This window comes from Kitasatospora sp. NPDC048540 (genome assembly GCF_040651175.1).
In the GTDB taxonomy this organism is placed as follows: domain Bacteria; phylum Actinomycetota; class Actinomycetes; order Streptomycetales; family Streptomycetaceae; genus Kitasatospora.
In genome coordinates this window covers 1-57671 of the sequence record NZ_JBEZIR010000039.1, presented here as the reverse complement: position 1 = coordinate 57671, position 57671 = coordinate 1, and the positions used below count along the sequence as shown (strand labels likewise).

Annotated in this window: 50 protein-coding genes (1 of these 50 running past the window's edge); 29 read left to right on the top strand and 21 right to left on the bottom strand. The window is 71.7% G+C overall.

The window, feature by feature from the left end; translation table 11 throughout:
* The 10 genes from AB0D08_RS17775 to AB0D08_RS17730 all read right to left on the bottom strand — a co-directional run.
* Positions 1 to 1011, bottom strand: the 5' end (the start) of a protein-coding gene (locus AB0D08_RS17775) for an amino acid adenylation domain-containing protein (protein ID WP_359889717.1). 3600 nt of this gene lie to the left of the window's left edge; the window shows 1011 of its 4611 coding nt (coding positions 1-1011); it begins with the start codon at positions 1009 to 1011; the stop codon falls past the left edge of the window.
* Between the two features lie 3 nt (positions 1012 to 1014).
* Positions 1015 to 6642 (bottom strand): amino acid adenylation domain-containing protein, encoded by a 5628-nt coding sequence (locus AB0D08_RS17770; RefSeq protein WP_359889714.1) that lies wholly within the window; start codon positions 6640 to 6642, stop codon positions 1015 to 1017.
* Between the two features lie 40 nt (positions 6643 to 6682).
* Positions 6683 to 6895, bottom strand: coding sequence for an MbtH family protein (locus tag AB0D08_RS17765; RefSeq protein ID WP_033820353.1), 213 nt, complete (start codon positions 6893 to 6895; stop codon positions 6683 to 6685).
* Positions 6896 to 6951: 56 nt separating this feature from the next.
* Positions 6952 to 7911: a TauD/TfdA family dioxygenase gene (locus AB0D08_RS17760; RefSeq protein WP_359889711.1), complete on the bottom strand. Its 960-nt coding sequence runs from the start codon at positions 7909 to 7911 to the stop codon at positions 6952 to 6954.
* Positions 7912 to 7947: 36 nt separating this feature from the next.
* Positions 7948 to 9750: a non-ribosomal peptide synthetase gene (locus tag AB0D08_RS17755; protein WP_051812361.1), complete on the bottom strand. Its 1803-nt coding sequence runs from the start codon at positions 9748 to 9750 to the stop codon at positions 7948 to 7950.
* A 15-nt stretch (positions 9751 to 9765) separates the two neighbouring features.
* Positions 9766 to 10551, bottom strand: coding sequence for a hypothetical protein (locus AB0D08_RS17750; protein ID WP_051812348.1), 786 nt, complete (start codon positions 10549 to 10551; stop codon positions 9766 to 9768).
* A gap of 32 nt (positions 10552 to 10583) precedes the next feature.
* Positions 10584 to 10868 (bottom strand): phosphopantetheine-binding protein, encoded by a 285-nt coding sequence (locus AB0D08_RS17745; protein WP_033820351.1) that lies wholly within the window; start codon positions 10866 to 10868, stop codon positions 10584 to 10586.
* A 74-nt stretch (positions 10869 to 10942) separates the two neighbouring features.
* Complete coding sequence (locus tag AB0D08_RS17740) at positions 10943 to 13297, bottom strand: lantibiotic dehydratase (protein ID WP_359889708.1); 2355 nt, start codon at positions 13295 to 13297, stop codon at positions 10943 to 10945.
* Positions 13294 to 14553 carry a condensation domain-containing protein gene (locus tag AB0D08_RS17735; protein WP_033820349.1) on the bottom strand — a complete coding sequence of 420 codons (1260 nt, stop codon included), beginning with the start codon at positions 14551 to 14553 and terminating at the stop codon, positions 13294 to 13296. The genes AB0D08_RS17740 and AB0D08_RS17735 overlap by 4 nt, the downstream gene beginning before the upstream one ends.
* Positions 14553 to 14729, bottom strand: a complete 177-nt coding sequence (locus AB0D08_RS17730) for a hypothetical protein (protein WP_158515497.1) — start codon at positions 14727 to 14729, stop codon at positions 14553 to 14555. Before AB0D08_RS17730 ends, AB0D08_RS17735 begins: the two co-directional genes overlap by 1 nt.
* Before the next feature lie 414 nt (positions 14730 to 15143).
* On the opposite strand from AB0D08_RS17730, the gene AB0D08_RS17725 reads away from it, so the two are divergent.
* On the top strand, positions 15144 to 16217 hold the full coding sequence (locus AB0D08_RS17725) for a hypothetical protein (protein WP_033820348.1): 1074 nt from the start codon (positions 15144 to 15146) through the stop codon (positions 16215 to 16217).
* 50 nt (positions 16218 to 16267) lie between these two features.
* Positions 16268 to 17398 carry a hypothetical protein gene (locus tag AB0D08_RS17720; RefSeq protein WP_033820347.1) on the top strand — a complete coding sequence of 377 codons (1131 nt, stop codon included), beginning with the start codon at positions 16268 to 16270 and terminating at the stop codon, positions 17396 to 17398.
* Between the two features lie 28 nt (positions 17399 to 17426).
* Here AB0D08_RS17720 and AB0D08_RS17715 read toward each other — a convergent pair whose 3' ends face one another.
* On the bottom strand, positions 17427 to 20264 hold the full coding sequence (locus AB0D08_RS17715) for a LuxR family transcriptional regulator (protein WP_149038126.1): 2838 nt from the start codon (positions 20262 to 20264) through the stop codon (positions 17427 to 17429).
* A 135-nt stretch (positions 20265 to 20399) separates the two neighbouring features.
* The gene (locus tag AB0D08_RS17710; RefSeq protein ID WP_359889703.1) at positions 20400 to 22421 is read right to left on the bottom strand and encodes a hypothetical protein; all 2022 of its coding nucleotides are present in this window, start codon (positions 22419 to 22421) and stop codon (positions 20400 to 20402) included.
* Here AB0D08_RS17710 and AB0D08_RS17705 point away from each other — a divergent pair.
* Both AB0D08_RS17705 and AB0D08_RS17700 read left to right on the top strand, forming a co-directional pair.
* Positions 22341 to 23441, top strand: a complete 1101-nt coding sequence (locus tag AB0D08_RS17705; RefSeq protein WP_359889701.1) for a low temperature requirement protein A — start codon at positions 22341 to 22343, stop codon at positions 23439 to 23441. The two genes, AB0D08_RS17710 and AB0D08_RS17705, sit on opposite strands and share 81 nt — an antisense overlap.
* A 275-nt stretch (positions 23442 to 23716) precedes the next feature.
* Entirely contained in the window at positions 23717 to 24559 is an 843-nt protein-coding gene (locus AB0D08_RS17700; protein ID WP_359889698.1) for a hypothetical protein, read from the top strand.
* A 91-nt stretch (positions 24560 to 24650) separates the two neighbouring features.
* Here the strand turns inward: AB0D08_RS17700 and AB0D08_RS17695 are convergent, their stop codons facing one another.
* From AB0D08_RS17695 to AB0D08_RS17685, 3 genes are all read right to left on the bottom strand, one after another.
* Positions 24651 to 24908: a hypothetical protein gene (locus AB0D08_RS17695; RefSeq protein ID WP_033820342.1), complete on the bottom strand. Its 258-nt coding sequence runs from the start codon at positions 24906 to 24908 to the stop codon at positions 24651 to 24653.
* Positions 24901 to 25104: a hypothetical protein gene (locus tag AB0D08_RS17690; RefSeq protein WP_033820341.1), complete on the bottom strand. Its 204-nt coding sequence runs from the start codon at positions 25102 to 25104 to the stop codon at positions 24901 to 24903. The genes AB0D08_RS17695 and AB0D08_RS17690 overlap by 8 nt, the downstream gene beginning before the upstream one ends.
* Before the next feature lie 551 nt (positions 25105 to 25655).
* On the bottom strand, positions 25656 to 26645 hold the full coding sequence (locus AB0D08_RS17685; protein WP_033820340.1) for a YafY family protein: 990 nt from the start codon (positions 26643 to 26645) through the stop codon (positions 25656 to 25658).
* A gap of 128 nt (positions 26646 to 26773) precedes the next feature.
* Here AB0D08_RS17685 and AB0D08_RS17680 point away from each other — a divergent pair, with 128 nt between their 5' ends.
* Positions 26774 to 27307 carry a hypothetical protein gene (locus AB0D08_RS17680; RefSeq protein ID WP_359889693.1) on the top strand — a complete coding sequence of 178 codons (534 nt, stop codon included), beginning with the start codon at positions 26774 to 26776 and terminating at the stop codon, positions 27305 to 27307.
* Positions 27308 to 27405: 98 nt separating this feature from the next.
* Here AB0D08_RS17680 and AB0D08_RS17675 read toward each other — a convergent pair whose 3' ends face one another.
* Positions 27406 to 29004, bottom strand: coding sequence for a metallophosphoesterase family protein (locus AB0D08_RS17675; protein WP_033820339.1), 1599 nt, complete (start codon positions 29002 to 29004; stop codon positions 27406 to 27408).
* Between the two features lie 135 nt (positions 29005 to 29139).
* Positions 29140 to 29523, bottom strand: coding sequence for a VOC family protein (locus AB0D08_RS17670; RefSeq protein ID WP_033820338.1), 384 nt, complete (start codon positions 29521 to 29523; stop codon positions 29140 to 29142).
* A 547-nt stretch (positions 29524 to 30070) separates the two neighbouring features.
* On the opposite strand from AB0D08_RS17670, the gene AB0D08_RS17665 reads away from it, so the two are divergent.
* The 6 genes from AB0D08_RS17665 to AB0D08_RS17640 all read left to right on the top strand — a co-directional run bounded on the left by AB0D08_RS17665 (position 30071) and on the right by AB0D08_RS17640 (position 38282).
* Positions 30071 to 30481 (top strand): hypothetical protein, encoded by a 411-nt coding sequence (locus tag AB0D08_RS17665; RefSeq protein WP_033820337.1) that lies wholly within the window; start codon positions 30071 to 30073, stop codon positions 30479 to 30481.
* Between the two features lie 45 nt (positions 30482 to 30526).
* Entirely contained in the window at positions 30527 to 30988 is a 462-nt protein-coding gene (locus AB0D08_RS17660; protein ID WP_033820336.1) for a YbhB/YbcL family Raf kinase inhibitor-like protein, read from the top strand.
* An 89-nt stretch (positions 30989 to 31077) separates the two neighbouring features.
* Positions 31078 to 33144 (top strand): FUSC family protein, encoded by a 2067-nt coding sequence (locus AB0D08_RS17655; protein WP_359889688.1) that lies wholly within the window; start codon positions 31078 to 31080, stop codon positions 33142 to 33144.
* A gap of 1012 nt (positions 33145 to 34156) precedes the next feature.
* Positions 34157 to 36187, top strand: coding sequence for a phosphatidylinositol-specific phospholipase C domain-containing protein (locus AB0D08_RS17650; RefSeq protein WP_359889686.1), 2031 nt, complete (start codon positions 34157 to 34159; stop codon positions 36185 to 36187).
* Positions 36188 to 36530: 343 nt separating this feature from the next.
* The gene (locus AB0D08_RS17645) at positions 36531 to 37469 is read left to right on the top strand and encodes an NADP-dependent oxidoreductase (protein WP_033820334.1); all 939 of its coding nucleotides are present in this window, start codon (positions 36531 to 36533) and stop codon (positions 37467 to 37469) included.
* Between the two features lie 78 nt (positions 37470 to 37547).
* Entirely contained in the window at positions 37548 to 38282 is a 735-nt protein-coding gene (locus tag AB0D08_RS17640; protein WP_033820333.1) for an enoyl-CoA hydratase/isomerase family protein, read from the top strand.
* Positions 38283 to 38676: 394 nt separating this feature from the next.
* Here AB0D08_RS17640 and AB0D08_RS17635 read toward each other — a convergent pair whose 3' ends face one another.
* Positions 38677 to 39129, bottom strand: a complete 453-nt coding sequence (locus AB0D08_RS17635) for a hypothetical protein (protein ID WP_359889684.1) — start codon at positions 39127 to 39129, stop codon at positions 38677 to 38679.
* A gap of 163 nt (positions 39130 to 39292) precedes the next feature.
* Here AB0D08_RS17635 and AB0D08_RS17630 point away from each other — a divergent pair, with 163 nt between their 5' ends.
* The 10 genes from AB0D08_RS17630 to AB0D08_RS17585 all read left to right on the top strand — a co-directional run bounded on the left by AB0D08_RS17630 (position 39293) and on the right by AB0D08_RS17585 (position 48639).
* Entirely contained in the window at positions 39293 to 39877 is a 585-nt protein-coding gene (locus AB0D08_RS17630) for a DUF6059 family protein (protein WP_359889736.1), read from the top strand.
* Positions 39878 to 40123: 246 nt separating this feature from the next.
* Positions 40124 to 41575 carry a bifunctional diguanylate cyclase/phosphodiesterase gene (locus tag AB0D08_RS17625; RefSeq protein WP_359889681.1) on the top strand — a complete coding sequence of 484 codons (1452 nt, stop codon included), beginning with the start codon at positions 40124 to 40126 and terminating at the stop codon, positions 41573 to 41575.
* A gap of 206 nt (positions 41576 to 41781) precedes the next feature.
* On the top strand, positions 41782 to 43374 hold the full coding sequence (locus tag AB0D08_RS17620; RefSeq protein ID WP_359889733.1) for a phage tail sheath subtilisin-like domain-containing protein: 1593 nt from the start codon (positions 41782 to 41784) through the stop codon (positions 43372 to 43374).
* A 37-nt stretch (positions 43375 to 43411) separates the two neighbouring features.
* Positions 43412 to 43930, top strand: a complete 519-nt coding sequence (locus tag AB0D08_RS17615) for a phage tail protein (RefSeq protein ID WP_158515496.1) — start codon at positions 43412 to 43414, stop codon at positions 43928 to 43930.
* Between the two features lie 95 nt (positions 43931 to 44025).
* A complete protein-coding gene (locus tag AB0D08_RS17610; RefSeq protein ID WP_033820328.1) occupies positions 44026 to 44463 on the top strand; it encodes a phage tail protein in 438 nt (145 codons plus the stop codon).
* A gap of 17 nt (positions 44464 to 44480) precedes the next feature.
* Positions 44481 to 44900 (top strand): hypothetical protein, encoded by a 420-nt coding sequence (locus tag AB0D08_RS17605; protein WP_082526494.1) that lies wholly within the window; start codon positions 44481 to 44483, stop codon positions 44898 to 44900.
* Entirely contained in the window at positions 44894 to 45082 is a 189-nt protein-coding gene (locus AB0D08_RS17600; protein ID WP_359889730.1) for a DUF6760 family protein, read from the top strand. The genes AB0D08_RS17605 and AB0D08_RS17600 overlap by 7 nt, the downstream gene beginning before the upstream one ends.
* Positions 45083 to 45107: 25 nt before the next feature.
* Positions 45108 to 47345 carry a DUF4157 domain-containing protein gene (locus tag AB0D08_RS17595; RefSeq protein ID WP_149038121.1) on the top strand — a complete coding sequence of 746 codons (2238 nt, stop codon included), beginning with the start codon at positions 45108 to 45110 and terminating at the stop codon, positions 47343 to 47345.
* Between the two features lie 159 nt (positions 47346 to 47504).
* The gene (locus AB0D08_RS17590) at positions 47505 to 48032 is read left to right on the top strand and encodes a phage tail protein (protein ID WP_033820324.1); all 528 of its coding nucleotides are present in this window, start codon (positions 47505 to 47507) and stop codon (positions 48030 to 48032) included.
* Between the two features lie 34 nt (positions 48033 to 48066).
* Entirely contained in the window at positions 48067 to 48639 is a 573-nt protein-coding gene (locus tag AB0D08_RS17585; RefSeq protein ID WP_033820323.1) for a phage tail protein, read from the top strand.
* 76 nt (positions 48640 to 48715) lie between these two features.
* On the opposite strand, the gene AB0D08_RS17580 is transcribed toward AB0D08_RS17585, so the two are convergent.
* Positions 48716 to 48889 (bottom strand): hypothetical protein, encoded by a 174-nt coding sequence (locus AB0D08_RS17580; protein WP_158515494.1) that lies wholly within the window; start codon positions 48887 to 48889, stop codon positions 48716 to 48718.
* On the opposite strand from AB0D08_RS17580, the gene AB0D08_RS17575 reads away from it, so the two are divergent.
* The 7 genes from AB0D08_RS17575 (at position 48822) to AB0D08_RS17545 (ending at position 56190) form a co-directional block, all read left to right on the top strand.
* Positions 48822 to 49382 (top strand): hypothetical protein, encoded by a 561-nt coding sequence (locus AB0D08_RS17575; RefSeq protein ID WP_233289019.1) that lies wholly within the window; start codon positions 48822 to 48824, stop codon positions 49380 to 49382. The genes AB0D08_RS17580 and AB0D08_RS17575 overlap by 68 nt on opposite strands.
* The gene (locus AB0D08_RS17570; RefSeq protein ID WP_359889677.1) at positions 49379 to 51217 is read left to right on the top strand and encodes a phage baseplate assembly protein V; all 1839 of its coding nucleotides are present in this window, start codon (positions 49379 to 49381) and stop codon (positions 51215 to 51217) included. Before AB0D08_RS17575 ends, AB0D08_RS17570 begins: the two co-directional genes overlap by 4 nt.
* A 7-nt stretch (positions 51218 to 51224) precedes the next feature.
* Positions 51225 to 51632, top strand: a complete 408-nt coding sequence (locus AB0D08_RS17565) for a GPW/gp25 family protein (RefSeq protein WP_359889675.1) — start codon at positions 51225 to 51227, stop codon at positions 51630 to 51632.
* Positions 51632 to 53632, top strand: coding sequence for a putative baseplate assembly protein (locus AB0D08_RS17560; RefSeq protein WP_033820319.1), 2001 nt, complete (start codon positions 51632 to 51634; stop codon positions 53630 to 53632). Before AB0D08_RS17565 ends, AB0D08_RS17560 begins: the two co-directional genes overlap by 1 nt.
* Positions 53632 to 54171 (top strand): phage tail protein I, encoded by a 540-nt coding sequence (locus AB0D08_RS17555; RefSeq protein WP_359889673.1) that lies wholly within the window; start codon positions 53632 to 53634, stop codon positions 54169 to 54171. The genes AB0D08_RS17560 and AB0D08_RS17555 overlap by 1 nt, the downstream gene beginning before the upstream one ends.
* A 1043-nt stretch (positions 54172 to 55214) precedes the next feature.
* A complete protein-coding gene (locus tag AB0D08_RS17550; RefSeq protein ID WP_033820626.1) occupies positions 55215 to 55745 on the top strand; it encodes a hypothetical protein in 531 nt (176 codons plus the stop codon).
* 10 nt (positions 55746 to 55755) lie between these two features.
* The gene (locus tag AB0D08_RS17545; RefSeq protein ID WP_033820627.1) at positions 55756 to 56190 is read left to right on the top strand and encodes a hypothetical protein; all 435 of its coding nucleotides are present in this window, start codon (positions 55756 to 55758) and stop codon (positions 56188 to 56190) included.
* A 414-nt stretch (positions 56191 to 56604) separates the two neighbouring features.
* Here the strand turns inward: AB0D08_RS17545 and AB0D08_RS17540 are convergent, their stop codons facing one another.
* Together AB0D08_RS17540 and AB0D08_RS17535 are read right to left on the bottom strand one after the other, a co-directional pair.
* Positions 56605 to 57003 (bottom strand): SDR family oxidoreductase, encoded by a 399-nt coding sequence (locus tag AB0D08_RS17540; protein WP_359889670.1) that lies wholly within the window; start codon positions 57001 to 57003, stop codon positions 56605 to 56607.
* Positions 56912 to 57169 carry an SDR family NAD(P)-dependent oxidoreductase gene (locus AB0D08_RS17535; protein WP_359889667.1) on the bottom strand — a complete coding sequence of 86 codons (258 nt, stop codon included), beginning with the start codon at positions 57167 to 57169 and terminating at the stop codon, positions 56912 to 56914. Before AB0D08_RS17535 ends, AB0D08_RS17540 begins: the two co-directional genes overlap by 92 nt.
* Positions 57170 to 57270: 101 nt before the next feature.
* Here AB0D08_RS17535 and AB0D08_RS17530 point away from each other — a divergent pair, with 101 nt between their 5' ends.
* Positions 57271 to 57558 (top strand): hypothetical protein, encoded by a 288-nt coding sequence (locus AB0D08_RS17530; protein ID WP_233289033.1) that lies wholly within the window; start codon positions 57271 to 57273, stop codon positions 57556 to 57558.
* Positions 57559 to 57671 lie beyond the last annotated feature (113 nt).

Genomic DNA, 57671 nt, shown 5'->3' with positions numbered 1-57671 from the left:
GCCGAGCCGGACCGGGATCGGTACCAGGTTGGCGAACAGGCCGACCAGTCCCTCGGTCTCGGTGCGCCGGCGGCCGGAGACCGCGGCGCCGATCACCAGGTCCGGTTGGCCGGAGTGCCGGCTCAGGACCACGGCGAACAGCGCGAGCATCGCGGTGAACGGGGTGGCACCCGCGGCGGCGGCGAACTCGCGGAACCGCAGGCTCTGTTCGGCGGACATCGTCCACCGCGCGCGATGGCCCTTCGGCGAGCGCGCCGAGGTCCGCGGCCGGTCGGTCGGCAGCTCCAGCACGTGCGGGATGCCGGCGAGCGCCTCGCGCCAGTACCCGAGGTCGCGCTCGCCGGGTTCGGCGTCGAGGCGGGCCGCCTGCCACTCGGCGTAGTCGCCGTACTGGACGGGGAGCTCGGGGAGTGCGGCCGGGAATCCGGTCATCCGGGCCGTGTAGCAGGCGTCGAGTTCCCGGTGCAGCACGCCGAGGGACCACTCGTCACCGATCAGGTGGTGCACGGCCAGCAGGAGCAGGTGCTCGTCCGCCGCGGTGCGGGCCAGCCGGACCCGCCACAGCGGCCCGCCGCAGACGTCGAACGGCCGGGCGCCTTCGCGGGTCAGTGCCCGCACCGCCTGCTCGCAGGCGTCCGCGCCCTCGGCGCTCAGGTCGACGGTCTCGAAATCGACGGCCGCCGCGGCCTGCGGGGCGACCGACTGGCGGGGCGGGTCCTCGCCGGTGAAGGTGGTCCGCAGGGTCTCGTGCCGCCGCGCGAGGTCCGTGAAGGCCTGCCGCAGGGCCTCGCGGTCCAGCGGGCCGCGCAGCCAGGTCAGTTCGGTCATGGTGTAGAGGCCGTCGTCGGCGGCCAGGTGCCCGGCCGTCCAGACGCCCCGCTGGATCGGCGAGAGCGCGGCGTCCGCACCCGGCCGGCGCGGGATCGCGCGCCGGGCCAGTCTGGCGGCGAGGTCGATCGTCCTGCCGCCGACCCGCAGCTGCGGGGTGGCGAGGTTGTCGGTAGCGGTCATGGGTCAGCCCCTGTCCCAGGTCATCAGCGGGCCCTGGACGCGCATCACCAGGTCGACCCGTAGTTCGGCGAGCAGATCTTCGAGCAGTGGTGTGGCGCCGTCGCCGTTGGCGAGGATCACCAGGCCGTGGCCGGACACCGGGTCCACGGCGTAGACGCTGCGGAATCCCGGGCCGTCGCCGGGGTGTCCGATCCACCGCCGGCCGGCGACGGTCTTCACGGATGTGCCGAGGCCGTAGCCGGACCGCAGCCCGTCGAGCATCTGCTCGGCGTCCGAGCGGGCGAGCAGGGTCCCCCGGTCCCGGGTCAGCGCGCGGTGGAGTTCGACGCCGACCCTGGCCAGGTCCGCGGCGGACATCCACACCAGGTCCTCCGCCTCCGTGCGGGCCGTCCGCCGGCCGCGGCCGTAGCCGCGCCCGGTCGCGGTGTGCCCCACGGCGACGGACTCCCCCGCGGCGGTCGGGAACTCCGGCAGGAACACCGTGTCGTCCAGGCCCAGCGGATCGAGGACGAGGGACTGCAGGGCCTTCGGGAAGGTGAGCCCGGTGACGTCGGCGATGACCCGCTCGACGAGGGTGTAGTTGGCGAGGCCGTACTCGTACCGGGAGCCCGGCGGCCGGCAGACGGCGACGACCGGCCCCCGGGCGCTCTCGTCCGGGTCCAGGCCCGCACTGTGGCACAGCAGATCGCGGACCGTCACCGGCCGCGCCGCATCCAGCGTCTGCACCCGCTGCCCGAGCAGCAGCTCGTTCACCGGGGTGCCGAGCGTGAGCGCACCGTCGCGGGCGAGCCGCAGCACGGCGATGGCGGCCAGGTGCTTGGCCACCGATCCGACCTGGAAGACCGTGTGCTCGGTCACCGGGACCGATCCGCCGGCCGCGGTCACGCCGTGGCCCCACGCCGTGATCCGGCCGTCCGTGATGGTGGCGACGCTCAGCCCGGGCACCCGGTAGCGCACCATCGGTCCGATCAGCAGCGGCGTCTTCGGGTGGATGCGGCGCAGCCACTCCTCGGGCTCGGCCTGGTCGGCGTCCCACAGCGAGATCTGGGTGATGAAGCGCCGCAGGCCGTGCAGGTGGTTCTCGGCGACGCAGAGCACAGTGTCGCGGTCGAAGGCGTCGGTGGCGTACAGCCAGGTCACCTGGAGCCTGCCGTCGATGATTCCGGCCATCACCTCCAGGGGGTAGGAGGCGGCGAAGTCCTCCGGCGCCTCGGAGCCGAGCGTGCGGGGCAGGTCCGTGAACGGGAGGCCGCCGTCGCCGGGTGCGTCGCCCGCCTCGCCGATGTAGTTGAAGCCGATCTCGGCGCCGGAGGCGACCGCCGCGGCGAGCTCGGGTCCGGCCAGGTGGCGGGCCACGCCGTACCCCATGCCGCGGTTGGGCATCGCCTGGCTCTGGTCGCGTACCTGCGCCACGTAGGAGCCGAGGCTGTCACCGGCCGTGAGGTGGAAGGACATCGGGTGGACGGCCGTGAACCAGCCGACGGTCCGGGCGACGTCCTGGTCGCGGGCGAACGCCTCGCGGCCGTGGATCTCGACGTCGACGGCCACCGCACCGTCGCCCACCCAGCCGTGCAGCGCCGGGACGGCCGCGGCGAGCAGCAGTTCGGCGGCGGTGATCCGGCCCGTGGTGCGCCGGGTCGCCGCGCGGAACGCGTCGGTCCCGGCGGGGTCCAGCTCGACCGTCACCCGGCCGGTCCCGGCCGGGGCCGCTCCGGGTGCCGTGTCGCGGGGCAGCGGTGTGCTCCGGCCGCGGGCCTGGGTCCAGTACTCCGCGTCCTTCTGGAACGCCGGGCCGGCCGCATACCGGTGCAGGTGCTCGGCCCACTCCTTGAACGAGGTGGTCTTGTCCGGCAGTTCGGCGCTCTCGCCGCGGACGGCGCCGGTGTACGCGGCCGCGAGGTCGGCGACGAGGAAGCTCCAGGAGACGATGTCGACCGCCATGTGGTGGACGACGATGAGCAGTTCGTCCGGCGCGGTGCCGCCGTGGTCGAACAGGACCGCGCGCAGGATCGGCCCGTTCACCAGGTCGAGGCCCGCCTGGGCCCGTGTCCCGGCGGCCTCGGCCAGCTCCGCGCGGTCCGCCTGCGGCCATGCCGAGGCGTCGACGATCTCGAGGAGGTCGGCGTCGTCGGCCGGGGCGAGGTACTGGTGCCACCGGCCGTCGCGCTCGGCCAGCCGCAGCCGCAGCGCGTCGTGGTGCCCGACCAGTGCGGACAGGGCGCTGCGCAGCGCCGCCGGGTCGGCCTTGTCGTTCCAGCGCAGCAGCTTGGACTGGTTGAAGTGGTTCTGGGGGCCGTGGGTCTGCAGGAACCAGTGCTGGATCGGGGTCAGCGGCACCTCACCGGTCACCTCACCCTGCTGCGCCCGCACCACCACCCCCGCAGCCCCCGCAGCCTGCGCCAGCTCCGCGATCGTCTGATGATCGAACACATCACCCGACGTCAACGTCACCCCCGCCCCACGCACCCGCGACGCCACCCGGATCGCCATGATCGAATCCCCGCCGAGCTCGAAGAAATTGTCATCCACCCCCACCTGAGCCAGACCCAGCACCTGGCACCACGCCTCCGCCAGCACCCGCTCCACCTCGGAACGCGGAGCCCGACGCCCAACACCGGCCTCCCCCGCCACCTCCGCCACCTCCGGCACCGGCAACGCATCCCGGTCCACCTTCCCGTTCACCGTCAACGGGATCCGCTCCACCACCACGAACGCCTGCGGCACCATGTACTCCGGCAACGCCCGACCCACATGCGCACGCAACACCGACACCGACGGCACACCACCCCCACGCACCACCAGATACGCCACCAACCGCTTATGACCACCATCCGCACGCGCCACCACCACCGCCTCGGCCACATCCGGATGCACCGTCAACCGCGCCTCCACCTCACCCGGCTCGATCCGAAAACCACGAACCTTCACCTGCCGATCGATCCGCCCCACAAAATCCAGACCACCATCCGCACGCCACCGCACCGCATCCCCCGTGCAGTACATCCGCGCACCCGCCACCCCACAGAACGGATCCGGAACAAACCGAACACCCGTCAAACCCGCAGCATTCAAATAACCACGAGAAACACCCGCACCCCCCGTACACAACTGACCCACCACACCCACCGGCACCGGATCAAAATTCTCATCCACCACATACACCGACGACCCCCCAACCGGACCACCGATCGACACCCGTGAACCCTGCTCGGGGCCGAGGACGGCGGTGGTGGTGACGCAGGTGTTCTCGGTCGGGCCGTAGGCGTTGATCAGCTTCAGGTCCGGGTAGGTGCGGGCGACGGCCGCGCACGGGCCGGGCAGGGCAACGTCGCCGCCGATGAGCAGCTGCCGCAGGCCGCCGAACGCCCCCATGTCCTGCTCGGCGATCTGGTGGAACAGTCCCGTGGTGGGGCTGAAGCTCGTGATCGCGTGCTCCCGGATCAGCGCCGCGATCTCGGGGACGTCCAGGCGGCCGGGGGCGGGCGCGACGACGGTGCCGCCGTTGAGCAGTGGGACCCAGATCTCCTCCAGCGAGACGTCGAAGGCGAGCGGGACGGTGTGCAGGGCGGTGTAGCCGGGGCCCGCCGACAGGTAGGTCTGCCGGTGCGCCAGCCGGACGATGTTGCGGTGGGTGATGCCGACGCACTTCGGGGCGCCGGTCGACCCCGAGGTGAAGGTCACGAACGCCAGCGAGTCCGGGTGCGCGGCCGACGCGGGCGCCCCGGCGGGCTGCGCCGCGAGCAGCGCCTCGACCTCGGGATCGTCCAGCACCACGACCGTACGGCCCTGTGCCGCCTCACCGAGGGCGGCCAGCGACTCGACGGTGGCCACGATCACCTCGGTCCCGCTGTCGCCGACGAGCAGCCGGTTGCGCTCGGGCGGTGCGGCCGGGTCGAGCGACAGGTACGCGCCGCCGGCCTTCAGGACCGCGAGCAGCACGGTGATGAGGGCGGCCGAGCGCGGGACCGCGACGCCGACGACGGTGTCGGTCCGCACGCCGTTCGCGCGCAGCACCCGGGCCAGCCGGTCGGAGTCGTGGTCGAGTCGGGAGTAGGTCAGGGTGCGGTCCGTGCCGACGACGGCCGTCGAGCCGGCTGCCGAGGGCAGGACGGCGGCGAAGAGCTCGGGCACCGTGGTCCGCGCGGTGGTGCCGAGGTTTGCGAGTCCGCGGTCGAGCAGTTCGCGGCGGTCGGCGGCGGTGAGCACGTCCAGTTCGCCGAGGCGCGCGCCGGGCCGCTCGGCCAGCTGCTGGAGGGTCAGTTCGTAGAGCGCCAGGACGCGTTCCGCGTCGGCCTCGCTCATCCGTGAGGGCTCGTAGGTGAGGTGGAGCAGCAGTTGCGTGCCGGCCACGACGCTGAGGTCCATCGGGAAGCCGGTCTGTTCGTAGCTGCGGACGGCCCGCAGGTCGAGCCCGGCGGCCTGCGAGTGGGTGTCCTGCGGTTCGGCGGCCTGCGGGTCGGTGTCCTGGTGGAGGTCGACGAACTGGAACAGGTTCTCGAAGAGCGGTGTGCCGCTCGGCACCGCGGTGTGCCGCCGGATCCGGGCGATGCCGATGTGCTCGGCCTTGCGCATCCCGTTCAGCGTGGAGTGCAGCGCGGTGAGCCAGTCCGTGACGACGGCGTCGGCGTCGACGGTGACCCGGGCGGGCACCGTGTTGATCAGCAGGCCGACGATTCGTTCCAGGCCGGCCTGGTCCGCGGAGCGGCCGGAGAGGATGGTGCCCCAGCACACGTCCCGCCGGCCGCTGTAGCGGGCCAGCGCGATCGCCCACGCGCCCTGCACCACCGTGTGGACGGTGCAGTGGTTGCGCCGGGCGAGGTCGGCCACCTGCCCGGTGAGGGCCGGGGTCAGGGTGCGGACGGCGGAGGCGCTGCTCGCGCTCGCCTCGCGCGCGGCGGGGGCGATGAACGGCAGCGTGGTCGGTGCGTCGAAGCCGCCGAGCAGAGCCGCCCAGAACTCCTCGTCGGCGCTCTCGTCGCGCCCGCGCAGCCATTGGACGTGGTGGCCGTAGGGCACCGGCTCGGGCAGTTCGGGGAGCGTACCGGCGGCCAGTGCGGCGTAGGCGGCGCCGAGTTCGCCGCGGACGATGGAGCCGCTCCAGGCATCCATCAGGATGTGGTGCTGGTGCCAGGCGAGCAGGTGGCGTTCGCCGTCGAGCCGGATCAGGTCGAACGCCAGCGGCGGCGCCGCGGCCAGGTCCATGCCGCGGTGGCGCCGGTCGAGCAGCAGCCGGCCCGTCGCGTCGTGGACCGTCTGCTCGTCGCGGCCGCGCCAGTCCAGGGTCCGCAGTGGCAGCGGGAAGCCCCGGTGGACGACCTGGACGGGGTGCGGGACCCCGTCCGTGACGAAGGTCGTGCGCAGGATCGGGTGCCGGTCGATGACGTGCCGCCAGGCGGCGATGAACGCCTCGGTGTCGAGTGGGCCCCGGATCTCGAACACCGTCTGGGTCAGGTAGTTGCCGCTGCCCGGGCGGTGCGTGGATTCGAACAGGATCCCCGCCTGCAGGGGCGACAGGGTGTAGATGTCCACGACCGTGTCCGGCGGGTACCGGTCGAGGACGCCGTCCAGAGAGTCCGCGTCCAGGTCGGCCGCGGGGAACTGCTCGGGGGTGGGCCGGAGCCGCTGAGTCATCGCCTTTTCACCAATCAGCCTCGTCGGAAAGTGGGACCGCTCAGGCGTCCGCCGCGGCGGCCATCCGGTCGCGCAGGCTGCGCGGCCGCAGGTCCGTCCACACCCGGTCGATGTGCTCGACGCACTCCTGCTTGGTGCCCGTCGTCCCCTCGTCGGACCAGCCGGCCGGATTCGGCCGGTCCGCGGCCCAGACGGAGTACTGCTCCTCGTGGTTGACGACTACCTTGAACTGCGCCTCGTGACCGACGGCCATGACGTTCTCCTTCGCGCGGGTATGAGTGGGGGGTGGGGGTGGGGTGTCGCGGCCGGTCAGCTCATCGCGACGAGGATCCGGCGCTCGCCGGAGTACGGCTCGCGGCCGTGTGCCATCAGCATGTTGTCGATCAGCAGGACGTCGCCCTGCCGGTACGGCAGGGCCAGCGCGACCCGGTCGTAGGCGGCGGCGATCGTCCGCAGGTCCTCGTCGGGGATCGGGGCGCCGTCCGCGAGGTAGGCGTTGCGGGGCAGGTCGGCCTCCGCGTACAGCTCGGTCAGGGCCTCGTGGACCTCCGGTTCCAGGCTGGAGACGTGGAACAGGTTGGCCTGGTTGAACCAGACCTCCTCACCGGTGTGCGCGGCCGCGGCGGTGGCCGGGCGGCGGTGGCGGGTGCGCAGCCCGTCCTCGACCCACTCGAACTCGATGCCGTTGCGGGTGCAGTACTGCTCGACGGTGGCGCGGTCGGTGGTCTGGAAGGCCTCCTCCCAGCTCAGGCCGAGCCCGTCGCGGTAGGTACGGGTGTAGACGACGCCGTCGGCGAAGCGGGCACGCAGGCCGGCGGGCAGCTGGGCGAGGACCGAGCGGCTGTCCGCGATGGGGGTGGCGCCGCCGGTGGCGGGCGGCGTCTGGCAGAAGAAGAACAGCAGCTGCGGCCAGCGGCTCGCGTAGGAGTTCTCGTTGTGCATCGGGATCGCCTGGTCGGCGGGGTACTCGGTGGAGGTGTAGATGTTCCCGCTGACGGCGCTGCGCGGGGTGGAGCGCTCGGTGTACTCGAGCAGCTCGCCGCCGATCGCGCTGACCACCTGGTGGAACTCGCCGACGTCGCCGCAGGCGCCGCGCAGCAGGATGAACCCTTTGCTGCGGAGTTCGGCGAGCAGCGGCTCGCGGTGGGCGCCGACCCAGGCCAGGGGGTTCTCGACGGTGGCGAGGTCGTAGACGCGGGCGGTGGTGTGGCCGTTGTCGTGGACGGCGGCCTGCACGCCGCCGAGCGTGCTGCCTTCGGTGATGGGCATGGACGGTCCTGTTCGTCGAACGGGTGGGCGGGTCGGTCAGCCGGCGGCGAGGATGTCCCGGACGGTGCGCAGGCGCAGCACGGCCGTCAGGGGGATCTGCAGTCCGGCCTTGCGGGCGCGGGTGACCACGCGGGCGGCGGCGATGCTGGTGCCGCCCAGGGCGAGGAAGTCGTCGTCGATGCCGACCTCCTGCGCGCCGACGGTCTCGGCGATGACCCGGCACAGCAGTTCCTGTTCCGGGGTGACGGGTGCCGTCCGGGTGGCGGCGGGTCGGCCCGTGCCGGGTGCGGGCAGTGCCTCGCGGTCGAGTTTCCCGTTGGCGGTCAGCGGGAGGTCGTCCATCGCGACGAAGACGGCCGGGACCATGTACGGGGGCAGGGTCCGGGCCAGGGAGCGGCGCAGCTCGGCGGCGTCGACGGCGGTCCGGTCGGCGGTCACCACGTAGGCGGTGAGCACGGTGGTGCCGGCGGTATCCGTGCCCGCCGCCACGGCGGCCCGGTCCACCAGCGGGGAGGCGGCGAGTGCGGCCTCGATCTCGCCGGGCTCGACCCGGTGGCCGTTGACCTTGACCTGGTCGTCGGTGCGGCCGAGGTATTCGAGTTCGCCGTCCGGGCGGGTGCGTACCAGGTCGCCGGTGCGGTACATCCTCGTGCCCGGCCCGTCGAACGGGTCGTCGAGGAAGCGTTCCGCGGTGAGCTCGGGGCGGTTCAGGTATCCGCGGGCCACCTGGGCGCCGCCGATGAAGAGTTCGCCGCGCGCGCCGTCGGGGACGGGCCGCCGGGCGCCGTCCAGCACGTACAGCCGGGTGCCTTCGACGGCGCGTCCGATCGGTACGGCTCCCGGTTCCAGGCGGTGGCCGGGGCCGACGGTGTACACGCAGCAGCCGACGGTGGCCTCGGTGGGCCCGTACTCGTTGACGACGCCGACCCCGGGGTGGGCGGTCCGCCACTCCTGCAGCGCGGTGCCGAGCAGGGCCTCGCCGCCGATCACCAGTTGCTCGCTCGGCGAGCACTGCGCGGGCAGGCGGCGCAGCAGCGCGAGGTGCGACGGTGTCACCTTGAGGAAGGTCGGCTTGCGGAATCCCGGCGGCAGGGCGCGGCCGTCGGCCAGGGCGAGCAGGTCGACGATCTCCACCGATCCGCCGCTCAGCAGCGGGGGGAAGATGCTGGTCACGGCCAGGTCGAAGGAGACCGAGGAGTGCAGCAGGGTCCGGCCGGCCGTGGCCGGGTAGTGGGTGCGGACGTGGTCGAGGTAGACGTTCAGGGCCGCGTGGTCGATCACGACGCCCTTGGGGGTGCCCGTGGAGCCGGAGGTGTAGATCACGTACGCGGTGTCGTCGCCCGCGGGCGGCGGGACCGGGGCCGGGGAGTGGGCGCAGTACGGTGATCCGGCCGGGTCGTGGTCGTCCAGCAGTCGTTCGGTCTGCGGGGAGCCGAGGTGCAGGACGCGGGCGTCGGTGGCGGTCCCGGCGAGCACGGTGCGTACGGCCTCGCCCGACGCCACCACGATCGGTGTGGCGGAGTCGGCGAGGACCTGCGCGATCCGCTTGGCCGGGTCGTCGGCGGCGATCGGCACGTAGCCGGCGCCGGTCTTCAGGACGGCGAGCAGGGCGACGACGAGGTCGGCCGACCGGTCGGGCAGTACGGCGACGAGGGTGCCGGGCCGCGCGCCTTCGTCGGCGAGCACCGCGGCGAGCCGCGCCGCCCGGTCGTCGAGTTCCCGGTAGGTCGACGTGTGGCCGTCGTGGGCGACGGCGACCGCGTCGGGGGTGGCGCGGACCTGCGCGGCGAACAGTTCGGGTACCGTGCGCGGCGCCTTCGCCGGAAGTCGGGAGGACATGGTGACTACCACCTTTCAGCTGCTGACCAGGAGCGTTGCCGTGACGGCGGCGGCGACGGCCGGGCTGCGCAGCAGATCTGCGCGGCTGACGTCGAAGGAGGTCTCGCGGCCGGTGAAGCCGCCTTCGTGGTCGCGGGAGTTGAGGGACAGGGCATCCGTCCGGCGCGGTCGGCGTTCCAGTCGGAGTGCCGCCGTCAGGTAGCGGGTGTAGCCGCGGAACAGTGCCGTGAGTTCGTCGCCGACCTCGCCTTCGATGCCCCACCGCTCGAAGGCGATCCGGGAGGCGTCGGTGTAGACGGTGTGGAAGCCGTCGGCGAGGGCGGCGAACTCGCCGCCGCACTGTTCGACGATCTCTTCGGCGCGGCGGCGGAAGCGCTGTTGTTCGTCGTCCTCCAGGACGGTCATCGCGCCGAGGGCGCCGAACAGGTCGCGGGTGAGGGTGGTGGCGTTGGGTGCGCCCGGGTTGAACAGGACGACCTCGGGGCGCTCGCCCTGGCGGAGTTCGACGGCGTCGGCGAGGGCGGCCGCGTACACGCCGCCCGCGCAGTAGCCGAGGACCGCCGAGACCCGCTCGCCGGGTCGGGGCAGGGTCTCCAGCCACCACGCCAGGTACTGGTCGGCGTGCCGGGTGTCCGCCGTGGGCGGTATCGCGTGCCACACGTCGAGCCCGTCGGGCAGTAGCCGGGCCAGGTCCCGGAAGGTGGCCTCCTGGCGGGTGCTCCCGTCGAAGTCGACGGCCAGCACCAGGGCGCCCCGGTGGTCCCCGCCGAGCCGGTCCCACCCTTGCGTCGCTGCGGTCATGTGCGTACCTGCTTCCAGTCTCCGGGCGGGTCTCAGCCCTGGACGGTCCGGGCGGCGACGGCCTCGGCGACGCCGTCGACCGTCCGGCCGCGGAAGACGTCGCGGATCGTCACCTTGACGTCGAATTCCTGGCGGAGCCGGGCGACCAGGCGCGCGCCGAGCATCGAGTTGCCGCCGAGTTCGAAGAAGTCGCTCTCGCCGTCGACGGGCTCGTCGCCGCCGAGGATCTCCTGGAAGACCTGTGCGACGCGCGGCGCGATGGTCTCGGCGGTGGGCACGGCGGACGTCGGGGACGTCTGGTCGGGTGTGGTGGTCATGTGCGGTGTCCTTGCGGTCGGGGTGGTGGTGGCGGGTGCGGTGGGTGCGGTCCCGCGAGGGCCGCGCCGGGGGTCTATGCGCCGGGGCGGTCGACGGCGACGAGCCGCAGCTCGGACGCGTAGGCGGCGCCCGCGCGGTCGTGCAGCCAGTGGCCGTCGCGGTCGGGCAGCATCTCGGAGAACGAGATGCGGGAGGTGGGGTCGTCCTCGGCGGCGCTGCGGACGGCGGCGGCGAGCAGTTCCACCAGCGCGATGCTGGCGAAGTCGACGTACATCGGCTTCGCCTCGACGGCGACCCGGTAGAACGCCCGCTGCGGCAGTCCCGCGGCGTCGCGCCAGCGCAGTGCGGCCCGGTGCCGCTCGATGCGGTCGGAACGCCGGGTCCAGGCGAGGCCGGTGATGCCGATGCTCCAGGACTCGCGGGAGATCACCAGCCGGTCGATCGTGACGCGGGGGCGGTGTGCGGCGGACGGCAGCGGTTTGAAGCCGTTCATGGCGGCGCCGGAGAGGTACTCCCCCAGCACCTCCAGGATGTCCAGGTCGGGTGCGTCGGGGGAGGTGACGATCAGGCGTTCGCCGTCGCGGTGGACGCTCATCGACGCGCCGGGGACGACCCGGCCCGTGGTGCCGGTGTTGCGGGCGTGCATGGTCCAGGTCAGGTCCTGCGGGCCGGTCAGCACCGGGGGGTAGGTCCGGGAGTTGACCGCCGGGGACTCGCGGGAGGGCAGTGGGAGCACGCGCGGGGTACGGCGGTCGGCCGCGTCCATCGCGGCGGCCCGGGCGGGGTCCGGGAACTGGGACATCCCGGCCCGGCTGTCCTGGGTGTTGATCGCCAGGTGCAGCTCGCCGAGGACGAACTCGTACTCCCCTGCGGCGATCGCCTGCGGGTCACGGCTGGTGATCATGATGTCGGGGCACTGGTGGACGGCCGAGGACCACGGCGGCTCGCAGGCCGGGAACAGCTCGTGCACCCGGTCGGCGAGGTCGGCGGCCGACAGGTGGTGGCGGCGGACGCCGTCCGGGACGGCCAGGATCTCGGCCCAGCGGCGCTGGAGTTCCGGGACCACCGCCGCGACCGGCGGTGCGAGGTCCTGGAAGGAGTAGATCAGGTCCGGTGTCATGGCGTTGAGGAGGGCGTTCAGCGTCACCTCGCCGTCGGCGGAGCGCGAGCGCAGCCGCTCGTACACCTGGGTGAGGCGCCCGGCGTAGGCCTCGCCGACCCGGCCGACGAACCAGCGCGCGCTGTCGAGCATCAGGCCCAGGGGCGCGGCGAGTTCCCCGAGCAGGTCCGCTCCGAGTGCGACCTCGGTGTCGCGGACCGTGTCCTCGTAGACCACGCGCCGGCCGCCGTAGGCCTGGCCCGCGCGGCGTTCCGGGTCCTGCCCGGTCACCCGCTCGAAGACCTCGTCGAGCCGGTCCATGGCGAGGAGCACCGCGTCCGCATCGCCCGCCGCATCGCCGACGGCGTCGCGGGCGGCGAGCACCTCGTCCAGCAGGGCGAGCGCCCGCTCGCGGGCCTGCGCGTCCGCCACCTGCGCGAGCTCGTCCCGGAGGTCCTGCTCGCGGAACTCGCCGAAGGACAGCGGCAGCTCGCACACGAGCAGGTCCTCGGCGCCGAGCCGGTCGACGACGTCCGGCACGCGCTCGCCGGTCCGCCCGGTGTAGCCGGGGAGCGCACGCTCGATCTCGTGGATCGTGGTGGCGCCGTCGCACCGGTCGTGGACCTCGGCCTCCGCGGTGGTGAGCATGCGGACCTGGCCGTGCGGCCGCCGGACGCCGCCGTCGGCCGACGGGGTGTCGGCCTGCGAGCGGCGTGGCTTCAGGGACGCCCGTACCTGCGGGTCGGCGGCGATCGCGCGGGCCACCGCGTCGAGGGCCCAGGTCTCGAAGTACACCTGGCGCCGGCTCAGCAGCTTGTCGCCGGGCCGGACCGTGATCCCGGTGGTGTCCTCGCTCCAGCGGCCCCAGCAGTGCGGCCCGAAGAAGCCGATGGTCTCGTTCTTCAGTGCGTAGCGCTGGAGGTAGGTGGCGACCTTGAGTTCGCGGCGGCGCTGCTTCGCGGGCCGGGCCTTGGAGCGGGTGGCGACCTTGTCCACGCAGTCGCGCAGCATGGCGGGGTTCTGCCAGGCGATCGCCTCGCGGAGCATCGGGTCGGCCGCCGCCGAACGCAGTGCCTCCTCCAGTGCCGTGACGGCGCGTTCGTAGTGCAGGGTGAGCTGCTGCGATGCCGGGTCTTCGCCGTCCTCGGCGGCCGCGGCGGCCAGCAGGGCGTCGTCGGCGAGCGGTTCGACGGTGGCCGACGGGAAGCCGGCGGAGCGCAGTTCCACGTCCCGCCACACCTGCCATCCGGTGTCGCCGAGGGGGATCAGGTGCTCGGGGGGGTTATGGCCCGCGTCGTTCATCCGGCTTGTTCCGTCCGTCCCGTTCATGGGGTCTCCTCGATCCGGACGGTTCGTCCGGCGCACTGTGCGAGCGATTCGGCGAGGCGGTGGGTGTAGTGCTCGCCGGATTGCTGCGACAGGTGTCCGCTCCACTGCACCTCGCAGCCCAGGGCGCCGCCGTCCTCGAAGAAGCGCACCGACAGCGGGGTCTTGGCCGCGTAGTTGGGGACGTCGAGCTCGGCGGTGCAGGTCACGCCCGCGCGGGTGTGCTCGACGGACTGCTGCTGGCGGCGGTGGGAGATCATCACCTGGTTGAGTGCCTCCACCGCTCCCCCGCCGCGGCGCACGTGCGCGGCCAGGTCGGCGAAGGGGTAGTGGCGCCGCCGCAGGTCGTCGGACCAGCGCGGGTGCTCCCGCCGGACCAGGTCGACGGCCGTCTCGCCGCCCTCCCGGTGCGCGGGCATCGGCACCTCGTTCACGAAGCACCCCACCACCGGGGCGTGCGCGGCGGGCCGCTGGGACGCGGCCGCGCCGAGGACGGTCACGCCGCCGTCCGGGACGGGCAGGGCATGGTGCACCGCCGCCGAGACCAGCTTGAACACGCTGACGCCGGCGGAGGCGGCGCTGCGGCCGATGCCCTGCGCGGCGGCCGGGTCGGCGGTGATGATGCGGCGCAGCACCGTGTCGGCGGAGCCCTCGCGCGGGAACGGGGTGAGCATCGCCGACGGCTGGATCCGGTCGTACCAGTAGTCGCGGTCCTCGGTGAGCGCGGCCTCCTCGGCGGCGCGGATCCGGCGGACCAGTCGGACGTACTCGTCCTCGTCGGGCGGTTGCGGTGCTGCGGCGCCGGAGATGAGCGTGCTCAGCCGTTCGGCGAGGAGGTGGTGGCTGATCCAGTCGTAGACGAGGTGGTGGACGATCAGCACCACCGTCGTGTGCTCCGGGCCCGCCGGGAGGCTGAGGAAGCGCACCAGCGGGCCGCCGTCCACCTCGAACGGCAGCATGGTCCGGGCCGCGATGAAGGCTTCGGTGTCGGCCACGGGCTCGGCGAGTACGTCGACCTCGGGGGTCTCGTCCGAGAAGCAGTAGACGATCTCGCCGGTCCAGCCGTCGATCCCCGTCCGTACCCGCAGGGCGGGTGTCGTGGCCACCAGCAGGCGGCAGGCGGCGGCCAGGTCGGCCGCCGTCACCGGGCCGCGGACCTCGACGCGGATCGCCAGGTTGTAGGCGCCCGCCGCCTCGGCCTTCTCGTCCGCGAAGAACAGTGCGGCCTGGGCCAGGGTGGCCCGTTCGGTCCCCTGCATCAGAGCCACGGCCGGCCGCCTTCGGCCGCGATCCGGCCGATCAGACCGAACAGGCCGCGCAGGCCGGGTCGGTCCGCCGCTGCGGCAGCACCGCCCGTCGACGCCGTGGGCGTATCGGTGGCCGGGCGGGGGTGGCCGGGACGCTGCGCGGGGAAGCGGAACGGGCCGAATCGCATACGGGCTCCTGGGCTGCGGGAGGGTGGGGTCTTCCGTGCCTGCGTGCGTGGGTGTGGGACGCGAACGGGGGCGTTCCGTGGCAGGCGTGAGGAGGAGGGACCGGTTCCGTCTCCGAAGTGGCGGCCGTTCCTCCTGGTCACAGCCTGCGGGCCCGCACGACTGGCTTCAACTTCCGTGCCCCCTCAGCAAGTTGCCCGACAGCAAAGCGGGCGGGTGCATACACCGCCAAAGGGGCATTGGTGGCAGTCGGGGCATTCCGTTCGCCCGCTGGGGCACCACGCGTCCCCGGGCCACGACTTCGATGCCGGGCCCGCGCCGGATCCTGCGTGAATCTCTGCCATGTCAGGCAGGTTCGAGTCGTGGCGCGGTCTCTATCGTGGCGTCAGTTCGCGGATCGGGCGGAGGGCTCTGGCATGGCGGTGGAGACCGAGAACGTCGAGTGCTTGATGGGATGGCTCGCGGAGGGCGGCCCTGCACGGACGCACACCGGGGGCGACCTGCTGGTGGAGAGGCTCGCGGTGCTGGCCTTCCAGGACGACCGGGGGTGGCCGGACGACCCGGGGCGGGCCGTCAGCCACCGGGACGCTCTTCGTGTGTGGTTCGCGGGCGACAGCGCCGGGGAGTCCCGGTTCGTCGAAGCCACCCGTCCGGACGCGGACCCCGGCGCGTTCATCGACTGGTTCCTCCCCGTGGTGCTCGCCCGGGAGGAACAGGCCACGCGGAGCCAGGAGGGCGACGCCGGGGACGAACCGTGCTGGCGCAACCCGAACCACGACGGCACGCCCGGCACCGAGTTCTACCGGATCGACCCGGGCACCGGCGGGTACCTGTACGCGGCGGGCGAGGACGACGAGGAGTGGCTGGCCTACGAGCAGCGCCGCTACTCCGAACCGGCCAGGGACGAGGCGTACGGCCTCGCGTACCGGTACGACCGTAGGGACGGGACGTACGAGTGGTACGACGAGCAGTCTGCCGGCTGGCGGGACCAGGCCTGGGCCGATGCCCGGGCGGCCGGTACGGACGGGGCCGCCTCCGGCGCTTCGGATCGTTCGGAGGCGGCCTGGGACGGCAATGTCAGGATGTTCTACCGGCTAGGGCCGGACGGCGCCTACGAGTACGCCGACGCCAGGTCCCCCGGGAACGGGTCCAGCGGCTGCGGCGAGGTGTGGCTGAGCGCCGAGCAGGCCCGTACCCGGGTGATGCCGGTCTTCCTGATTCCCGGCTGGCAGGACCTGGAGGACGAAACGTGGGCACGGGGCTGGTACACCCTGCCGGACACGGCAGGCGGATACCGGTACCTGTACTCGCCCGAGCGGACACCGGGAGCCGGCGACGAGGGCTGGAGCGCGGTGCCCCCGGCACCTCCCGCGGACCCGACCCCGGAGCAGGAGGAGGAGTACGCGCTTCTGGGATTCACCCTCGACGAGGCGGTCGAAGCGATCAGGGCCCTCTCCGAAGCACTCGACGCGCCGGGCGCGCCGGAATGACCACCGTGGCCGCTTGAGCGGCGCCACCGACCGAGGACGGCTGGAACGAGATGGGCAACAGGCAGTCGCAGAGCATCATGGACAAGGCGGCCAAGGCCAGGGAGGAACTCAGGAGGAGCAACCGGGACGAAGCTTCGATCAGGCGCGCAGAGATCGTGCATGCGGAGATCATCTCGGCCATCAAGGAGGCCGGTTTCTCGCAGGGCCGGCTGACGGAGTTGACTCAGGCCAGCAATGACTTCCTCAATGACATAACGGGCGTCAAGAAGCAGATGGAGGACGGCAGGGAGAAGCAGCGCTTGCTGCTAGAGGAACACAAGGCGGAGGTACTCAAGAAAGCCTCCGACATACGCGGTCGATTCAATCAGGTGAACGCGTCCCTGCGCGAGACCGAAAGGGAGTCGAACAGTCTCGAGACGCAGTGGAGGAATTCCCTCGGGATCGACCAGAAGAACGAGCACGGCGTCCCCCTGCAGGCCGTGGAGGAGGCATTCCTCGACCGGGCCGACATGCGGGCACTCCGGGACCGTCGTACGGCGCTGCTCAAGCTTCGGGATGCGCTGGAGGGAGCACGGGGGCTGCCGGAGTCGGAGCAGCTGGGCAAGTTGGGCGCACAGTCCTTCCTGGATGCGTTCCAGCGTGCGGCCGGGGGTGAGGATCCGTTCCCGGCCTCCCCCTCCTCCTCCTCGTCCTCGGTTCCCGCGCCGTTGAAGCAGGCTCTGCAGCGACTCAAGTCGAGCCTCTCCGAGGTTCCCGAGCATGATGTCGATGAAGCCTTCAGGCACCTCCTGGGGGTCGGGCTCCCCGTGACCTCGATTCTCCGGGCCCCGCTGCCGGATGCCGCCGCTGCCGGGGCTCTGAAGAATTTCTCCGGGCGCGAGGGCGGGGTCTGGAATGTCACCGATGCTCTGAAGGAGGCGGACAAGGCCTTCCCCGGCGGCGATCCGCTCACTGGAGAGATCAAGGAAATGATCAGGGCGATGAGTGGGGGAGCCGGACACGGTGCACGGCTCCGCAGCAAGGCGCCGGAGATGGTGCTGGCCGGGAACAGTGCCGGTTTCGACCTGTCCCAGCGGGCCGTGTTCGAGTTCGTCGCCTCCGCGGGGATCGCCTGGGTGAGCTCGCGGTCCGAATCGGACAGCGGCGGTCCGAATCCGACGAAGATCAGAGGAAACGTCTGAGGTCGGCCGTCCCGTCCGGGTCGACGGCTCAGACGTGTTCCGGAACGACCTCGGCCAGCCGGCGTTGAAGCTGGCGGCGTGAGGAGAGGTCGAGCTTGGCGAAGACGTGGCCGAGGTGGTACTCGACGGTCTTGACGCTGACGAACAGCTGCTGGGCGATCTCGCGGTTGGTCAGGCCCTGGGCGGCGCAGCGTGCGATGTCCATCTCCCGGTCGGTGAGCCGGGTGGCCGCTCCGGCGGGCTCCGGGGCAGTGGTGGTGCCGAGTGCTCGGTGGTCGGGTTCGAGGCGGGCGAGGAAGGGGGCCGCCCCGAGTCCCTGAAGGCGGTCGCGGGCGCTGTCGATCAGGCGGAGGGCTCGTTGCCGGTCGCCCTGGCGCAGGTGCAGTGTTCCTGCCGCGTGTTCGAGCCGGGCCAGGTGCAGGGGCGGGTAGTCGGGTCCGAACGGTCGGGCGAGGACTTCGTCGTAGGCGGCCGCGGCGGCTTCCGGGTTTCCCTCGACGAAGGCGATCCGTCCTGCGGTGAAGGCGGTGATCGGTCGCAGGAATTCGATCTGTCGGCTCTGCTCCCGCAGTCGCTCCAGTGCTTCGCGGGCCTGGTCGATTCGTCCGGTGCCGGTGAGTGCTTCGGCCCACATCGGCCAGAACTGGTGGGTCGGCCAGACTCCGCCGTCGGACTGCACGAGGGCGAGGGCCGGCAGTAGCGCCTCGTACATGGCCGCGGGGTCCGCCTGGGCCTGGGCGATGGCGGCGAGGCCGAGGCTGTGGCTGTCCGCGAAGACGGGGAGGGTGGGCCGGCCGGCGATCGCCCGGCAGTGTTCGCGGGCACTCTCCCAGCGGCCCTGGCCGGCCGCGACGATCGCGGCCCAGCCGTGGCCGGCGGCCTCCTGTGTCCCGAAAGCGGCCAGTTCCGCCTCGGTGTAAGCCAGTTCGGCCTGCACCGCGGCCGCCCGCCAGTCCCCGAGCAGGTACTGGCAGACGGCGAGGTTGCTGTGTGCGTGCGAGAGGGAGAGCGGTGCGGTGGCGTCCGACCTGGCCGGCGCGAGCATGGCGCTGAAGTCCCGGGCCGCCTCCCGCAGCTGTCCGAGGGCGAGGTGGCAGAAGCCGCGGTTCACCAGCAGGACCGTGTCGGTCAGAGCGGTCTCGGCGGGGTCTTCGGGCAGGGCGGCCAGCCAGGGCTCCCGGAGAGCGGCCCGCGGGCCCTCGGTGAACATGAGGGCGATGCCCAGCAGCCATCTCACCAGCACGGAGGTGCCCTGGGTGGCCAGGTCCGCCTGTCTCATCAGTTCGGCGGCGCGTGCCTGTTCCCCGGCGTGGAAGGCGGCCACGCTCTGACGGATGGTGGCGATGGTCTCGGTCTCCCGGTCGCCCTCTTCCCGGGCCTGGGTGACGGCGAGGATTCCGAGTTGCAACGCGGTGCCGTAGTCGCCGGTCTGCTGGGCGTAGCAGCACTGCAGCATGGTGCGACGGGCGGTGGGGGCGCAGTGTTCGACCGCCTCGCGCAGTTGGGAGGCGCCTTTGAGGCCGTTGCGGTTGAAGACGTTGTTCATGTGGGTGGCGGCGGACAGCAGGCGGTCCTCGTGGAGTTCGCGGGTGTCGGACAGGTCGGCGGCCCACCGCAGGAGGGTCGCGGCGCGGGCGAGCTGGCCGTCGCCGGCCTGGCGCCGGGATTCCTGTTCGAGTTCGAGGGCCAGGGCGGGGTCGGTGGTGTCGCAGGCTGCGACCCGGTGGCTCCAGGCGGCGTCCGCGCCGACCAGGGGGGCGGCCGCGGTGTGCAGCGTACGGCGGCGCTGCGGTGTCATGGCCTGGTAGATGGCGTCGCGTTGCAGCTGGTGGTTCAGGTGGACCGGGGTGGAGGGTTCACCCGGGGACCATCCGGCCAAGCCGCACTCCAGCAGTGGCTCCAGGGCCTCGGCCACGTCGTCGATCTCGGCGAAGCGTCCGGCCAGGACGAGCGGGACTCTGGCGTCGAGTACGGCGAGGACCTCGGCGAGCGCCCGGCTCCGTGGGGGCAGGGTGTCCAGGGTCCGGCAGATGGCACTGCTGAGCGAGGTGGGCACCGGGAGGGGGCGGTCGGGGTCGGCCAGGTCGGCCGGGGTGACTGATTCCAGCAGGGACAGCAGGTGCAGGGGGTGCCCGTCGGTGTGGCGCCACAGCCGATGGGCCAGGTCCGGTCGGGCTTCGGCTCCCGGTCCGGCGAGTGTTCTGACGTCGTTCTCGGGCAGGCCGGACAGACGCAGCACGTGGGTGTTGGCGATGCCCGACTCCAGATGCCGCCATTCCTGGACGTCCTGTTCGGACAGGACGTCCGTCGGTCCTGCGGCGGTGAGCGGGGAGGTGCGGGCGGTGACGACCACCAGGACTCTGTCAGCCCACAGGCGGCGCAGCAGGAACCGCAGGGCGCGCAGCGACTCCTCGTCCGCCCACTGTGCGTCGTCGACGGCGAGGAGAACGGGGCCGTCGCTCTGGGCCTGGTCGATGAGCTCGATCAGTTCGGCTCCGACGGCGGACGGTGCGGTGGTGGGGCCGAGAGGTCTGCTCAGGACTTCGAAGCGTTCGAGCGTGTCGCGGTCGGCGCGGAGCAGCCACTGGCCGACGGCGCCGAAGGCCCAGTCCTGCTCGGAGGGGTCGCACAGGGCCCACCAGGTCGAGAAGCCGTCGAGGTGGTCGAGTGCTTGGCGGACCAGGGCGGTCTTGCCGATCCCCGCCTCGCCCTCGACAAGTACCAGGCCGGGGGTGCCCTGTTCGGCCTGGGCGGCGTACCGGGCCAGCACGGCGAGTTCTGCTGCGCGGCCCACGAACGAGCCCCCCGCCGCTGGCCCTGCCCGGGTCTGGGTGGTCCCCTCGGTGTCGCTGGAGATGACAGCCACAGACACGATTATTTCACAGCAGATGCACCAGATGTGTCGATTGTCCCTTTATCTCCTCTATGCCTGCGCGGTCGCGGCCGCTGGTCCACCTGCACCGGGGCTCGGTTCTCCCCCGCGGCGCCGTCGATCGGTCGTCTAGGTGTCGGCCGCACTGCGGAGCGTGAGGCCGCGTGCCGCCACCCGTGCGGCGAGCTCCCGTGACGGCCCGAGCCGATCGTCCATGGCAGCGCTGATGTAGGTGCGGCGTCCGACGGTCGTCCTGGCCGATCTGATCGTTCCCGTCCGGACCCGCGCCCCCTGCCCTTTGAGTGCGGCGGCGAGTTCCATGGCCCGGCGCTGCTGTTCGGACGGATCAATGACCAGGGTCGCCTCGAATTCGATGAGTCGGAGCTTCCGCCCGGTGTTCTGGCGAAGTCCGTCGATCCGGTGCTCGTTGGCCGTCCTCATCAGCACGGGGGAGCCCCCGACCATGAACCGCCACTCCACCCGGACCTCACTCGACATGTCGACCCTCATCTGCAAAGCCAGCTCCAGGAGCGGGTCCTCCGGGATGATCCGCTCTGTGCGCTCGGTGCTGCCGGGGTTCTCCTCCCACTTCTCGGCGAGCCTGCGGCGGGCCTGCGCCGCGTCGAATCCGTGGTCGCGCAGCAGCCTGCGCAAGTTGATCCACGGCAGGGGGATTCCGTAGAGCGTCTCTCCGTAGCCGAGCTGTGGCAGCACCGTCGGATTGGACAGGCCGATCTGCTCGGCTGCCAGCGCACGCCGGTGGGCACGCCACGGACGGGTGCTTCCGTCGTCCAGCACCACCCGGGCGCCGTCGTCAGCGGGCGGGCCCGGCTCCGGACGCCAAGCCTCGCCGCCGGGGGCGGAGCTGGCCCAGGACCCGTCGGGCAGGGGACGCCAGAGTCTGTCCCGGGAGCTGCGGCTCGGCCCCTTCTTCTCCCCCGGGACCTGCTGCCGTCGCGGCTTCGCCCCCGGCGGAAGGAACTCGGCCAGCTGCTCCAGGACCTCTTGAGGGAGATCCTCGGCGATCCGTACACCGCCCCACCCGGATACCAGGGATACCGTCCAGAGCGCACCGAGATCCTCGGCCAGCCTGACCGCCAGCCTTCCCTCCGGTCGGCCCGGCGCGGCCGTGAGCAGCACCGATCCGCCCAGAACGTAGGCCGAGGAGCCCGGGAGCAGCGTGCCGTCGTTCATCACGCGCACCGATTCCCGGGACAGCACGGCGCGGACCGTGGTGGCCCCGTCGACGCTACCGATCTTGATTCCGTTGACCGTGCCGGGCCGGTCCACGGCGTTCAGCGCAGCGGCCGGCCCGGCCATACCTCCGATACCCAACAGCTCCAGGGCCTCCTCGCGGGTGTACCAACGGCCCCCCAGCTCCTGCCGTCCCCGCGCGGTCTCCAGGTCCAGGTGGAACGCGTACAGCGGCGGTTCGGGCTCTGTGTCCCGCGAAGCGGTGTGGTGGGCCAGCACGTCTTCCACGAAGTCCTCGTGATAGGCCTCGAGTACACCTTCCAGTGCCGCACGCAGCAGGTCCGCCTCGCTGAGCCCGTCACCGGCGGCTTCGCGCGCGGCCGCCAGCGCCTGGCCGACCAGGGTGTTCTTCTCCGGATCCAGGCCCCAGGTGGCACGGTGGTCCCGGAGTACCGCCTGGACGTCGGCGGTCTCCGCCGTGGCGCAGCAGTACGCCAGGAGCGCGGCCTCCGCGATCGACGGGTTCTGCCCCGCGTCCGTCTTCGGGAGCGGATCGTAGGTCGGCCCGTACAGGCAGAAGTCCGCGAACGCGGTCACGGCCTCCTGGTCCGACAGGCACGTGGCGAAGTCGAGGCATGCGTTCGTCCTGCTCGAGAGCAGGGCCAGGTCACGGTCCAGCGCTTGCCGGTCCGCTGTCTCCGGGTCGAGCCAGCCAGCCATACCCGGGCTCCTTCCTCGGGATCGCGTGGACCACTGTGTACGGCTCCCGGAGCACGTTCCCTGCGCGAACGCGCCGACCTGAGCGCAGATGTCGAAGACCGCGTTCGGGCCTGCCGGCCGGGTACGACGAGCAGGTGGCGAAGGTTTACTGACGGCATGATCGAGGACCGGCGTGTCGGGTGGCTTGAGCTGTTCTACGACCTGATGTTCGTCGCTCTGGTCGCCCAGTTGGCCCACCCGTTGGTGGGTGACCCGAGTTTCCGGGCCGCGTTGACGATGCTCGCGCTGTTCGCCCCGGTGTGGTGGGTGTGGGTGTCCTCGACCGTCTACACCAATCTGTTCGGCGAGGGCGGTGCGGAGCGCCGGGTCGCGGTCATGGGTCAGATGGCGGTCGTCCTGGTCATGGCCGCCGGGGCCGGTGATGCCGCGCACGGGCGCACCGCGCTGTTCGCCGGGTCCTACGTGGCCGTCCTGGCCGGGCTGCTGCTGGTCCGATGGCTGCTCGGCCGGCGGCATCCGCGCGGAGGCTCCAGCGCCGCGGTACTGATCTCGATGACGTGCTGGGCCGCGTCGATACCCCTGCACCCACCGCTGGTCTATCCGCTGTGGGCGGCCGGGACCGGCGTCGAGATCGCCACCGCCCTCTACCGGCGCACCAGTTCCGTGGACGTCTCCCACCTGGTGGACCGGTTCGGCGGCTTCATCATCATCGTGCTCGGCGAGGGAGTGGCGCAGTTGGTGAGCGGGCTGGTCGCCGCGCACTCCACGCCGCACTCGGTGGCGACCGCGGTCGCGGCCTTCGCGGTGCTCTGCGCGGTCTGCTGGATCTACTTCGACTTCGGCTCGGCCCTCGCCGCCTCCACCCTGCGGAACCGGCCTCACGACGCGTTCGTGCTGGCCCGGCGCATCTTCATGTACGGGCACTTCCTCCCCGCCGCGGCCCTCATGACCCTGGTCGCGGGGTTGGGGACGCTGCTCGGCCGTCCGAGCCCCGGAGTGCTCTGGCTGATGTCGGCCGCTCTCATGATCTTCCTGTGCAACAACGCCTTCCTCGCCGTCACCACGGTCGGACAACAGCCTGCCCGGGTCGCCCGGTGGCTCGTGCCGTCCCTCGCCCTCCTGACGCTGGTGGGCCGACTGGGCCAGAACCTGGACCCGGCGCTTCAGGCCGCCGCCCTGTTCGCCGCCTTCACCACGCCGGCGGCGGTCAACCGTCTGGTGATCCTGCGGCCCGTTTCTCCCCGACGCGGCGCATGATGCCGCCCCGCCCCACGCCGAAGGCATGTCCCTGACCCAGCGGAACCTGACGGGCGGCGGCCCCCCGGTGGACGAGGTCGGCGAACCGTGCCCGATCTCCTGCCCTTCGGGCATCCTCGCCCGACGCCGCCACGCACGAACGTAGGACGTGGCCGACCGGGAAACTCCGGCCTGCATGCGGATGCCTGTTCACAGTCCCCCATTCGGCACTCGGCACGGAGGCGATGAGGATGTTCGATGGTCACTCGAAGGTGCGCAACGGCGCGATGTGCGCGGTGATCGCGCTGACCACTGCCGGAACCTCGCTCGCGGCGACCGCCTCGAACGCCGATGCCGCACAGGTCCCCTCGAACTCGCAGAGCTGCAAACCGGTGTCGCTCTGGGCGAACACCGGGGATCACGGCGCCCGCCTGCTGGAGTTCAACCCCGCCACGGGCGCCAAGCTGCGCGACGTTCCGCTGACACGCGTCTACGGCGACATCGCCTTCAGCTCCGACGGGAAGACCCTCTACGGGGCAGACTGGGCGTCGCCCAGCGTCCTGGCGACGATCGACCCCCGGACGGGGCAGGAGATTTCCACCATCCCGATCACCGGGCCGGCCGGAGCCGTCGGAATCATCTCCCTGACCGCTCTCCCCAACGGCTTGCTGCTGGCCGGAAGCGGCACCACCACGGTGTGGACCATCGACCCTCGGACCGGGGCGAGTGCGGCCTACGCCGACTTCCCGGCGGGGTTCTCCGCCTCCGGCGACCTGATGGTCCTAGGCGACGGCGACGTCATCTCGCTGAGGCGGTCGGCGACGGACCCGACCGCTCTGTTCCGGCTCCACCCGGACCGCACCACCACGGAGCTGGGTTCGCTCCCCGCGTCGTACGGACTCGCACAGTCCGCGGGAAGGACGTACTCCTTCACCGCCGACGGCCGCATCCTGCGTCTGAACCCGGTGCCCAGGAACTCGTCCACGCAGCCGCTGGGGTTCACGGAGGTCAAGAACACGGGGGACCAGTTCTTCGGTGCCACGTCGACCCAGAGCGCCGGTAGCTGCGATGACGGCAGGAGGCCGCTCGGAAGCGCGCTGTTCGACCTGATCCACAAGATCTTCTCGTGGATCTTCTAGACCGCTCGGTCTTCTGCACCCGCCGACCGGGACGGGATCCGCACGCCGTGCCGGACCCGCACCGGTGAGTCGGGCGGCCGCCGGGCCGGGTTCAGCCGACCTCGACGTAGGCGACGAGGACGATCGTGCCGAGCACGGTGGAGATGTAGGCGATCCGCGCACCGTCCTTGGCGTACTCCAGGACCGGGCTGTCGGGGCGCATCTGGACGCCGGCGGTCTTCGGGGACGATGCGATGGTGTTGAGGTGCGGGTCGAGCCTGGCCAGGGCCGCGTCGTCCATTTCGGCGATCTGGCGCTCGGCGACCTCGTGGAAGGTGATGACCGCGCGGCGCGGGATGCGATCAGGCAACGCGCTGCTCGCCGCCGGCCGCCGGGGCGGTCTCGATCCCGCGTTCGGACCTGATGTCCTCCCACGTACGGCAGGCGTTCAGGTCGACACCGTGCTCCGCCAGGTCGAGCAGGACGTACGCGAGGGTGGGATCCTCCAGCGCGGTGTCCCGGGCCGTTGCGCGCAGTTGCCCGGCCTCGGCAGGGTCGAACACCATTCGCATCGGTCCTCCAGAGCGTCAAGTGACGGTGCCTCAAGGGTAGCGCAGCGCCCGGGAACCGGGGACCGGTCCGGCTTCGCGAACCGTTCGGCCGCCGGAGCTTCGTTGTCCGGTCGGTTCTCCCGCGACGGGGGCGGTGACCGGCACGTCGCCCCCGTGGGGAGCGGCCCGGTAGCCGGATTTCTCCAGCAGCACGGCCGGCGCCGAGGTCACACCGTCCCAGCCGGCGGCGAACGCCGTGGCCGTCGGATGTGCCGGCCCGGCGTCCGGCCGGGTTCCGGCGGAGGAAGACCTCGGCGGCAGGGGCGGACCGAACACGGGTGATCCGGATGATCCGGCCCGCCGGCCGACGATCACGCCCTGGCGGCACAGCCGCACATGGAGGCCGGCCGCACCGGGGGCGGCGATGGCCAGGCCTTCCCGCCAGCAGGGCGCACACGCCCTCGAACAGTGCACGGTGGTCACACGGGGACCCTACCGGCCGGCAGGGCGGTGCACGGCGGCAGAGACCGGGCACGCTCGGGGAGCCTCACTCGGACGGCCCGGGGCTACCCCGGCCGGTGCGGGGTCCGGTAGGTGTCGGCCATGGCGGCGGCCGTCCGCGCGATCAGTGCCCTCAGCTCGGGGGGCTGCAGCACCTCCGCCTCCGCGCCGAGGCGCAGCAGCGTGCGGGCGGCGTGGTCGTGGGACTCGATCGGGATGACGACGTGGATCCGGCCGTCGGGGTCGGGCGGTCCGGCGCTCTCCAGGGCGGCGCGCGCGACGGAGGGTTCCACGAGCTCCGGCAGCTCCTTCAGGATGCCCGGCGAGAGCCGTACCAGCGCCTCGCCCTGCCGACGGCGGGCGTCGAAGTCGTCCAGCGAGGACTTCCAGTGGGTGGCCAGGTCGAAGCCGTCGGGCCGGTCGAAGTGGTCCGCGAGCACCTCGGCCCGGAGGATCTGGGAGACGCGGTAGGTGCGGACGGATTCCGGCTGTCCCGCCACCAGGTACCAGCGGCCGGCTTTGAGCACCACCCCGTAGGGCTCGACCGTGCGGACCACCTCCTGGGGCGCCTTCCAGCGGTGGTAGCGGATCCGGATGCGGCGCTGTTGCCAGAGTGCGTCGACCACGGCGGCCAGGTGTGGTGTGACGTCCGCCTCGGTGTACCAGGCGGAGGTGTCGAGGTGGAACCGCTGCTGCAGGACGCCGGTCTGCTCGCGAAGTTCGGCGGGCAGCGCGGCTGTCAGCTTGAGCTGGGCGGCGGCGAGGACGGATTCCAGGCCGAGGTCCGCGGCCGCGCCGGGCAGACCGGTCAGGAAGAGCGCCTGTGCCTCGTCGTGGGTCAGTCCGGTCAGCCGGGTCCGGTAGCCGCCGATGAGCCGGTAGCCGCCGTCGTGGCCGGGGTCCGCGTAGAGCGGGACCCCGGCGGCGCTGAGCGATTCCATGTCCCGGTACACGGTGCGGACGGACACGTCCAGCTCCTCGGCCAGCTGCCGGGCGGTCATCCGGCCACGGGTCTGGAGCAGCAACAGGACGGACAGCAGACGACTCGCACGCATGCGGAGAAGTCTGCCGTACTCCACTGACACAAGGTGTCAGTGGAGCCGGGCTACGTTCCTCCGGTCGGGCAGCGGGCCCGGCCCGTACAAGCGCAAGAGCAAGAGCAAGAGCTAAGGAAGTCGGCACTTTGAACAGCGATTCGGTCATCGAGAAGCCCGGCAGCGGGGATTTCGACTTCCTGGTGGGCACCTGGGAGGTGGCGAACCGGCGGCTCGTCACGCGACTGGCGGGCTGCACCGAGTGGGAGGAGTTCCCGGGCCGGGCGGTGTGCACGGGCACGCTGTTCGACGGGGCGGCCAATCTGGACGAGATCACCTTCCCCACCCTGGGCACCACCGGCCTGACCCTCAGGCTGTTCGACCCTGCGCGCATGGAGTGGTCGTTGTACTGGGCGAGCAGCCGCACGGGCCTGCTCCAGCCGCCCGTGCGCGGCCGGTTCGGCGGCGACGGGCGGGGCGTGTTCCACGGTGACGACACCCACGACGGCGTCCCGATCCGGTGCCGCTTCGTCTGGTCGGACATCACGGCGGACTCGGCCTACTGGGAGCAGGCGTTCTCGGCCGACGGCGGTGAGAGCTGGGAGACGAACTGGACCATGTACTTCCATCGGTCCGGCGCGCCGGCGCAGGGCCCCGGTGCCGTGCTGCCGCCGGTCGGCTGACCGTCGGGGCGGATTGCGGTGCGGCGGCGGAGCCGGGGGGCTCCCGCCGCCGCGGGCCCGGAAAGGGCGGGCCCTGCGGCTGTGGGGGTGCCGGGGGGTCAGGTGCGGCGGATGGTGACGCGGTCGATCTCCGCGCCGAACTGGTTGACGCCGCGTACCACGAGTTCCGGGGTGCGCCCGTGCCCGCCGGGGTCGACGTCCACGGCGAGCAGGGCGTAGCCGGTGTAGCGCACGCGGGACCATTCGACGGTCTCGGCGGTCTTGCCGCCGGCCGGGTTGTGGGTGGTGGAGGTGACTGAGTCCACATCGTGGACGGCACCCTGGTAGCTGTCGGGGACGTCGAAGTTGTAGTGCGAGTCGCCCGCGCAGCCGGCGACGATGTAGGTGGTGCCGTGGGTCGTGGTGGTGACGGTGGATCCGATGGGGGCCTTGGCGGTGGCGCGGCCGGCCTTGAGGGGGTCGGTGCGTTCGTAGAGGTGGTTGTGACCGTTGATGACGAGGTCGACGGCGTACTGGTCGAACAGGGGTCCCCAGGTGCCGCGCACGCCGTCGTCGGACGAGTGGGCGGGGGCGGTGCAGTACCCGCAGTGGTGGAAGTAGGCGACGACGAAGTCGATGTTCTCGTCGGCCCGGAAGGCGGCCAGCCGGCGGGTGAGCCACCTGGTCTGGGCGCCTGCGGTGTAGCCGAGGCTGGCGGCCTGCTCGTAGGCGACGTCGTTGGCGTCCAGGGCGAGGAAGGCGACGTTGCCGTGGGTGAAGGAGTAGTAGGTCGTCTGCTCGGCGTCCGGCAGGGCGAAGCGCTCGCGGTAGCCGCCGTAGCCGTCGCCGGAGTACCAGGGTTCGAGCTCGTGGTTGCCGACCACCGCCTGCCAGGGCAGGGATGCGGAGACGAAGTCGTTCAGCTGGAAGTAGGTGTCCCAGGCGCGGGGGTCGAAGCCCCAGTCGGTGACGTGTCCCACGCCGTTGCCGTTGGCGTAGGACAGGTCTCCGGCGATCAGGTGGAAGGCGGGGGCCTGGCGGCGGATCGCGGCCGTCATCGCGAGGCTGTCGACGTTGACGTCCTGGTCCCCGAAGGCGGTGAAGGTGTACTTCTCGCGCCCGGCGGGGGCGGTCCTGAAGGACGCGGGGCCGCCGAGCTCCGGGTGGGCGGCCGGGTCGTAGCCGTCGTGGCCGACCGTGTAGAAGTACGTGCGGCCGGGGGTGAGGTGATCGATCCGGGCGGTGAGGTAGTACTGCTCGAGATCGGTCGGGTGCACGGGCGGCAGGCCGTTGCGCGGCCCGGTGAACGACTCGTACGGCGTCCTGAGGACGGACAGCCGGGCCGGGATGCGCTGGCCCAGGTCGGTGGGGGAACAGCCGATCCGGACGAACGGGCGGTCCACCAGGGCGGGGACCTGCCAGGTCACGGACATCGACGTTCTGGGGTCGGGTCCGTAGGCGAGGTGGCGCCCGAACGGTATGACGGACGCCCCCGCCCTGCGCTCCGCCTTCCCCAGCAGCCCGCCGGTGTTCGGCGCGGGCGCGGGGGCCGCCGACGCCGACCCGGTCCCCACCGAGGCACCTGCCACCAGTGCACCCGCGCCCGCGAGGCCGCCGCGGATCAGAGCCCGCCGGGACGTGACACTGCGGAACCACTCGTGCTGCTCGGCCATGCTCAGGCGCTCGACGGCCTCGTGCGGCATACGCTGAATGTCCATGTCGTGGACATTACAAGTCATGGCTTGCCGGCGGGTGACGCGAGCCTGGCACCGTGCGGCCGGCAGATGAACGGCCGCCCCGCACCGCCGGATTCCCCGCGAATGCCTCGAACAGGCCGACGGGTCCGAACGGCCTCAGGGACGGAGGTTGCTCAGTTCGATGAGGTTGCCGTCGGGGTCGCGCACGTAGACGCTGTCGATGGGTCCGGTGGCCCCGGTGCGCTCGACAGGGCCCTCCTCGACCGGCACACCGTGCGCGGCGAGCTCGGCGACCACCTGGTCGAGGGGTTGATCGACGATCAGACACAGGTCGGCGCTGCCGGGGGCGGGCCGGGCGGCCTTGGGTTCGAACTCGGCACCGGCCTGATGAAGGTTGATCTTGCTGTGGCCGAACGTCAGAGCTCGGCGCCCGCCACGGAAGGCCGTCTCTTCCATGCCGAGGACCTTCGTATAGAAGTCCACCGTGGCGTCGATGTCCCGCACCGTCAGGACGAGGTGGTCAAGCCGGTCGATCCGCATGGCAGCGGTCTCCTTCGGTCAGGTCGCGGTCACCGGCGCACGGGCGGGCCGCGCATCCGGACGAGCAGATGGGCTCCGGGGCGCCGCCGGCCGCCGGCCGGTTCGGCCGGGGCGGCTTCCCGCGACGGAGCGTATCGAACACCGGACTCCAGGGCCGCTTCGCGGGGTCGGCGAGGAAGGCCGGGAGGTCGGCGGCGAGAAATCGCACCTGCGAAACCGGCCACGGCCACGGGCACTCCGACGGAGCCCAGGCCCAGCCGGGCCCGGTCACCCGGCCTGCCCCCGGATCCTCGTATTCCTGCGCGAAAGTCCACCCACATACACCCGCTCCGCCCCCGCCCGTGCACTGAACTTATGACTGGCCCCGCGCGCCTCGGACATCGCCGGAAGTCGAGATGCAGCGATCCGCAGAACGGAAAAGGAGATTCCAAAATGGAGTCAACGGGCAGTCGAGGGAGCCCATTCTCACCCGGCGCCGGCCGCACACCAGCTATGATAAAGACGGCCTGCTCGTATACAGTCGGATCCGGCGGAAAGGCCAGAACAGATGTCGGCAGACGACATGCGCGAACTCGTAAGACTCCACTCCGACCGGGAGACCGCTCTCGATCTGGAGGGGACTCTCGCCACCCTCGTCGGGCGCCCCGTCTACGAGTTCCACCCGGCCCGGCTGAGGCTGGAGGGCAGGGAAAAGGTCGAACGGTTCTACCGCGAGCACTTCGACAACTTCTTCCCACTGATCGAATCCCACACCCCCGTCGGCGAGTGCTGGGATGCGCAGAGCGCCTGCATGGAGTACGACCTGAGGCTGAAGCCGCCGTACGACTCGAAGGTCTACCGCATCATGGTCGTCCTCACCCGGGAAGGGCGGCTCCTGAAAGGCGAGAGGTTCTACGTGGACGAGGAACTCGCCCGGCTGATGGCAGGAGCGAGCTACCACGACTTCGTCGCGTTCTAGGGCGCCGTTGCCTGCCCCGGGCCCCTCGTGGGAGAGCATGACGGTATGAGGATTTCGAGCCCCTCCTTCGATGACGGCGGGTGGATCCCCGTCGAGCACTCCATCGACGGTGGCGAGTCCCTGGTGCCGCTGGAGTTCGACGCCGTGCCCACCGCGGCCGCGAGTCTGGCTCTGGTGGTGCACGATCCCGATGTACCCCGGGACCGGCGGCCGGACGGGAATTTCGACCACTGGGTGGTGTGGAACATCCCGGCAGGACAGCGCCGCATGTCCGGGACGGACAGCGGGCAGGCCGGAGTGGTGGGGATCACCTCCAGGGGTACCAACACCTGGATCGGACCGGCACCACCGCCCGGTGACGGCCCTCACCGCTACTACTTCACCCTCTACGCCCTCGACACCGGCCTGGACCTGCCGCCCTCCGCGGGGCGCGCGGAACTGGAACGGGCGGTCGAGGACCACGTACTGGCGAAGGCCGTCCTGATGGGCCGGTACCAGCGGGATTGACCGGCCACCGCGGCGGGGCCCGGCTGCCCGCTCCGTTCACACCGGCTCCGGGCAGCCGGCCCGCGGCCGTCGCGGGACTGGTCAACGGGGTGGCCGTCGGGTTTCCCCTGCTGGCGGGCGTGGCGGCCGGTGACTCCGAGGCGGGCGCGCTGGCGTGCCTGGGCGCCTATGTGGCGGCTTTCACCAACAAGGGCGGCCCCCGCCGGCAACGGACCACCGGGCTGGTCGTGGCCGGTGCGGTCAACGCGCTCGCCTTCGGGGTCGGGGAACTGGTGACCGGCCTGTTCCCCCTCGCGCTGGCCCTGCTGGCGGTGCTGGTCTTCCTCGCCGCGATGGGGCCTGCGGTCCACGGGACGGTGACCCGCCTTGGCACCATGCCGGCGACGGCCCTGCTCGCCGGAGCCGGGCAGAGTGCCTCGGGCACGTCCGGCGCCTCGCGGGCGGCGCTCCTCGTCCTGGCCGGCGGACTCTGGTACGCCGCCGCCACCGGCCTGCTCACCCCCGCACCCCGCCTGCGCGGCGTCCTGGCCACCGCCGCCCGGCCCTACCTGGAAGTCAGCCGTCACCTGGCCCGGCTCGCCGTCGGCAGCGATGAGACCGGCGCCGGCCACGGACACGCCTCGGTCACCGCGCTGCGCCGTGCCGAACAGGCCGTCCGGGACCTGCGCGGCCCCGGCGGCGACGAACAGCTGGCCCACACCTTGGAACCGCTGCTGCGCCAGGCATCCGCACTGGTCGATCTGACCGCCGCGCTCGCCGCCACCGGCGCCCCGCCCCGGGCCGTCATCGGTGCCTTCACCACGGCCACCGAGGCCCTGGCCGAACGGAGCGCGACCGTTGCCGGTCTGCTCACCCACCCCCGCCGCGCAGTGGCCCCGCCACCGGGCTCGGCCGACTCGATGACAGCGTTCGTCCTCGCCTGCGACGACCTGCGCTCCGACGCGACCACCGGACGAGGGCCCTACGCCGAGGCGGCCAGGGCCGGACGCCAACGCCGGCTGCTGGACCGCATCCGCGCCGCCGCCGACACCGCGCACCGTCAGGCCCTCGCCCTGCGCCACGCGGCTCCCGCCCGGCTCCACCCCGGTCCCGCCCGGCAGGACCGCTTCGACGCGGCGCGCCTGCGGACGGCCATGACGCCCGGCTCCTCCACCTTCCGCCACGCACTGCGCGTCACCGCCGTCTGCACCGCCGTCTTCACCCTGGTCTGGGCGGCCCGCCTGCCGCACGGCGAGTGGGCGAGCCTCGCCGTCCTGAGAGTTCTGCGGCCCCAGTACGGCGCCACCGTCGAACGCGCCGGCCAGCGCATCACCGGCACCGTGATCGGTGGAACCTGCGCCGCGCTGCTCATCGCGGGAGTCGAGGAACCCGCGGTCCTCGCGGTCGTACTGTTCGTCGTGATCAGTGCGGGCTTCGCCCTCAGACCCGTCAACTACGCGTTCTGGGTCGTCTTCGGCACCCCCTTGGTACTGCTGATCGGTGACGTGGCGCAGCCCGGTGACTGGGGATCTGCCCTGGAGCGGATCGCCATGACCGTCCTCGGCAGCACGGCAGCGCTCGTCGGCGGCTATCTGCTGTGGCCCGACTGGGAACACGACCGGCTCGGCGCACGGGCCGCCGAGGCGACACGGGCGGTCGCCTCCTACCTGGGCGCGGTGGTGGAAGAGCTGGGCCGTTCCCGCGATCCGTCCGCCGATCAGGCACGCCGCCGGGCCGAAGGCGTCCTGGCCGAGGCCGAGACGTCACTGCGGCGGGCACGGCGGGAGCCGGCGCACGACCCCGCGGCGGTGGCGGAGGTCTCGGCCGCCGTCGAGACCCTGGCCACGCTCATGGCACGCCTGACCGCCCTCACCGCGCACGACACCCGGCGGGCGGCGCTCGTGCCCGGCCTCGACGACTACCGTGTGCACGCTCCCGCGGCCCGGCCCGAGGAGCGGGCCGGACACGTGGCAGCCCTGACCGATGCCCTCGACGTCATGCGGCTGCACCTCGACCGGCTGCACGCCCAGCGCACGCGCGAGCTGCCGGCGCATCGGCAGGAGGACACTCCCGTACGCAGGACGATCCGTGAGCACGGCCCCGTCATCGAGCTCCTCACGGCGATGCAGCCCTGCATCGAACGCCTTTCACGGGTCCGGTACCGGCAGGAGTCTTGATCGGGCTCCCCCGTGAACCTTTCCGAGGCAGATTTGAACCACTCCCCCACTGCCAGGCTTCCCGCCATTTCTGTTCCATATTTCCATGCAGGATGAGGATCCGCGGTTCCCCGACCTTGTAATCGGAGAGCGCACTGAGTGCCGCCAGGGGGGACTTGAGATCAGCATAGGATCCCAGCCCACTCCGACAGACCCTGGCCGGCTCGGCTCCACCCAGAATGAATTTTCCGGCCCCACCGATCCCCTGTTCCAGCATCACCTGTGCGTAACCCTCGCGGACGCCCGGAGCGGAGCAGCACCGCCCGGCATCGCCGGGTCCGAAGCTTTCCATGCGATTCGGCTTGTTCTGGCGAAAACGGCACAGGAGTTCACTCCACGGCCGGCTACCGGACCGAACTCCGACTGCAGATCACGGCCTCTCGGACAGGGACCCATAGATTTCCGGTTCAATATGCGAACGATCTGAATCGCCTGTACAACCCGCTCCCGTACCCCGTTCCGCCACGCTCGTCCTGTTCGGGGGCGTTCCGCCTCATCGGTTCCTGCCGCCGCGCCCTGCACGGTGCGCGTCAGGGCTTCGGCGTGGCCGGATGGCGTCCGGTTCGTGGCCTCCGGTGCGGCGGCACAGCCTCGACCGGATCTCGGCGTCCGGCGCCCGTCGTCGCAACCCGCAGGACGGACGGCTCGAACGCTTCTCCGGACTCACCTCGTCTGGCATGCTCATTGCTGGCGTCCGGACGCTACGGGAACCGGGCCAGCACTTCGCGATCAGCCCTGCCGTGTCCCTCTTCGCCACGCATCGCCGCCCGTGCTCCCCGTCGCCCGGTGAACCCTGCCGCGGCCTCCACAGGCATCGGACGGCGCGACGCCCGCCGCCAGGGCTCAGGCCCCGGGCCGGCATCAGAACGATCCGGCTCGGCGCCGACGAACCACCGAACTCCCGATCACGACAGTCCGGCCGGTCCCCACCGGATTCCGGAGCCGCTCACCCTCATCGGGTAAGGAGTCTCACGTGGCTTCCCCCCCTTCGCAGAACCGACTCACCGCACGTCCCCTTCGACGGCTGGTCCGGCCGCTCGTCGCGGTCGGCACGGTGGTGGCGCTGGGCCTGATCCCCACCGCGCCGTCCTCCGCCGCCGACCTTCCCTGGGCCCCGAGTTACTCCTCGGGGTCGTTCAACAGCGTGACCGCCGTGAGCAACCCCGACTGGATGAACCAGCTGCCCGACGCCACCGGCCTCGGCCAGATGTCGATCCCCGGCACCCATGACACCCTGGCCATCCACGGCGGCATCGCGCCGTGGTACTGGCAGACCCAGGAGAACCACGGCGACAGCGCCGACACCCTCACCGCGCAGCTCAACGCGGGCATCCGCGCCATCGACATCCGGGTGCGGGTCGTCAACAGCGGCACCGCGTTCGCCGTCCACCACACCAACGTCTACGAGCACGCCAACTTCGACGACGTCCTGGCCAAGGCCCGGACGTTCCTGGCCGCCCACCCGGGCGAGACCGTCCTGATGAAGCTGGCCGGGGAGTGCGGGTCGGGGCCCGAGACCATCGGCCAGTGCGTGAACGACCCGCCGAGCACCACGCTCGACGACGAAGCCCGGATCTTCCAGAGCTACATCGCCCGTTACCCCGGCCTGTTCTGGGCGCCTTCGGTCACCGGCACCGCCGCGGCGCAGTCCCCCACGCTCGGCCAGGTCCGGGGCCGGATCGTGCTGGAGTCGTTCAACGGCGCCCACCAGCCCGCCTACGGTCTGGCCGGGCTCGACACGGGTAACATCTCCTGGACCGAGTGCAACCTCGACACCCGCTGGGGACTGCTCAAGGCGCGGCTGGACCAGCTGGAGACCGGTTCGGGCAACACGGTCGCCACCACCGGCCTCTCCGCCAGCTGTCCCCCGTTCGGTGCGACCTACGCCGATGTGGCCGGCGGCTCGATGGGCCGTCAGGGCATGAACCAGCGCCTGTTGGACTACCTACGCGCCACCACCGGCAACACCGGCATCATCGAGATGGACTGGCCCGGCGGGCAGTTGGTCGGCACCATCATCGAGCGCAACGTCCTGCGCCGCTACCAGCTGTGGTCGTCCACCCGGAATCCGAACGGCTCCTGGACGCAGTCCGCCGCCGTGCCGGGTGTCGAGGGACGGTCGGTGTTCACCTCCGTCGGGCCTCCCGTCACCTCGCTGCACGCCCAGGCGGTCGCGGGCCTTCCCGACAACCGGGCGCAGATCGTCGCGGTCGGCACGGCGGGCGGGTTGTGGACGGCGACCCGGAACACGGCAGGTGCCGTGGGAGCCTGGCAGGCTCTGGACACGCCCGGGGCCCAGACCCCGACGAACGTCGCGGTGACCGGCCTGCTCGACGGCAGCGCACTGATCGCGGCCGTCACCCCGGACCACGGCGTCTACGTCGAAACCCGGCGCGTCGACGGCACGGTCGGCGGGTTCCAGCCGGTTCCGGGGCAGAGCCCGGGCAGCAACTGGTCGGGCAACGCCGTCGCCCTGGCCGCGATGCCCGACGGCAGCACCCAGGTGATCTCGATCGGCCGCGCCGACGGGACCGTGTACCTCTGCGTGCGGAAGGCCGACGGCTCCTGGGGCGGCTGGAGCCAGGTGCCCGGTTTCAACGGCGAGAAGAGCTTCCTGGCCCACGATCTGGCGATCGCCGCGCTGCCGGACGGCTCGTCACAGATCGTCGCGCTGGGTCCGGACAACCTGGTCTACCACCAGGCCCGTTCGGCGTCCGGTGCCTACACCGGGTTCGCCCGGATGGGCGGTTACGGAGGTGCCTCGATCTTCTCGGCCACCTCCGTGAGCATCGCGGGCATGTCCGACGGATCGTCACAGGTCGTCGCCGTCGGCGTCACCGGGTTCGTCTATCACGACGCCCGGAACCTCGACGGAAGCTGGACCGGGTGGGCACCCATCGCGGGCCCCTTCGGCTCCGCCTACACCGCGGGGAGCCCGGTCAGCATCACCGCGCTTCCCAACAGGCAGAGCGTCGTACTGACCACCGCGTACAGCGCAGCCTGACCGTGCCCGGCATCGGGTGATCGGCGGAGTCCTCGGGGCCCGGGTCACGACCCGGGCCCCGAGTCCGTTCCCGGACGCCGACCTGTCATGCACTCCCCCACGTTCGTTCAATACTTAAATACATTTCAAGATCACACCGTTCACCTAGCCCAGAAAGGATTGTCACTCTCAGGCGTTGAACGGTTACGATCTACTTCAACTCTGCCGCATGAGCCGGAATTTGCAGCTCACGGTCTACACCACTTCCAACCGGGCTGGCTGACTGCTACAGTCCAGAGATAGACAGACCGTTCTGTCTACTTCTTCGAGAAGTGGAACGGCCGAGGCGAGGAGATCGCAAGAAGTGAAGGCAGCATTTATCCAACAGTACGGTCCCATCGAGGACGTGGTCGAGGTCGGCGAGCAGCCGGCACCCCCCGTCCGCCCTCATGACGTACTGATCGAGGTCCACTCGGCCGGCGTCAATCCGATCGACTACATCGTCGCGTCCGGGGCGATGCGTGGCCTCATGGACATGCCCTTGCCCATGATTCTCGGGAACGACGCCTCGGGCGTCGTCGTCGAGGTCGGAGAGGACGTCGTCCGCTTCGCCGTCGGGGACGAGGTCTTCACCCGGGTGGATCCGCGCCGCCCCGGGACCTTCGCCCAGTACGTGGCCGTTCCCGAGTCCTATGTCGCCCTGATGCCCCACGACACCACCTTCGAGGAAGCCGCCTCCCTCCCGCTCGCCGCGTTGACCGCCTGGCAAGGGCTGGTCGAGAGGGCCGAGGTGAACGCCGGGGACCGGGTACTGGTCCACGCCGGAGCAGGCGGGGTGGGCTCACTGGCCATTCAGCTGGCCAAGCAGCGGGGAGCCACCGTCGCCACCACCGTCTCCGCCGACAGCGTGCAGCAGGCCCTCGACCACGGGGCCGACGAGGTGATCGACTACCGCAGCCAGAACCTCGCGGAGACCGGAGCCGACTTCGACGTCGTCCTCGACACGGTGGGCGGACAGACCCAGGAGCAGTCCCTCGCCGTCATCAAGCCCGGCGGGCTGCTGCTGTCCGTGCTTCCCCTCGCTCCGGCCACCCTGGAACAGGCGGCGGCACGGGACCTGCGGGTCGAGCCCTACTTCATGCGCCCTGAAGGCGACCACCTCGCGGACATCGCGGAGCTGGTCAGCGTCGGCGCACTGAAGCCGTACGTCGGCCGACGGTACTCCCTGGACCGTACCAAGGACGCTCTCCTGTTCAGCGCGTCGCGGCGGGCGCGGGGGAAGATCGTCATACAGGTCGCGTAGCACGCTGCCCCGGCACCCCGGGTGCCCCTGAAAACTCAACGACTCGAACGATCTGCCGCAAAGAAAGGCCCCACCCGCATGAGCTCCTGGTCCCTAGAGATTCGCAACAAGATCGCCACGCTGACCTTCCGTCGGCTCCCGGACAACCAGATCGACCTCGAGTCGTTGACGGAGCTGTCGTCCCACCTGGAAGACCTGGCCGGACGCACGGACGAGGCGAGCGTCGTCGTACTGGCCGGCGGCATCGACGGGATCTTCATCAAGCACGCGGACCTGTCGATCCTCCAGCGGAAGGCCGCCGGACTGGCGACGGCCGAGGAGGAGGAGATCTGGCCGCGCGCCCTCGGCCTGCTCGAATCGATCCCCCAGCCGACGGTGGCGGCCATCGACGGCCAGGCCTGGGGCGGCGGTCTCGAAACGGCACTGGCCTGTACGCTGCGCATCGCGTCCGACCGTTCGCACTTCAGCCAGCCGGAGATCCGCAACGGCATCATTCCGGGCGGCGGCGGGACCCAGCGCCTCCCCCGGCTGATCGGCAACGGCCCGGCCGCCGACCTCATCCTCACCGGACGAGCGGTCACGGCAGAGGAGGCGCATCGGCTGGGCATCGTCAACGCGGTCCTGCCGAGCGGTGGATTCGCCCTGCGGGCCGCGGACTGGTGCGCCGACCTGACCCGCAATCCGGCTCCCGCCCTGTTCGCCGCGAAGCGGGCCGTCCTGGACGGACGCGCGCTCCCCCTGGCCGAAGGCCTCGCACTGGAGCACCGCCTGTTCGACGGGACCATCACCACCAGCGTCTTCGCCCAGCGGTGAGAAGAGACTCGGCCACGGCGGGCACCATGCCGCCGACCACATGGAGGGCATGCCGTGAACCAGTTCCACCAGGGCACCGTCGTCGGGCAGTCCCTTGACCTTCAGGCAGCCCGCGACTGCGACGGCTGTATGGGCTGGGCGACGTTGGTCGCCCCCGGCGGCCGAGGCCTCGTCCTGTGCGGCAAGTGCCAGGAGCCCACAGAACCGTCCACCGTTCCCACGCCTCGCGACGGTGCGCACGGCGGCCCGACACTCCGCCAGGCGTACCCGGCACCGCCCCTGTGGATCTGGTGAGCCGTCCGCCGCGCAGCGGGGGGGGGCGCGGCGGCCTCTGTGGTCGCCACCGGGCCGGACGGGTCCGGCCCATCCACGGCGGATCGGAAGCCCTCCGAGGTCATCGCTGACCGGCCTGCCGCCAACGGACGCCGCGCAGAGCGAACTTGGCCGCCATCGGCACCCGGCGGCGCTTCTTCGGCCGCCGCCGGGCCGAAACGGTCGACCGATCGGCTCTGCGCGGACGGAGGACGAAGAAGTCGCACAGGACGTAGTTCGCCGATACCCCGGCCGTCACCCCCAGACCGTAGATGACCGTGAAGGTCAGGAAATCCCGGACCGCGACGACCACAGCCGTGTCGAGCGCCAGGCCGATTCCGACGGTCACCGCCAACACCGGCCAGCGAACCCGTTTCCGTTCCCGGGGGACGTCGTAGTCCCGCCAGGTCACAGGGACCTGTACCCCGAACGCCAGCGAGGCGGCGGCGAGGTAGGCGGCGCTGCCGGCGATCGCCTCACCGACACCGGCCCGGGTCAGTGACAGCGCCGCGGCGGCCCCGGCAGCCAGGTACACCGTCCCCACCAGGGAGATCCCCAGCAGAAGCTTCTTCCGGCGGCGCCGCCGGGCAGCGGGCGTAGGCGGCGGCCAGGGACCGGGGTGCGGGTTGGCACGCCTGGTCCCCGGATCGACCGCAGCCGGTCGGCCACGGTTGCCGGCTCCTCCCGGCGGACGTCCAATGCCAAGTCTCATACCCGATTCCCGTTCCGTGCACGGCCTCTCGCGCAGCACGACGCGATTGTCAGTGCCAGGTTCCGCTCCCGCGGCTGTCGAGAGGTGCCCGCCCGTACCGCCCGGCAGGCACCCGTGGCCGACCCCGCCAAAGGGTGTCGGAAGCGCAGGGCTCGGACGCCGCACACCGAGCGGACCTCTCCACACCCCCGCCTGCCCCGAAGGGAAGCCCGCGGCGGCGACCGCCCCGACCAGACTGGAGCCAACCGGTACACGTCGGATCGGAAGGATCTCGCAGATGGCACAGTCACGTCGCTCATGGTGGGTGCAGCCCCGGGCGGAACGGGCACCCGGCCGCATCGGCCGGTGGTGGCGCGCGGTCTCCGCGGCCTGCGGGACGGCCTGGGCGGCGGTCACCACACCGCTGCGCGCCGCCGCACTGAGCCGGTGGGTCGTCGCGTCCGGCCCTCCTCCGGGGCACCCGGAGAGGCTCGTCCCCGATCAGCCGCCGACGCCTACCGAGCGGGAACTGTGGGCGCAGCTCGCCGGTATTCCGGTGCGCGTCCGTGATCCGCACCCGTGGCAGGGATGATCTGTACGGCGTGCGTTCCGCGCGGGGGCCCGGCGGGTCTGCGGCCGGCGCCCGTGGGGAGCCGTGGCTCCTGTCCCGGGCCGGCCGCCCGGAGGGGCAGACTCGGGCACTCGGCCTGCGGTACGGGGAGGCACCGGGCGTGCCGGGAGCGCTGCTGACAATGGGTTCTCCCCTTACTTGAGCCCTGCTGACGCGTTCCGCCCGGACCGGCGTACGGAGCGGCACGGGCCGGAACGGAGACGATCGATGGGGCGGACGAGCAGGAGTCTGGGCCCGGCGGGGACGATGATCGGGTTCGCTGCGGGTTGGGCTTCGCGGCGGACCGCCCAGGTTCACCGGCGAGGTCATTCGATCGACCCTCTGACCCGTCTGCCGGACCGGCGGGCCCTGCTCGTGGCGGCCGAGCGGTGCATCACCCGGATGCGTGCGCAGGATCGAGGGTGCGGTCTCCTGCTGGTGGATCTCGCCCGTTTCCGCTCCATCAACGATGCCCTCGGCCATGCGGTGGGTGACCGGCTCCTGGAGGTCAGCGCCCATCGGCTGCGGGAGATGTTCCACGGGGGTCCCCCTGAGGCGCCGTCCTCTGCCGGTCGGCCGGTGCCGGGGGATTCCGGTTCCCCGGTCGTCGCCCGGATCGGGTGCGACGAGTTCGCCGTCCTGTTTCCCCAGGTCGACGACACCGCGTCCCTGCGCGGACTCGCCGCCGGGGTCCTGCGTCGGCTGGCCGAACCGGTCCGCCTCGACGGCCTGCATCTGACGTTGGAGGCCAGTGTCGGCATCTGCACCTTTCCGGAGGGAGCTCACGACGCCGAGACACTTCTGCGTCACGCCGACGCGGCCATGGCCTGTGCCCAGCGGCGTCACAGCATGGTCGAGCTGTACGACGAGGCGCGGGACATCGACACGCCGGAGCGGATCGGTCTGCTCGGCGATCTGCGGCGGGCGCTCGAGCAGGCCGAGATCCAGCTCCACTATCAGCCGATCGTCTCCATGGACGGCCGGGTGACCGCGTTGGAGGCCCTGCTGCGCTGGAACCGGCCGGGGCACGGGCAGGTCCCGCCGAACGAGTTCATCGGCCTGGCGGAGTCCAGCGGGCTGATGCCGCAGCTCACCGGTTACGCCGTCGACAGGGCGGCCGCCCAGCTGTCGTGGTGGCGTTCCCACGGCATGCGCATCCCCGTGGCGGTGAACATCGCGCCCAGTGACATCATCGGCCCCGGGTTCGCCGAGCAGGTCATCGCGACGCTGTCCCGTCACCGTGTGCCGCCCCGGGCACTGGGGTTGGAGATCACCGAGCGGCAGTTGCTCGACGACCCCGGCCGCGCCGCCGACACCCTGGCCGAGCTTCGCCGGCACGGGGTCCGGATCTCGCTGGACGACTTCGGGACCGGGTACTCCTCACTGTCCCGGCTGTGCGACCTCCCCATCGACGAGATCAAGATCGACAGGTCGTTCGTCTCCGAGATGGCCTCCGACGACCACGAGGCCGCGGTCGTCCGCTGCTCGGTGGAGCTGGCGCACACGCTCGGTCTCACCGCCGTGGCCGAAGGGGTGGAGGACCACCGGACCTGGAGGCGCCTGCGCACCGAGGGGATCGACGCGATACAGGGCTGGCTGATCTGCGCGGCGATGCCGCCCGACAGGACCACCGCCTGGCTGCTCCACCGGCCGCCGCCGCAGCCCGTTCCGGCGGGGTGAGAGCCACCCCGCGCCGGAGCCGGGCGGCTCTGCTTCATCACGCACAGCGGCTTGCGTTCTATGCCACCACTGCACGCACCTGAACCCGTCCGGTCCGCCGGAGACTGATCGCTGTCGCCCGGCGGAAGGCCGTGAGCCATCGCGCTTCCCCGCCGACGACGCCTGTCAGCGCTTTTTCCGGAGGTCTGAAGGGGAGTCAGCAGGACGTGCCTAGTTACCAATCCCCCGGAGTCTACGTCGAGGAAGTCTCCTCGGGCTCCCGGCCCATCGAAGGTGTGGGCACCGCGTTGTGTGCCTTCGTGGGGTTCACCGAGCGTGGTGTCACCGATCAGCCGACCCTGGTGACCAACTGGACTCAGTACACGAAGGCCTTCGGCGGGTTCGTCGAAGGCGCACACCTTCCGCAGTCCGTCTACGGGTACTTCCTCAACGGCGGCGGGGCCGCCTACATCGTGCGCATCGGCGCCGGCGGGGAGGTCTCCGGGGAACAGTCACCGGGTGGCGCGTCTGCGGCCCCAGGCACCCTCGCGCAGAGGGACCTTCCGGCGGCAGGGGATGCGGCCCGCCCGGCCCTGCGGGCCAGGGCGCTGGTCTCCGGGACGGCGGGCGACGAGCTGAGCATCGAGGTCACCGACGCGACGGAGCCCGGCGACGAGATGTTCAAGCTGGTGGTGCAGCAGGGTGACCGCGAGGTGGAGGTCTTCGACAACCTGTCGCTGCGCCGTGGCGCACGCCACGCGGTGACAGTGGTCAAGGAGTCCTCGAAGCTGATCGCGCTGGAGGAGGTCAAGGGCGCCTCGGCGCTGGTGCCGGCCAAGGGCGCGCGCATCGCGCTCGGCCGAGGGACGACCGCATCGACGCCGGTGGTTCCCGGGGGGCCGCCGGTGGAGCGGGTCACCCCGGCCGACTACGTCGGGGACACCGCCGACCGGACGGGCTTCGCGGGCCTGGAGGCGGTCGAGAACGTGACGATGCTCTGCGTTCCCGATCTGATGGCGGCGTACGAGAGCGGGGCGGTGGACCTCGACGGGGTCAAAGCCGTGCAGCTGGCCATGATCGCTCACTGTGAGCTGATGGCCGACCGGGTGGCGATCCTCGACGCCCCGCCGGGACTGGGTGCCCAGCAGGTCAAGGAGTGGCGGACGGACGTCGCCGGGTACGACTCCAAGTACGCGGCGCTCTACTGGCCGTGGATCAAGGTCATGGACCCGGTCAAGGGCAGGCCCTCGGTGATCCCGCCCAGTGGTTACGTCGCCGGGGTGTGGGCGCGCAGCGACGAGAGCCGCGGTGTGCACAAGGCTCCGGCGAACGAGGTGGTGCGCGGGGTGATCGATCTCGCGACCAACATCACCCGTGGCGAGCACGACCAGCTCAACCCGGTGGCGGTCAACTGCATCCGGGCCTTCCCGGGACAGGGCATCCGGATCTGGGGCGCGCGCACGCTCTCCAGCGATCCCGAGTGGCGTTACCTCAACGTGCGACGGCTGTTCAACTTCGTGGAGAAGTCGATCCTGGACGGCACGAACTGGGTGGTCTTCGAGCCCAACGACCGGTTCCTGTGGGGTTCGGTCCGGCGGACGATCACGATGTTCCTGCGGCGGGTGTGGCGCAGCGGTGCGCTGTTCGGCCGTACCCCGGAGGAGGCGTTCTTCGTCAAGTGCGACGAGGAGAACAACCCGCCGGAGAACCGGGATGCGGGGATCCTCACGGTCGACGTCGGGATCGCGCCGGTGAAGCCGGCGGAGTTCATCGTGTTCCGGGTCTCGCAGTATTCGCAGGGCGCGGCACTGGAGGAGTGAGCCCGGCTCCGGCCGGGTGGAGAGGGGTCCGTGCATCGTGTTCAATCAAGGTTTCCAGCCGCCGGGGGACAAGGGGGCGCCGCACGTCGTCGCCTCCGCGCCGATCTTCGTGGTCTCCTCGAACATCCAGATCACCGGCGGGCACCGGCTGCAGAACATCGCGTTCCAGGAGCTCGCCGGCATCAGCAGCGAGATCGGCATCGAGCAGTACGTGTCGGCGGATCCGACGGGGTTCATCAACCACAGCAAGCTGTTCGGTCTGACCAAGCCTCCGACGGTGACGCTCAAGCGCGGGCTTGACGACTCGCTGGCGTTGTGGGCCTGGCACCAGATGGCGCTCAGTGGAAAGCCCACTGCCCGCGCCCCGTATCTGAGCCTGGACATCTTCGTCGGCGCGTCGGCGGGCACGCAGGACCGGAAGCCGCTGATGAGCTACACGCTCGTCAACGCCTGGTGCGCGAAGATCAATATTTCGTCGGCCAGGGCGGGGGAAGGCGTCGTCACCCAGGACGTCGTGATCGCCTGCGACATGATCGCCCAGGGCGACGGCGGTTGATGCGGGCACCGCACGGATGTGTACGGAAGGAATTGTGAGCAAGCGAAACGGAGGGGGAGTCCAAGGTGGCAGGAGCCGGCGGGAACCCGACGGTGATGAGCGCGTCGACGTTCGTGATCCAGGTGGACGGGATCCAGGTCGCCACGTTCAGTGAGCTGTCCGGGATCAACACCGAGGTCGAGTCGATCGAGTACATCTCCACCGGTCGAGAGGGGATCGTACATACGAAGCAGTACGGGAAGACCAAGCCGCCGACGGTCACCCTCAAGCGGGGTCTGGACACGGACGCCTACATGTGGGCGTGGCACCAGGCGGTGTTGCAGGGTGAGCCCGCGGCCCGCAAGACCTGTTCGCTGATGCTGTTCGCGGCGTCCAGGTCGCCGTCGTCGGACTCCCCGATCATCACGTACATCCTGGAGAACGCCTGGCCGTCGAAGCTGGACATCGGCGGTATGAAGGCCGGCGCGACCGAAGTGGTGACCGAGACCGTGGTGCTCCACTGCGACCACATCCTGATGCAGCCCGCCGGATGACCCGAGGAGAGGCCGCGATGACGTTCCCGACGACCTTCGACCTGTACGCACCGGCCGACTCGGCCGGGTTGATGACCCAGTACCCGTTCGTGCTGCCGCGGGGTTACCTGGACGGCCAGGGCAACCTGCACCGGGACGGGGTGATGCGGCTGGCCACGGCCCGCGACGAGATCGCGAGCCAGAGCGACCCGCGGGTGCGGCAGAATCCCGCGTACCTCAGCGTGGTGCTGATCGCGCGGACATTGACCCGACTCGGGTCCACACCGGCGATCGACGCGGCGGTGGTCGAAAACCTGTTCGCCTCGGACCTCGCGTTCCTGCAGGACCTCTACCGGCGGATCAACCAGGACGGGCACACCGAGGCGGACGTCGCCTGTCCCTCGTGCGGTCACGAGTTCGCGGTGGACATCGCGGGTGATGCCCCGGGGGAATCCTGACGTACACGGCCGACCGGCTCTGGGAGGAGGCCGTGTACGTGGCGTACTACCTGCACTGGCCCCTGGGTGAGGTCCTCGGCCTCGAACACCCGGTGCGGGAGAGGGTCATCCAGGAGATCGGGCGGATCCACACCCGTCCCGACGGCGGTGCGGCGGAGGGGTTCGGGGCGTTCCGGCCCTGATCCCGTCGGACAGAGAGGAGATGAGATGCGTTGGATGCCCCGGTGGCGACGCGGGAAGACCCACGATGCAGGGCCCGAGTCCGGCTCCCTGCCGGGGGAGGCTGCTGCGCGCGGGCGCGGCCGTGCGCACTGGCGTCGGCTGCCGCCGCTCGTACCGACCGTCCGGCGGCCGGCGTTGACCGGGGCCCCGTCGATGGGTGTGTTCGCCGCCGAACGGAACCGCCCCTTGATCCGGGCACCGCGGCTCCCCCGTCCGACGGACCGTCAGGATCCGGGTCAGGCCCCGCGTCCGGCTCCCCGGTGGGCCGGCTCGGCGCCCGCCGTGGACACGGCCGTCGGTCATGTGGCCGGTCTGGTGGCCGTCCACTCCGATGCTCCGCCGGAGCGGGAGCCGGTCGCGGCGCCTCGGGAACGAGGACGGCGGCGGGGGCCGGTGCCGGTACCGGACGGGGACCGGGCTGCGGGTGCGCCGCCCGCCGCACCGCGGCTGGTGCCGCGCCCGCTCGCGTCGTCCGGGCCCCGGCCGAAGCTGGTCGAGGCCGGGGACGGATTCGTGGGACCGCCGCAGCCCGCACCCGCCGCAGACCCCGCCGTCGCGCCGCCGCCTTCCTCGGACTGGCTGCAGATGGTCGAGTCCTACCGTCCGCCGTGGGCGACCGGGGCCACGGCGCCCTCGCCGGGCGGGCCGGAGGCAGCGCTGCCGGTGCCCGAGGCGGGCACCTCCTGGTCGAGCGAGGCCGTCGCCGCTCCGCCGCCGCGGGACAACACCCGGGCGGTGGCGCCGAAGGCCGCGCCCCGCGCGTCACTCGCCGAGAGCCGGCGCCTCGGACTCGGCAACCCGATCCGCCGGCCACCGACGACGGTGGACGGGCGGATTCCGGAGCATCCGCCCGAGAGCCCTGCCGAGACCCCCGGGCCACCGCGCGAGTCGCCCGGCGTGCCCGGGCCACTCGGTACGGCCGCCGTCCACGGCCAACGGGCGAGCGGCCCGGGCAGCCCGGTGTTCCCCTCGCCGCCGCCTCCCGGTGGCGGCCACGGCGGCCTCGACGCGGACGCGGACGCCCACCCGGATCCGTCCCCCCGGCCCGCACCCGACGTCCCCGCCGGGGCTGATCGGCTCACGGACCGTCCGGCGCCCGAGGCCGGCCTCACGGCGCCGGTCGGTGAGCCGGTGCAACCCCCTCACCGGGAGCCGCAACGGCGGGAGGACGGTGCCACCGACCCGAACGCCTCTCACCAGGTCGTCCACCGGCCCGGCGAGCCGCCGGCCCGACAGGCCGCACGTCCCGTCCACCGGTTCGTCCTCGGTGAACGGCCGTTCCGCGCAACGGCCGAGAAGTCCGCAGCGGATGAGCCCGCGACGGCCGGGCCCGCACCGGCCCGGGTGGCGACCGCCGCCCCGGTGCATCCGCCTGTTCACCGCGGGCCGCGGCCCGCTCGGCGCGGGCAGGATCTGGTCCACCCCGATTCCGGTCCGCCCGGACCCCGCCCGGGCGGACAGCGCCCGGACGGACCGCACGCACCCGGGCCGACCGCCCCGCCCGATCTCGCCGCGGCCGTGCTGCAGGCACACGGCGTGGACGTGAGCGATGTGCCGATCCACCGCGGTCCCGAGGCCGCGGCCGAGGCCGCCGTGCTCGGAGCCCGCGCGTTCACCCGCGGTGGCGAGGTGTACCTCCCCGAACGGGAAGGGCTGCTCGATCATCCGGTGGCACGCGGACTTCTCGCCCACGAGCTCACCCACGCCGCGCAGCAGCGCGTTCTGGGCTCCGCGCTCCCTCCGGAGGATTCCGAGGCCGGCGCCGCCCTGGAAGCCGCAGCGGTGTCGGCCGAGCGCCGGGCACGCGGCCTGAGCACGCAGGCACCCGCGGGCAGCGACACCTTCCCGCTGCCGTGGACCCCGCCCGGGCACCCGGCGCCCGTGGGCGGGGTGCAGCGGCAGACCGGCGATGTGACCGCCGCGGCCGCTCCCGTGCCCGCACCGACGGGTGTGTCCATGAACGCGGCGCCGGCGCCGGCGGCGCCGCCGGCGGCTTCCACGGGGGAACCGGTGCGCGTGGACGCCGCACCGGCCTCGACCGGGGGCAGGCTCGTCGAGCCCGGCGGCAAGCGCCCGATGGACCTCGACGACCCGGGCCACGTCGCGGAACTGGCCGGACGGATCTACCGGACGATCCACGCCCGGCTGCGCCGCGAACTGCTCGTCGACCGCGAGCGATCCGGGCGGCTCGGCGAAGCCGGGCCCCTGGGGCAGGTGCGGTGACCGGGGACGCTCCCCGGCAGGCGCACCTCGCACCATTGCCCCGGCGCACCACGGCCACCACCGCGCGGTGGTGGCCGCTACTCCTGACAAGTCCCGGTCGGCGCAGCCCGACCGGCCGCATCCGGTCCCCGGGACCGCCCTGGAACCTACGGAGATCCGATGATGGAGTCGATGCTCGGCGCGGCCGAGCAGGCCGGGAACATCGCCGACCCGCGGATGGTCGGTATGAGCCACCGGTTCGCCGTCTTCATCGACAACGTCGCCTACCACTTCGGCGAGTGGTCCAAGGTGACCGGGCTGTCGGTGTCCTGGCAGCAGGTGGAGCACCGGGTCGGGGACCGCGGGAACCACGTCTGGCTCTACCCGGGGGCCACCCGGTACGAGCCGATCACGCTCAGCCGGGCCGCCGGACCGTTCTCACGGGTGGTGCAGCACTGGCTCGCGCAGACCTCCAGGCGGCCACAGCCCCAGAGCGGCACGATCCAGCTGGTCAACTTCGTCGGGATCCCGGTGGTCGAGTGGCGGCTGAGCGAGTTCTTCCCGATCTCCTGGTCCATCGACTCGTTCGACGCGGGAGGCGCCAAGCCCGCGATCGAGACCCTCAAGCTCGCCCACAGCGGCTTCCTGGAGGACGACCTGGACTCCTCGGCGTCGGCCGCGCCCGTACCGATGATCTCCCCCTCCTGACCACCGGACCGAAGAGCAGAAAGGCAGCCCCGCAGTGAGCATCGCCTCCATCGCCGTGACAGCCGACCACGCCGCCACCCCGACCGGTCTCGCCACGGGCGCGTCCGCAGCCGCGTCCATGGCGCACAGGGCGGCGGCCGGAGCCGCGTTCCGGCAGTACGGCCTGTCCATGCGTTTCACCGTCACCTTCGAGGGAGCCACCAGTGTGCCGCTCGGGGAGTGGTCGGCCTGCCGGGGGCTGAAGGTCGACTTCAGGACCGAGACGGTCAAGGTAGGTGGCGACTACAGCGGCGAGGTCAAACTTCCCGGCCAGGTCGTCTACTCCGCGGTGGTCCTGGAGCGGGCGATGGAGTCGAAGAGCTCCCAGGACCTGCAGAACTGGCTCGCCCGGTTCGTCGCGAGCTGGATGAACGACGACGAGAACGGCGCCCATCCGCCGAAGGGCACGGTGAAGATCGTCCTGCAGGACGTCCACCAGCAGCCGGTCGCCGCCTGGACCCTGCACGACGCCTATCCGGCCTCGTGGAGCGGGCCGGTCATGGACGCCAAGCAGAACGCGGTCGCCATCGAGACGCTCACCCTCGAACACGCCGGTTTTCTGCCCTGACCCGCCGCCACACCGCAAGCGCCGTAACACGGCTGTCATCACCGGTGCCGACACGGTGTGGCACCCGGATCCCCTCTCACCTTCGGGAGCCCACGCTGTCCACCGACGCCAGAGCGCAGCTCGGCCCTGTCGACTCGACCCCTCCGACCGGGTACGTCCAGTTCCAGTTCAACCCGGCCACCATCACCGTCTCCCACACGGCCAACACGTACGGCAACGCGGCCGCCTCCTCCTTCAGTCTGGAGGACATGGCGAAGGCCATGGGCACGACGAGCATCGTGCTGCGCTCGTGCACCTTCGACGGCCGGGACGTGCTGAAGACCTGTGAGCGCCTGCTCGGATGGACGTATCTGGAGCCCGCGGTCAATTCCTCGGAGACGTTCGTCCCGAGGCTTCTGCACTTCATCTGGGGAAGCAGGCAGACCCGGGTCACGCTCCACCAGGCGACCGTCACGTACAGCCGGTTCAACCGTTCCGGGGTACCCGTGCGGGCCGCGGTCGACCTGACGCTCCATGAGGTCAGGAACACCGAGACGCCCACCAACCCCAGTTCGGGCGGTGCACCCGGGCGCCGCAGTCATCTGCTCACCGGTGCGGAGAGCCTGCCGCATCTCGCGACACGCGCCTGCGGCAGCCCCGGGCGGTGGCGCGAGATCGCCGCGGCGAACCGTTTCGACGATCCGCTGCGGGTGCGGCCGGGAACACTCGTCTACCTGCCCGGATCACAGGAGAGCGAGCGATGACCGTACCGCAGGGGCCGGCCTTCACCGTACGGCCGACGGTTCTGATCGGTCCGGGTACGGGGCGCGAGCTGTCCGGGGTCGCCGCGCGGTGTCTGGCGCGGGCCGAGGTGGACACCCACCTGCGGCTGCCGGCCATGTTCGTGCTCGCCTTCGACGACCTGACCGGGTTCGCCCTGGACGATGCCGGGCTGGAGATCGGGACGCGGGTCCAGGTACGGACCGGGTCCGGGCCGGGGGGCCGGCTGATCGTCGGCGAGATCACCGCCGTCGAGGGGCACTATCACGGCACCTCCGGGCAGACGGTGATCCGTGGTTACGACCTGTGCCACCGGCTGCAACGGGCGCGCAGAACCCGGTCGTTCGCCGACGCGACCGACTCCGACATCGCGCTGCGGATCGCCGAGGAGGCGCAGTTGCCGATCGGCGGGATCGCCGACACCGGGACCGTGCACGAGCACGTGCTGCAGTGCAATCAGAGCGACTGGGAGTTCCTGGACCGGCGCGCGAGGGAGATCGGGTTCGAGTTCGGGATGGTCGACGGCCGGTTCTGCTTCCGTCCGGCCCGTACGGTGTCGGACTCCGGTGGCAGCCCGCCGGAGCTGGCGATACCGGGCGATCTGCTGCGGTTCGAGCCGCGGGTCACCGCCGGGAACCTGCCGTCGGAGGTCGAGGTGCGGGTCTGGGATCCGTTGCGGGCCGTGCTCGCGGACGCGTCCGTGGTGCCGGTCGCCTCGGTCTTCACCTCGGCGCCGGGTGTGCAGGACGCAGCCGGGGTCGCGGGGCTGTTCTCGTCGGGGTCGGCCGTTCCGGTGGGTGTGGCGGCGGGCGGGCCGGGGTCGGAGGACGGCGGCCCCGCGCCGAGCACGACCGCCCACGTCGTCGGCACTGTGCCGGTCGGCAGTGCGCAGGTCGCGGCCGAGGCTCTGGCCGCCTTCGTCGGCGGCACCTTCGCCGAGGCGGAGGGCGACGCGATGGGCAACCCCGCCGTCCGGGCGGGCGTCACCGTCAAGGTCCGCGGGATCCCAGGCCGGTTCCCCGACACCTGGCTGGTCACCCGGGCCCGGCACGTCTTCGATCTGACGGACCGCGGCTACCGTACCGAGTTCACGGCCGGGGGCTCGCAAGACCGTTCGCTGCTCGACCTCGCCTCGGCCGGCGCCGCCGATCCGCTGCGGATCCCGGGGCTGGTCTGCGCGATGGTCGACGACATCGGTGACGACCACGCCCGGGTGCGGCTGACGATGCCGTGGCTGTCGCCCGACGTGCGGACGGACTGGGCGCCGGTGGTCCAGTTCGGTGCGGGCCGGCGCAGCGGGGCGATGTTCCTGCCGGAGGTCGGTGACCAGGTGCTGGTGGGGTTCGAGTTCGGTGATCCGCGCCGTCCGTATGTGCTCGGCGGTGTGGTCACCGAGCACAGTGCGTACGACCTCGGTGGCGGCGCGGTGGTGCGGGGGCCGGGTGGCGCGGACGCCACGGTCGCGCGCCGCGGCTTCGTCTCCGCCTCGGGCAACCGGCTGGTGTTCCACGACGAGATGGGTGACGGGCCGACGCCGGAGCGGTCGCGGATCACGCTCGGTACCGGTGACGGGTCCTTCGAGTTGGACATGGACGCCGTTCAGGGGGCGTTGGCGCTGAGGTGCGCGCCCGCGGATCCGGCCGGGCAGCTGACCATCGAGTGCGGCCGGGCGGGGACCATCAACATCGTGACGGGCGACGCCGGCACCGTGACCATCGACGGTGGTGACGCACTGACGCTGAAGTCCGCGGGCTCGCTGACCATCCAGAGCCAGGGCACCGTGTCGGTGTCGGGCGCGTCCATCTCGTTGGGCGGGTGAGGCCGCGATGACCGATTTCATCGGGAGCGGCTGGTCGTTCCCGTTCGCGGTGGAGCCCGCGGGCACGGTGGCGATGGCCTCGGGGACCGTCAAGCTGGAGCAGGCGATGCGGCTGATCCTGGAGACGTACCCGGGTGAGCGCCCGATGCGGCCGCGGTTCGGCAGCACCCTGCGGGACTACGTGTTCGACGGTGCGAGCGTCCACAAGACCGCGGAGATAGCCGACTTGGTGAGGCGTGCGATCGAGCAGTGGGAGCCGCGCGTGGACGTCGCCGAGGTGGAGGTGTACCCGGACCGGGAGCGTCCCGGTCTGCTCTACATCGACATCCGGTACGTCATCCCCGGTACCAACAGTCCACGCAACCTCGTCTTCCCCTTCTACACCATCCCCGAGCACGAGGAGGGCGAGTACTGATGCCCCTGCCTGCCCCCGACCTCGACGACCGTCGTTTCCAGGACCTGGTCGACGAGGCGAAGCGCCTGGTGATGCGGCGCTGCCCGGCGTGGACGGACCACAACGTCTCCGACCCCGGCGTCACCCTGATCGAGACCTTCGCCCACATGACCGACCAGCTGTTCTACCGGCTGAACCAGATTCCCGACCGGCTGTACGTGACGTTCCTCAACCTGATCGGTCTGCGCATGCTGCCGCCCACCCCGGCCCGGGCACCCGTCACCTTCTGGCTCTCCAGCCCGGCCGGTTCGCCGCTGACGATCGCCGCGGGCACCAGGGTGGGCACCGTGCGCACGGCCACCGCCGAGTCGATCGTGTTCTCCACCCGGGAGGACCTGGCCGTGGTGCCGTGCTCGCTCGCCAGGGTCAGGACCCCGGCCGAGGCGGAGGCCGCGGAGGGCCAGGGCACGGGCGGTGCCGGGCAGGAGCAGCCCGGCGGGACTGCGGACCGCTCGCGGTCGCTCGCCGACGGGCGGCCGTTCACGGCGTTCCGGCGGCGCCCCGGGATCGGCGATGCGCTGCTGATCGGCCTGTCCGACCCCGTCCCCGGATGCGTCGTCAGGATCGGCTTCCGCGGCCGGGTGGAGGGTGTGGGGGTCAACCCCAAGCATCCGCCGCTGGTCTGGGAAGCGTGGGCCGGTGACGGCTGGGCACCGTGCGAGACGAGCCTGGACGAGACCGGGGGTCTGAACACCTCGGGTGCGATCGTCCTGCACGTACCGGCCGGGCACCGGGCCTCGGTGATCGGGGGTGACCGGGCGGGCTGGATCAGGGCGCTGGTCGTCGAGCCGGAGGAGGGGCAGCCCCCCTATGCGAACTCGCCGGTCGTCGACGGGCTGACGGTCTGTACGGTGGGCGCGACCGTCGAGGCACTGCACGCCGATCCGGCCGGCCCGGAGGTGCTGGGCGAGGCGGAGGGCGTGCCCGGCCAGAGGTTCCCGCTGCGGCGCAGCCCCGTACTGGCCGGTTACGGTCCGACGGTCGTGGAGACCAGCTCGCCGGACGGCTGGGTGGAGTGGAGCGAGGTCGAGCACTTCGCCGACAGCGGCCCGCAGGACCGGCACTTCGCGCTGGACGCGGTCTCGGGCCTGCTGCTGTTCGGCCCGGCGGTGCGCGAACCTGACGGCGGCCTGCGCCGCTACGGCGCGGTCCCCGACAAGGGCGCCGAGGTGCGCATCCGCGGGTACGCGACCGGGGGCGGCGCGCACGGGAACGTGGCGGCGGGGGCCATCAGCCGGTTGAAGTCCTCGATCCCGTCGGTCACGGCCGTGGAGAACCGGCGGCCGGCCCAGGGCGGGGTGGACGGGGAGACCCTGGAGGAGGCGAAGGACCGCGGGCCGCTGCTGGTGCGTACCCGCAGCCGGGCGGTGACCGCGGAGGACTACGAGATCCTGGCCCGCGAGGCGGCGCCGGAGATCGCCCGGGTGCGGTGTGTGCCGGCCGGCCGGGACGCGGCCGACGCCGGGGCCGTGCGGGTGCTGGTCGTTCCGGCTGCGGCGATGCCGGACGGGCGGATCCTGTTCGAGAACCTCGTCCCGCCGGAGCCGACCCTGCGCCGGATCGGTGAACGCCTGGACCGGGCACGGGTGGTGGGCACCCGCGCGGTGCTCGAACCGCCGCTGTACCGCGGTGTCACCGTGGTCGCCCGTCTGGTGGCGCGGCCGCGGGTGAACGCCGAACGGGTGCGGGAGGACGCCCTCGACGTCCTCTACCGGTACCTCAACCCGCTGCCGGGCGGCGGGCCCGACGGGGCAGGCTGGCCGTTCGGCCGGCCCGTGCAGGCCGGGGAGATCTTCGGGCGGCTGCAGCAGGTGTCCGGGGTCGAACTGGTCGAGGACGTGCGGCTGTTCTCCGCCGACCCGGTCACCGGGGTGCACGGCAAGGAGACCGCGCGGATCGATCTCGATACGAACAGCCTGGTGTTCTCGTACGAGCACCAGATCAGAGTGGAGGCGCACTGATGCGAAGAGCCGTGGAAGGGCTGGGCACGCCGTACCCGATCGGTGCCATGCTGCCCGCGGTCTTCCAGGAGGACCCGGTGGCGATGAGCTGGACCGGGGCCCTGGACGAGGTGCTGGCTCCGGCGATCTCCACCCTGGACTGCCTGGCCGCGTACGTGGACCCGGCGCTGGCGCCCCCGGACTTCGTGCCCTGGCTGGCGGGCTGGCTGGGCACCGTCCTGGACGAGAACTGGCCGCTGGAGCGACAACGCGAGGCCGTGGCCGAGTGCGTGCGGCTCTTTCGCGGACGAGGGACCGTCGACGGTCTGCGGGCCATGGTCCAGCTCGCCACCGGTGGCGAGGTGGAGATCACCGAGAGCGGCGGAATCCGCTGGTCCACGACCCCCAACTCCCCGTTGCCGGGCCGGGCGCAGACCCACCTCGCCGTCCGGGTGACGGTGGCGAAGGGTACGCCGGTGGACGTCACCGTCCTGGAAGAGCTGCTCGTGGCAGAGAAACCCGCCCATGTCCCGCACAGTCTGGAGGTCGTCGAGCGATGATCGTGTGTCGCAGCTGCGGGCTGCACAACCGTGACGACGACGCCTTCTGCGGCACCTGCGGAGGCTTCCTCGAATGGACGGGGGAGAAGCAGACACCGAAGGCCGCCCCGGCCGTCGAGGTACCGGAGCAGCAGGAGCAGGCGGACGCACCGCCGCGTACCGGGTTGCTGCAGCGCGTGGTCCAAGGAACGAACAGTCTCATCGCGGGACCGCCGAGGCAGCGGAACTCCGAGCCGACGACGCCCTCGGCGGGTCAGGCCCGGCCCGCGGCGGCCACGCGGCCCGGGGCCGGCTCGCCCCCGCCCCCGCCGCCCCGGCCTGGACGGAACGCGGCCGGTCCCCCGGCGCCGCCGCCACCGCCACGCAACGGAGCCGCACCTCCTCCGCCACCGCCACCGCGTGGCGGTCCCCCGGCGCCGCCACCGCCCGCACCGCGTAGCGGGCCCCCGGCACCCCCGCCGCCACCGCCGGCACGTTCCGGAGCCGTACCTCCCCCTCCGCCGCCACGCCGAGGCGCAGACACACCGACGCCGCCACCGAGGCCGCCCGCACCACGGACCGACGTCGCGGCCTTGGTCGCGCCCGTCGTAAACCCGGCGCCGGCCCCCGTCTCCGCACCAGGAGCACCGGAGCCAGGACGCCGCCCGGATCACCCTCCCGCCGACACTGCCGAAACCCCCGCAAGGGCGCCCCAGGAGATTCGCGAACAGGCGCCCCGGATAGCGCGGGCCCGAGCCATCGCGGTCACGAGAACCGCACCGACCCGTCGTCTGCAGCCCGGCGATCTGGTGTGCGGTGCGTGTGGGGAGGGCAATCCCGGCACGCGCAGATTCTGCAGCCGCTGCGGCACCTCGCTGGTCGAGGCGGCAACGGTCAAGGAGCCGTGGTGGCGGAGGTTCGTTCCCAGACGCGGACCCCGCGTCGTCGCACTCGACACGGGTACGGGCGACCGGGCCGGAGGCGGGGCGCACCTCACGAGGCCCCGATTCGACCTGAGGTTCGTCCTCCGCTGGACCTACCGCAAGGGCCGCATCGTCGCCGCGGTGGTGCTCCTGTGCGCCACCACGCTCTACGCCACCTACCCGCCCTTCCGCAAAAGCGTGGACGACCAGGTCCAACGGGCCAGGACCCGGGTCACCGACGCCATCGGCGGCCACCTCTCGCCCATCCACGCCACCGGCGTGGCGGCCGACGCGGAGGAGCCCGGCCACCCTCCGCTGAACGCCGCGGACGAGGTCCTCGGCACGCACTGGCTGGCGCCCTGGTCGGCCTCGAAGAACCCGGCTCTCTCCTTCACCTTCGCCCACCGGGTGACGCTGAAGAAGCTCATCCTGCACTCCGGGGCGAGCGACGCCTACGTCCGGAACGGGCGGCCGAGCCTGCTGCGCCTCGTCTTCTCCAACGGCGAGTCCTTCGTCATCGTCCCGAAGGACACCTCCGAGGCACAGACGTTCTCCATCAGCCACGCGGTGCTCATCACCGGGATGCAGGTCCAGGTCGGCGCGGTGTATCCCGGCAGCGCCGGGTCCGATGTCGCCATCACGGACCTCGAACTGTTCGGACTGACCACCTGAAGGGGGCGACGTGGCCGATTTCGTCATCAGGACCGGAGACCTGCTCGAGGTGACCATCCCCGGGGCCGCCGTCATCCCCACGCTCCTCGCGCCGCTCCCGCTGACGGGGTCGAGTACGGACGTGGCCGTCCAGGCCCTGCCGGTCTGTCTGCAGGGCGACGAACTGCCCGTCGCGCTGAGCGGACCGATGCCCTACACCCAACCGCCCTTCACGGTCCCCGGCACCGGCACGTTGACCCTCACCCTGATGCCCACCAACATGACCCAGCGCACCACCAACGCCGGCAAACCGATCCTGGTCAAGGGAGGCCCGTTCCCCGCCGTCTTCAGCGTCCAGACACCCGCGACCCAGCCGACCCCGGCCGGGCCGGTACCCGACCCGCAGCTCCAGAAGCCCGGAACCGCACGGTTCATCACCACGAACACGACGGTCACTTCAGCCTGAAAACGATACGGCGTGTACCGGTCGTATCGGTCACACGACCGCTGCCTGCGGTCGGAAGGAGAGGAACATCGTGCCCTGCGTCCTGTTGGTGCTCGGCCTCGCCGCCCCGCTCCCCGTCCTCGCCGTCTTCCTCGCCGCCGCGCGCGCCGGAACCCGCAGTGATCGGGAGGACCTTTGACCTCCGGTCAGTACGCGGCGAGCCGCGCGAACGGACGGCCCTCGGTCCCGAAAGCCCCTCCGTGGCAGGGCAGTCAACCTGCCCGGATCAACGGGGCCTCACGGCGCACAGGCCACTCGAACACATGGTGCAGCGGCCTGCTGCGGGGCGTGTGCATCGCAGGAGAACGGTCCGCGAGGGACCCCGTAGGGATCAGGGGGAGAACACCTGACGCAGGCGGTCCCGCTCCGCACGGATCACGGAGACGGGCCGACCGGCCGATACACCGGCGTCGACCCGAGATCCTGGCCGGTGATGAGGTGACTCGCGCCTCCCGCGAGCCACAGCACAGCCGCGGCCACGTCTTCGGGGGTGAGAGCGGAGACGATGGGTTGAATGCCGTCGACCAGTTCCGTCGCTCTGGCGGCAAGCACGGAAGCCGCGGCATCGGCGACCGACGGCTGTACTCCGGTCCCTTTTGGCGAAAATTCCCGTGGGCACGAGTCCAGGAGATATGCGGCACTCCGGGTCAACTGCGCGACGGCCGCCTTGGCGGCGGAATATTCAAAGCCCCTCCCAGCCGCCGGCCTTTCCCGCAGCGCTACCCACGTTGACGACGCTTCCCGATCCCCGAGCGGCCATCTCCCGCCCGGCATACTTGATCCCGAGCAATGGGCCATTGGCATGCACAGTCACGGCCCGCGCAAAGACATCCGCATCGCACTCGGTGATCGGCGACAGATTTCCCGGCCCGCCGGCATTGTTGACCATGACATCACGCCGCACGTGGAGTTCGACAGTGCGGCCGACCAGCGTTGCCATTTCGGCTTCCACCGAGACATCCGGCCGGAAGAAGTCGGCCCACCTCCCAAGGGTGCCGCTTCCAGCTCCCCTGCTCTTTCCTGGCGCCCCGACAACGCGACATGCGCATCCTCGGCGACCAGCATCTCTGCAACGCGGAAGCCAATTCCTCCGGTGGCCCCGTGATGATTGCCACCTTGTGTTACATGCTCTTCGCGAAAACCGCTTCGGACCAGGCCGGTCACCTGCAATATACGCAGCATTCGACCTCGAGCCGTCTGGTGGTGCTGGACAATCTCCAGGACGTCCGGGACTCCCTCAACCGCGCATCGAACCATGCCAGAGGGAAGTGCCGACCAGCCAGCCGGGCGGGGGCGCCCGAGTACCTCAACGGCCCCAGCCAGACCTAAGTCGTCGCCATGTCCGCACTGGGCGGCCAGTACCGGACGGCGCACGAACTCTTCGGGCGGCTGATCGTCTTCGACCGCGAGCTGGCCTTCATCCCCACCCAGGAGAAGAACTG

Coding starts and splice junctions, on each gene's coding strand:
- AB0D08_RS17770 (WP_359889714.1), bottom strand. CDS start 6,642: ATGACTCAGCGGCTCCGGCCCACCCCCGAGCAGTTCCCCGCGGCCGAC.
- AB0D08_RS17765 (WP_033820353.1), bottom strand. CDS start 6,895: ATGGCCGTCGGTCACGAGGCGCAGTTCAAGGTAGTCGTCAACCACGAG.
- AB0D08_RS17760 (WP_359889711.1), bottom strand. CDS start 7,911: ATGCCCATCACCGAAGGCAGCACGCTCGGCGGCGTGCAGGCCGCCGTC.
- AB0D08_RS17755 (WP_051812361.1), bottom strand. CDS start 9,750: ATGTCCTCCCGACTTCCGGCGAAGGCGCCGCGCACGGTACCCGAACTG.
- AB0D08_RS17750 (WP_051812348.1), bottom strand. CDS start 10,551: ATGACCGCAGCGACGCAAGGGTGGGACCGGCTCGGCGGGGACCACCGG.
- AB0D08_RS17745 (WP_033820351.1), bottom strand. CDS start 10,868: ATGACCACCACACCCGACCAGACGTCCCCGACGTCCGCCGTGCCCACC.
- AB0D08_RS17740 (WP_359889708.1), bottom strand. CDS start 13,297: ATGAACGGGACGGACGGAACAAGCCGGATGAACGACGCGGGCCATAAC.
- AB0D08_RS17735 (WP_033820349.1), bottom strand. CDS start 14,553: ATGCAGGGGACCGAACGGGCCACCCTGGCCCAGGCCGCACTGTTCTTC.
- AB0D08_RS17730 (WP_158515497.1), bottom strand. CDS start 14,729: ATGCGATTCGGCCCGTTCCGCTTCCCCGCGCAGCGTCCCGGCCACCCC.
- AB0D08_RS17725 (WP_033820348.1), top strand. CDS start 15,144: ATGGCGGTGGAGACCGAGAACGTCGAGTGCTTGATGGGATGGCTCGCG.
- AB0D08_RS17720 (WP_033820347.1), top strand. CDS start 16,268: ATGGGCAACAGGCAGTCGCAGAGCATCATGGACAAGGCGGCCAAGGCC.
- AB0D08_RS17705 (WP_359889701.1), top strand. CDS start 22,341: ATGATCGAGGACCGGCGTGTCGGGTGGCTTGAGCTGTTCTACGACCTG.
- AB0D08_RS17690 (WP_033820341.1), bottom strand. CDS start 25,104: ATGGTGTTCGACCCTGCCGAGGCCGGGCAACTGCGCGCAACGGCCCGG.
- AB0D08_RS17685 (WP_033820340.1), bottom strand. CDS start 26,645: ATGCGTGCGAGTCGTCTGCTGTCCGTCCTGTTGCTGCTCCAGACCCGT.
- AB0D08_RS17675 (WP_033820339.1), bottom strand. CDS start 29,004: ATGGACATTCAGCGTATGCCGCACGAGGCCGTCGAGCGCCTGAGCATG.
- AB0D08_RS17670 (WP_033820338.1), bottom strand. CDS start 29,523: ATGCGGATCGACCGGCTTGACCACCTCGTCCTGACGGTGCGGGACATC.
- AB0D08_RS17665 (WP_033820337.1), top strand. CDS start 30,071: ATGTCGGCAGACGACATGCGCGAACTCGTAAGACTCCACTCCGACCGG.
- AB0D08_RS17660 (WP_033820336.1), top strand. CDS start 30,527: ATGAGGATTTCGAGCCCCTCCTTCGATGACGGCGGGTGGATCCCCGTC.
- AB0D08_RS17640 (WP_033820333.1), top strand. CDS start 37,548: ATGAGCTCCTGGTCCCTAGAGATTCGCAACAAGATCGCCACGCTGACC.
- AB0D08_RS17630 (WP_359889736.1), top strand. CDS start 39,293: ATGCCAAGTCTCATACCCGATTCCCGTTCCGTGCACGGCCTCTCGCGC.
- AB0D08_RS17625 (WP_359889681.1), top strand. CDS start 40,124: ATGGGGCGGACGAGCAGGAGTCTGGGCCCGGCGGGGACGATGATCGGG.
- AB0D08_RS17610 (WP_033820328.1), top strand. CDS start 44,026: ATGAGCGCGTCGACGTTCGTGATCCAGGTGGACGGGATCCAGGTCGCC.
- AB0D08_RS17605 (WP_082526494.1), top strand. CDS start 44,481: ATGACGTTCCCGACGACCTTCGACCTGTACGCACCGGCCGACTCGGCC.
- AB0D08_RS17595 (WP_149038121.1), top strand. CDS start 45,108: ATGCGTTGGATGCCCCGGTGGCGACGCGGGAAGACCCACGATGCAGGG.
- AB0D08_RS17590 (WP_033820324.1), top strand. CDS start 47,505: ATGATGGAGTCGATGCTCGGCGCGGCCGAGCAGGCCGGGAACATCGCC.
- AB0D08_RS17580 (WP_158515494.1), bottom strand. CDS start 48,889: ATGTCCTCCAGACTGAAGGAGGAGGCGGCCGCGTTGCCGTACGTGTTG.
- AB0D08_RS17570 (WP_359889677.1), top strand. CDS start 49,379: ATGACCGTACCGCAGGGGCCGGCCTTCACCGTACGGCCGACGGTTCTG.
- AB0D08_RS17565 (WP_359889675.1), top strand. CDS start 51,225: ATGACCGATTTCATCGGGAGCGGCTGGTCGTTCCCGTTCGCGGTGGAG.
- AB0D08_RS17560 (WP_033820319.1), top strand. CDS start 51,632: ATGCCCCTGCCTGCCCCCGACCTCGACGACCGTCGTTTCCAGGACCTG.
- AB0D08_RS17555 (WP_359889673.1), top strand. CDS start 53,632: ATGCGAAGAGCCGTGGAAGGGCTGGGCACGCCGTACCCGATCGGTGCC.
- AB0D08_RS17540 (WP_359889670.1), bottom strand. CDS start 57,003: ATGCCGGGCGGGAGATGGCCGCTCGGGGATCGGGAAGCGTCGTCAACG.
- AB0D08_RS17535 (WP_359889667.1), bottom strand. CDS start 57,169: ATGGCAACGCTGGTCGGCCGCACTGTCGAACTCCACGTGCGGCGTGAT.
- AB0D08_RS17530 (WP_233289033.1), top strand. CDS start 57,271: ATGCGCATCCTCGGCGACCAGCATCTCTGCAACGCGGAAGCCAATTCC.